The organism is Kibdelosporangium aridum, from assembly GCF_900176515.1.
GTDB lineage: Bacteria > Actinomycetota > Actinomycetes > Mycobacteriales > Pseudonocardiaceae > Kibdelosporangium > Kibdelosporangium aridum.
In genome coordinates this window covers 1,663,746-1,708,523 of the sequence record NZ_FWXV01000001.1, presented here as the reverse complement: position 1 = coordinate 1,708,523, position 44,778 = coordinate 1,663,746, and the positions used below count along the sequence as shown (strand labels likewise).

Annotated in this window: 44 protein-coding genes and 1 pseudogene (1 of these 45 cut by a window edge); 27 read left to right on the top strand and 18 right to left on the bottom strand. The window is 65.8% G+C overall.

Annotated features, from left to right (window positions below; genetic code table 11):
* Both B9C43_RS07175 and B9C43_RS07170 read left to right on the top strand, forming a co-directional pair.
* Positions 1-870: OmpL47-type beta-barrel domain-containing protein (locus tag B9C43_RS07175; protein WP_407657074.1), on the top strand; the 870-nt coding region annotated here is incomplete at its 5' end.
* A 30-nt stretch (positions 871-900) separates the two neighbouring features.
* Positions 901-1,872 carry a hypothetical protein gene (locus tag B9C43_RS07170; protein ID WP_143446166.1) on the top strand — a complete coding sequence of 324 codons (972 nt, stop codon included), beginning with the start codon at positions 901-903 and terminating at the stop codon, positions 1,870-1,872.
* A 47-nt stretch (positions 1,873-1,919) separates the two neighbouring features.
* On the opposite strand, the gene B9C43_RS07165 is transcribed toward B9C43_RS07170, so the two are convergent.
* Positions 1,920-3,518 (bottom strand): SLC13 family permease, encoded by a 1,599-nt coding sequence (locus tag B9C43_RS07165; protein ID WP_084425181.1) that lies wholly within the window; start codon positions 3,516-3,518, stop codon positions 1,920-1,922.
* Between the two features lie 55 nt (positions 3,519-3,573).
* On the opposite strand from B9C43_RS07165, the gene B9C43_RS07160 reads away from it, so the two are divergent.
* Positions 3,574-4,371: a hypothetical protein gene (locus B9C43_RS07160; protein ID WP_084425180.1), complete on the top strand. Its 798-nt coding sequence runs from the start codon at positions 3,574-3,576 to the stop codon at positions 4,369-4,371.
* Positions 4,368-5,102 carry a hypothetical protein gene (locus B9C43_RS07155; RefSeq protein WP_084425179.1) on the top strand — a complete coding sequence of 245 codons (735 nt, stop codon included), beginning with the start codon at positions 4,368-4,370 and terminating at the stop codon, positions 5,100-5,102. Before B9C43_RS07160 ends, B9C43_RS07155 begins: the two co-directional genes overlap by 4 nt.
* Here the strand turns inward: B9C43_RS07155 and B9C43_RS07150 are convergent.
* Together B9C43_RS07150 and B9C43_RS07145 are read right to left on the bottom strand one after the other, a co-directional pair.
* Positions 5,062-5,277: a DUF397 domain-containing protein gene (locus B9C43_RS07150; RefSeq protein WP_143446238.1), complete on the bottom strand. Its 216-nt coding sequence runs from the start codon at positions 5,275-5,277 to the stop codon at positions 5,062-5,064. The genes B9C43_RS07155 and B9C43_RS07150 overlap by 41 nt on opposite strands.
* 98 nt (positions 5,278-5,375) lie before the next feature.
* Complete coding sequence (locus B9C43_RS07145; RefSeq protein ID WP_084425177.1) at positions 5,376-6,209, bottom strand: helix-turn-helix domain-containing protein; 834 nt, start codon at positions 6,207-6,209, stop codon at positions 5,376-5,378.
* A gap of 164 nt (positions 6,210-6,373) precedes the next feature.
* Between B9C43_RS07145 and B9C43_RS07140 the strand changes: the two genes are divergently transcribed.
* Both B9C43_RS07140 and B9C43_RS07135 read left to right on the top strand, forming a co-directional pair.
* Positions 6,374-7,186: a helix-turn-helix domain-containing protein gene (locus tag B9C43_RS07140; protein ID WP_033393377.1), complete on the top strand. Its 813-nt coding sequence runs from the start codon at positions 6,374-6,376 to the stop codon at positions 7,184-7,186.
* A gap of 225 nt (positions 7,187-7,411) precedes the next feature.
* The gene (locus tag B9C43_RS07135) at positions 7,412-10,474 is read left to right on the top strand and encodes a S8 family peptidase (RefSeq protein WP_160096391.1); all 3,063 of its coding nucleotides are present in this window, start codon (positions 7,412-7,414) and stop codon (positions 10,472-10,474) included.
* 84 nt (positions 10,475-10,558) lie between these two features.
* Here the strand turns inward: B9C43_RS07135 and B9C43_RS07130 are convergent, their stop codons facing one another.
* Positions 10,559-10,960 (bottom strand): PaaI family thioesterase, encoded by a 402-nt coding sequence (locus B9C43_RS07130; RefSeq protein WP_084425175.1) that lies wholly within the window; start codon positions 10,958-10,960, stop codon positions 10,559-10,561.
* A gap of 69 nt (positions 10,961-11,029) precedes the next feature.
* On the opposite strand from B9C43_RS07130, the gene B9C43_RS07125 reads away from it, so the two are divergent.
* The 3 genes from B9C43_RS07125 to B9C43_RS07115 all read left to right on the top strand — a co-directional run bounded on the left by B9C43_RS07125 (position 11,030) and on the right by B9C43_RS07115 (position 13,793).
* Positions 11,030-11,464 carry a MarR family winged helix-turn-helix transcriptional regulator gene (locus B9C43_RS07125; protein ID WP_084425174.1) on the top strand — a complete coding sequence of 145 codons (435 nt, stop codon included), beginning with the start codon at positions 11,030-11,032 and terminating at the stop codon, positions 11,462-11,464.
* Positions 11,465-11,574: 110 nt separating this feature from the next.
* Positions 11,575-11,715 carry a winged helix-turn-helix domain-containing protein gene (locus tag B9C43_RS60090; protein WP_084425173.1) on the top strand — a complete coding sequence of 47 codons (141 nt, stop codon included), beginning with the start codon at positions 11,575-11,577 and terminating at the stop codon, positions 11,713-11,715.
* A 377-nt stretch (positions 11,716-12,092) separates the two neighbouring features.
* A complete protein-coding gene (locus B9C43_RS07115; protein ID WP_200825442.1) occupies positions 12,093-13,793 on the top strand; it encodes a protein kinase domain-containing protein in 1,701 nt (566 codons plus the stop codon).
* Between the two features lie 79 nt (positions 13,794-13,872).
* Here the strand turns inward: B9C43_RS07115 and B9C43_RS07110 are convergent, their stop codons facing one another.
* Positions 13,873-14,613 carry a DeoR/GlpR family DNA-binding transcription regulator gene (locus tag B9C43_RS07110; RefSeq protein ID WP_033393374.1) on the bottom strand — a complete coding sequence of 247 codons (741 nt, stop codon included), beginning with the start codon at positions 14,611-14,613 and terminating at the stop codon, positions 13,873-13,875.
* A gap of 138 nt (positions 14,614-14,751) precedes the next feature.
* On the opposite strand from B9C43_RS07110, the gene B9C43_RS07105 reads away from it, so the two are divergent.
* The 4 genes from B9C43_RS07105 to B9C43_RS07090 are packed head-to-tail and all read left to right on the top strand — an operon-like array spanning position 14,752 to position 18,311.
* Entirely contained in the window at positions 14,752-16,392 is a 1,641-nt protein-coding gene (locus B9C43_RS07105; RefSeq protein WP_084425171.1) for a PTS system mannose/fructose/sorbose family transporter subunit IID, read from the top strand.
* Positions 16,379-16,801, top strand: a complete 423-nt coding sequence (locus tag B9C43_RS07100) for a PTS sugar transporter subunit IIA (protein ID WP_084425170.1) — start codon at positions 16,379-16,381, stop codon at positions 16,799-16,801. The genes B9C43_RS07105 and B9C43_RS07100 overlap by 14 nt, the downstream gene beginning before the upstream one ends.
* A 2-nt stretch (positions 16,802-16,803) precedes the next feature.
* Positions 16,804-17,286 (top strand): PTS sugar transporter subunit IIB, encoded by a 483-nt coding sequence (locus tag B9C43_RS07095; protein ID WP_033392152.1) that lies wholly within the window; start codon positions 16,804-16,806, stop codon positions 17,284-17,286.
* The gene (locus tag B9C43_RS07090) at positions 17,283-18,311 is read left to right on the top strand and encodes an SIS domain-containing protein (RefSeq protein ID WP_084425168.1); all 1,029 of its coding nucleotides are present in this window, start codon (positions 17,283-17,285) and stop codon (positions 18,309-18,311) included. The genes B9C43_RS07095 and B9C43_RS07090 overlap by 4 nt, the downstream gene beginning before the upstream one ends.
* Here B9C43_RS07090 and B9C43_RS07085 read toward each other — a convergent pair.
* From B9C43_RS07085 to B9C43_RS07080, 3 genes are all read right to left on the bottom strand, one after another.
* A complete protein-coding gene (locus B9C43_RS07085) occupies positions 18,274-19,164 on the bottom strand; it encodes a hypothetical protein (protein ID WP_084425167.1) in 891 nt (296 codons plus the stop codon). The genes B9C43_RS07090 and B9C43_RS07085 overlap by 38 nt on opposite strands.
* A 6-nt stretch (positions 19,165-19,170) precedes the next feature.
* Positions 19,171-19,713 (bottom strand): hypothetical protein, encoded by a 543-nt coding sequence (locus tag B9C43_RS55450; RefSeq protein WP_143446165.1) that lies wholly within the window; start codon positions 19,711-19,713, stop codon positions 19,171-19,173.
* A 65-nt stretch (positions 19,714-19,778) separates the two neighbouring features.
* Complete coding sequence (locus B9C43_RS07080; protein WP_160096389.1) at positions 19,779-20,363, bottom strand: phosphatase PAP2 family protein; 585 nt, start codon at positions 20,361-20,363, stop codon at positions 19,779-19,781.
* A gap of 109 nt (positions 20,364-20,472) precedes the next feature.
* Here B9C43_RS07080 and B9C43_RS07075 point away from each other — a divergent pair, with 109 nt between their 5' ends.
* Entirely contained in the window at positions 20,473-21,204 is a 732-nt protein-coding gene (locus B9C43_RS07075; RefSeq protein ID WP_033392149.1) for a FadR/GntR family transcriptional regulator, read from the top strand.
* A 4-nt stretch (positions 21,205-21,208) separates the two neighbouring features.
* On the opposite strand, the gene B9C43_RS07070 is transcribed toward B9C43_RS07075, so the two are convergent.
* Positions 21,209-21,628, bottom strand: a complete 420-nt coding sequence (locus tag B9C43_RS07070; RefSeq protein ID WP_084425165.1) for a hypothetical protein — start codon at positions 21,626-21,628, stop codon at positions 21,209-21,211.
* A gap of 92 nt (positions 21,629-21,720) precedes the next feature.
* Here B9C43_RS07070 and B9C43_RS60085 point away from each other — a divergent pair.
* Positions 21,721-22,695 (top strand): annotated as a pseudogene (locus B9C43_RS60085) (ABC transporter substrate-binding protein); the annotation flags it as partial.
* Here B9C43_RS60085 and B9C43_RS58395 read toward each other — a convergent pair.
* On the bottom strand, positions 22,659-22,874 hold the full coding sequence (locus B9C43_RS58395) for a hypothetical protein (RefSeq protein ID WP_235038470.1): 216 nt from the start codon (positions 22,872-22,874) through the stop codon (positions 22,659-22,661). The pseudogene B9C43_RS60085 and the gene B9C43_RS58395 overlap by 37 nt on opposite strands.
* A 128-nt stretch (positions 22,875-23,002) precedes the next feature.
* On the opposite strand from B9C43_RS58395, the gene B9C43_RS57460 reads away from it, so the two are divergent.
* Positions 23,003-23,644, top strand: coding sequence for a carbohydrate ABC transporter permease (locus B9C43_RS57460; RefSeq protein WP_235038469.1), 642 nt, complete (start codon positions 23,003-23,005; stop codon positions 23,642-23,644).
* A gap of 65 nt (positions 23,645-23,709) precedes the next feature.
* On the opposite strand, the gene B9C43_RS58390 is transcribed toward B9C43_RS57460, so the two are convergent.
* The gene (locus B9C43_RS58390; protein ID WP_235038468.1) at positions 23,710-23,985 is read right to left on the bottom strand and encodes a hypothetical protein; all 276 of its coding nucleotides are present in this window, start codon (positions 23,983-23,985) and stop codon (positions 23,710-23,712) included.
* 71 nt (positions 23,986-24,056) lie between these two features.
* Here B9C43_RS58390 and B9C43_RS58385 point away from each other — a divergent pair, with 71 nt between their 5' ends.
* Together B9C43_RS58385 and manD are read left to right on the top strand one after the other, a co-directional pair.
* A complete protein-coding gene (locus tag B9C43_RS58385; RefSeq protein WP_235038467.1) occupies positions 24,057-24,254 on the top strand; it encodes an ABC transporter permease family protein in 198 nt (65 codons plus the stop codon).
* Between the two features lie 11 nt (positions 24,255-24,265).
* Positions 24,266-25,459 (top strand): D-mannonate dehydratase ManD, encoded by a 1,194-nt coding sequence (gene manD / locus B9C43_RS07055; RefSeq protein ID WP_084425163.1) that lies wholly within the window; start codon positions 24,266-24,268, stop codon positions 25,457-25,459.
* A gap of 35 nt (positions 25,460-25,494) precedes the next feature.
* On the opposite strand, the gene B9C43_RS07050 is transcribed toward manD, so the two are convergent.
* Complete coding sequence (locus B9C43_RS07050; RefSeq protein WP_084425162.1) at positions 25,495-28,464, bottom strand: nSTAND1 domain-containing NTPase; 2,970 nt, start codon at positions 28,462-28,464, stop codon at positions 25,495-25,497.
* 162 nt (positions 28,465-28,626) lie between these two features.
* Here B9C43_RS07050 and B9C43_RS07045 point away from each other — a divergent pair, with 162 nt between their 5' ends.
* Entirely contained in the window at positions 28,627-29,019 is a 393-nt protein-coding gene (locus tag B9C43_RS07045; RefSeq protein ID WP_160096387.1) for a peptidase inhibitor family I36 protein, read from the top strand.
* A 15-nt stretch (positions 29,020-29,034) separates the two neighbouring features.
* Here B9C43_RS07045 and B9C43_RS07040 read toward each other — a convergent pair whose 3' ends face one another.
* The 3 genes from B9C43_RS07040 to yczR all read right to left on the bottom strand — a co-directional run bounded on the left by B9C43_RS07040 (position 29,035) and on the right by yczR (position 32,139).
* The gene (locus B9C43_RS07040; RefSeq protein ID WP_084425160.1) at positions 29,035-30,225 is read right to left on the bottom strand and encodes an RNA polymerase sigma factor; all 1,191 of its coding nucleotides are present in this window, start codon (positions 30,223-30,225) and stop codon (positions 29,035-29,037) included.
* Positions 30,225-30,581: a YciI family protein gene (locus B9C43_RS07035; protein ID WP_084425159.1), complete on the bottom strand. Its 357-nt coding sequence runs from the start codon at positions 30,579-30,581 to the stop codon at positions 30,225-30,227. The genes B9C43_RS07040 and B9C43_RS07035 overlap by 1 nt, the downstream gene beginning before the upstream one ends.
* Positions 30,582-30,684: 103 nt before the next feature.
* Positions 30,685-32,139, bottom strand: a complete 1,455-nt coding sequence (gene yczR, locus B9C43_RS07030) for a MocR-like transcription factor YczR (protein WP_084425158.1) — start codon at positions 32,137-32,139, stop codon at positions 30,685-30,687.
* A 61-nt stretch (positions 32,140-32,200) separates the two neighbouring features.
* Here yczR and yczE point away from each other — a divergent pair, with 61 nt between their 5' ends.
* Positions 32,201-32,857, top strand: a complete 657-nt coding sequence (yczE, locus tag B9C43_RS07025; protein WP_084425157.1) for a membrane protein YczE — start codon at positions 32,201-32,203, stop codon at positions 32,855-32,857.
* On the opposite strand, the gene B9C43_RS07020 is transcribed toward yczE, so the two are convergent.
* Both B9C43_RS07020 and B9C43_RS07015 read right to left on the bottom strand, forming a co-directional pair.
* A complete protein-coding gene (locus tag B9C43_RS07020; protein WP_084425156.1) occupies positions 32,835-33,902 on the bottom strand; it encodes a serine hydrolase domain-containing protein in 1,068 nt (355 codons plus the stop codon). The two genes, yczE and B9C43_RS07020, sit on opposite strands and share 23 nt — an antisense overlap.
* On the bottom strand, positions 33,899-35,014 hold the full coding sequence (locus B9C43_RS07015; RefSeq protein ID WP_084425155.1) for a serine hydrolase domain-containing protein: 1,116 nt from the start codon (positions 35,012-35,014) through the stop codon (positions 33,899-33,901). The genes B9C43_RS07020 and B9C43_RS07015 overlap by 4 nt, the downstream gene beginning before the upstream one ends.
* 134 nt (positions 35,015-35,148) lie before the next feature.
* Between B9C43_RS07015 and B9C43_RS07010 the strand changes: the two genes are divergently transcribed.
* The 3 genes from B9C43_RS07010 (at position 35,149) to B9C43_RS07000 (ending at position 38,748) form a co-directional block, all read left to right on the top strand.
* Positions 35,149-36,117 carry an ABC transporter substrate-binding protein gene (locus B9C43_RS07010; protein WP_084425154.1) on the top strand — a complete coding sequence of 323 codons (969 nt, stop codon included), beginning with the start codon at positions 35,149-35,151 and terminating at the stop codon, positions 36,115-36,117.
* Between the two features lie 51 nt (positions 36,118-36,168).
* Positions 36,169-37,515 (top strand): bifunctional transcriptional activator/DNA repair enzyme AdaA, encoded by a 1,347-nt coding sequence (locus B9C43_RS07005; protein WP_084425633.1) that lies wholly within the window; start codon positions 36,169-36,171, stop codon positions 37,513-37,515.
* A gap of 78 nt (positions 37,516-37,593) precedes the next feature.
* Positions 37,594-38,748 carry an epoxide hydrolase family protein gene (locus B9C43_RS07000; protein WP_084425153.1) on the top strand — a complete coding sequence of 385 codons (1,155 nt, stop codon included), beginning with the start codon at positions 37,594-37,596 and terminating at the stop codon, positions 38,746-38,748.
* Here the strand turns inward: B9C43_RS07000 and B9C43_RS06995 are convergent.
* A complete protein-coding gene (locus B9C43_RS06995) occupies positions 38,737-40,545 on the bottom strand; it encodes a glycogen debranching N-terminal domain-containing protein (protein ID WP_160096385.1) in 1,809 nt (602 codons plus the stop codon). The two genes, B9C43_RS07000 and B9C43_RS06995, sit on opposite strands and share 12 nt — an antisense overlap.
* A gap of 136 nt (positions 40,546-40,681) precedes the next feature.
* Here B9C43_RS06995 and B9C43_RS06990 point away from each other — a divergent pair, with 136 nt between their 5' ends.
* The 4 genes in view from B9C43_RS06990 to B9C43_RS06975 are tightly spaced (at most 29 nt apart) and all read left to right on the top strand, a layout consistent with a single transcriptional unit that may run on beyond the window.
* Entirely contained in the window at positions 40,682-41,692 is a 1,011-nt protein-coding gene (locus tag B9C43_RS06990) for a LacI family DNA-binding transcriptional regulator (RefSeq protein ID WP_084425151.1), read from the top strand.
* 29 nt (positions 41,693-41,721) lie between these two features.
* Complete coding sequence (locus tag B9C43_RS06985; protein WP_143446163.1) at positions 41,722-43,035, top strand: ABC transporter substrate-binding protein; 1,314 nt, start codon at positions 41,722-41,724, stop codon at positions 43,033-43,035.
* Complete coding sequence (locus B9C43_RS06980) at positions 43,032-44,012, top strand: carbohydrate ABC transporter permease (RefSeq protein ID WP_235038466.1); 981 nt, start codon at positions 43,032-43,034, stop codon at positions 44,010-44,012. The genes B9C43_RS06985 and B9C43_RS06980 overlap by 4 nt, the downstream gene beginning before the upstream one ends.
* Positions 44,009-44,778 carry the 5' portion of a carbohydrate ABC transporter permease gene (locus B9C43_RS06975; protein ID WP_033392126.1) on the top strand. 52 nt of this gene lie beyond the right edge of the window, so only the first 770 of its 822 coding nucleotides appear in the window; the start codon lies at positions 44,009-44,011; the stop codon falls past the right edge of the window. Before B9C43_RS06980 ends, B9C43_RS06975 begins: the two co-directional genes overlap by 4 nt.

Here is a 44,778-nt window from a genome sequence, read left to right as displayed (position 1 = left end):
GACAACGCCAACAACGTCTCGCCCGAAGGCACAGTCAACTTCACGGTTGTCGCGTCCCCGGACACCACTCCGCCGACGGTGACCTCGGCCGTCGCGGGTGACAAGGACCCGCAGGGCAACTACATCAACAAGGCGACGGTCACCATCACGGCGACCGACGCGCAGTCCGGCGTCAAGTCCACCGAGTACAAGCTGGACAGTGGAAACTGGACTCCGTACACGGCACCCGTCGAGGTGACCGCGGCGGGTGCTCACATGATCCACTACCGGGCGACCGACAACGCCAACAACGTGTCAGCCGAAGGCATGGCGAGCTTCACGATCGTCGCAGCCCCGGACACCACCGCACCGACGACCAACGCGACTGTCGCAGGCCCCAAGGACCCCAACGGGAATTACATCGACAGCGCGGCGGTGACGATCACCGCGACCGACGCCCAGTCGGGCGTGAAGCTGATCGAGTACTCGCTGGACAACGGGGCCTGGCAGCAGTACATGAACACCTTCCCGGTCAGCGCCAAGGGCGCGCACACCGTGAAGTACCGGGCCAGCGACAACGCGGGCAACGTCGCACCGGAGAAGTCGGTGTCCTTCACGGTCGTCGAGCCGGGATCGGACGCCTGCCCGGACTCCGACACCCGGGAAACCGTGATCATCGAACGTGACGACACCGGTGTGGCCAATGTGGACACCGGTAACGGCTGCACCGTCAGCGATCTCGTGGACCAGTACCGCGACTGGCCGAGCCACGGGGATTTCGTCAGGCACGTCGACACCGTCACCACCGAGCTGGTGACCCGTGGCGTGCTGTCCCGCCGGGATGCGGGCACTCTCGTGCGCGCGGCCTCGCGATCCGACATCGGCAGGTAGTTTCCTTTCAACGCAGCAGGGAGAACAAAGATGGCTAGACGGACCGCATCAGCGCTCGCGACTCTGAGCGCAATGGTCACCGCGTCCGTGTTGATGGCCGCGCCGGCGAACGCCGATCTGGTCATGTACTGCGTCGGGACGGGCGGTGCCGTGACGGTGCCGAGCGACCTCTACGTGCCGCCGGGCGAGTCCTGCTCCCTGCAGGGCACGACCATCACCGGAAATGTCAGGGTCGCCAAGGACGCCAACCTGATCATCAAGGGCGGCACCGTCAACGGTGAGGTCCAGGTGGCCGCGAACGCCTACTTCGACTCGGTGGACACCCGGGTCGACGGCGACGTGACGCTGGCGGCCGGTGGCTTCGGCATGTACCTGCGAAACACCGACACCGCACGGATCGTGACGCAGCCCAAGGGTTCCCAGCCGGTCGAGGGCTTCCTGTTCGTCGAGGCGGGCTCGAAGGTCGACGGGAACATCAACGCGCAGGTCGGCGAGGTCAGCGTCACCGACAGCGAGGTGACCGGCAACCTCAGCACGAACGGCGCGTACTTCACCGACGTGAAGAACGTCTTCGTCGACGGGACGCTCTCGGTGCTGAACAACGCCAACGGCAGCGTGGTCTGCAGCAGCGCGGTTCAGGGCAAGGCGACCTTCGCGGGCAACCAGGGCGGCGTTCAGCTCGGCCCGAACGGCGGACTGGACTCGTGCGCGTCGGGTGGCTACTTCGCCCGGGACGTCGCGATCTCCAACACCACCGGCCGCTCCACCCTGGATGACAACATCATCAACGGGCAGTTGCAGCTGACCGCCAACAACCCGGTGACCGAGGTCGCCGCGAACAACAAGATTCGCGGGGGCATCGCCGGTGAGTCCGTCGCACCGACCGCCGCCCGTGCGCTGGCGGCTCCGGAGCGGGAGGGCACTGCGGCTGAGCGGGCTGCGGCACGTTCGGCTGCCGCCAACGACGCCGCTGCCGCCAAGGGCGCGGCTCGTCTCGGATAGTCAGTGAGGAAGGAAGCCCGGGGTCTGTCGGCCCCGGGCTTCTTTCATCAGGCCAGGCCGAGTAGCGACACCATGATGGGCAGTCCGAGCAGGATCAGGATCGCCCCGAGCACGTCGAATGAGACGCCCGACCGGATCATCCGGGTGATGGACACCGCTCCCGAGCCGTAGACCACAGCGTTCTGCGGTGTGGACACCGGGAGCATGAAGCCGAACGACGCAGCGAAAGTCGCAGCGAGCGCGGGAATGAACGGGTTCGCCCCCGCTGCCACCGCGATCGGGATGATGATCGGGACCACGACCGACGCCGACGCCGTATTGCTCGTCGTCTCCGACACGATCACGGCCAGCACCACGGCGAAGATCGTGATAGTCACCGTGCTGCTCAGGCCGAGCGCGTTGGAGGCCGACTGGCCCAGCGTCTTGGCCAGGCCCGTGCTGGCAAGCAGGGAACCGAAGATGATGCCGGTTCCGAACAGCAGGATCGTGCCCCAGTCGATCTCGGCGGCGTCGCGCCAGCGAAGCGTGAACTCACGCCGCGACCAGTCTGTCGGCAGCAGGTAGAGCAGTGACGCGCCGAGGACCGCGACGATGCCTTCGTTCAGCCGTCCGCTGACCGCGTCGTACACCGACGAGTCGTTGCCGAAGATCACGGCGATGATGCCTGGAGTGATCCACAGCACGACCGTGATGCCGAAGGCGATCAGGGTGTTCTTCTCGGCTCGCGACAACGGGCCCATCTTGGCGCGTTCTTCCGCGATGTATTCCTCCACGCCCTCAATCCGCCGGATCTCGGGACGGTTGAGCAACAACAGGACCACCGCGAGCACCACGAACATCAACGCGCAGATCGGCAAGGCGATCAGGAACCATTCGGCGAACGAGATCCGCTGGCCGGTAGCCTGTTCGATCAGGCCACGCCCGATCAGGTTCGGCGGGCTGCCGACCGGGGTCAGCAGTCCGCCGACGCTGGCGCCGTACGCGAGCATCAGCAGCAGTGCCGCGCCGACACGCAGCCGCAGCGGGTCGAAGTCCGCCTCGACGAGGCCTCGGTCCTGCAGGAGTTTCGCGATCACGGCCAGGATCCCGATCGCGGTGGGCAGCAGCATGGCCACGGTCGCGGTGTTGGACACGAAGGCCGACAGGACACACGTGATCGCGCCGAACGCGATGATCACGCCGAACGTCGAGCCGCCGACGCGCGGCAACGCCAGGATCTTGAACGCGAAGCGGCGGGCGATGCCGTGTTTCAGCATCGCCTGGGCCAGGATGAAGGCCCCGATGAACGTGAAGATCGTCGACGAGCCGAACGGCTCGAGCGCGTCCTCGGCCGGGACCACCTGCAGCACCACGATCGCGGCGACGCCGAGCAGGCCGCCGATCGGGATCGGGACCGCTTCGGTGATCCACAGGACGATGACACCCAGCAGGATGCCCGCGAGGGTCTGCTGGTTACCGGCCAAGTCGAGCGGTAACGCCAGGAACACGATGGTGACCAGCGGAGCGAGCCAGAGCCCCACGGTCCGCCGTGTCTTTTCGAAGCGTTCCTCGGCCGGGGAGAGCTTCTGCTCGCCGAGACTCCGGTAGGTCGCGTGCCCGAGCAACGCGCTGTCCACGTCCGTGCGATTTCGGGTTCGATCGTCCATGACCGCCTCCCATCCACGCTGGGTCGATGGTCAATAAGGGTGACACACTGCGCGGGTGGAATGGGACGAATTGCACCATGCCCACGGCCGCGCGACGGACGTCCCGAAGTACCTCGAAGCGCTGCGCAACGGTGACGCGCAGGCCATCAGCGAGCTCTACAGCACCGTGGCTCACCAGGGCACTCGCTGGCAGGCGAGCTGCCACGCGGTCGCATTCCTCGTCGAACTGGTCGACGATCCGCGGATACAGCACCGCGTGGAAATCTCGGAACTGGTGCGATACATCGCCGTCGGTGACAGCCAGCTGCCGTTCGACTCGAGCCGGTACGCCGTCGACCTGCCCACGGACGAGCAGGTCGACACCATGATCCAGCAGCTGTACCACGAGGAGAACCCGGAGCCGGAATTCGGTGAGGAAGTCGCCCTGCGCTGGGAAGCCGACGCCTATCACGCAGCAGCGGAACACCTCGGCACCTACGTCCGCTGGCTCGCTGATCCAGAAGTCGGATCGCACGCCGCCGCGTTGCTGGCCTGGTTCCCGCTTCCCGAGGACGCCACACGTGCACTCGTTGACCTGCCTGCCGACTCCCCCGCCCGGGCAAGCGCCAACCTGGCACTCGCCTACATCACGAGCGTGGACGCATCCATCGACCTGCGATTGCGGGAACTGCTGGCAGCCCCGCGGCCAGTCAGCCTGACGGCCGCGATCGCGCTGGCCTTCCGTGTCGGCGACCGTGTGCCTCTTGCAGCGCTGGACGTGCTCGCCGACGAGGACCTCCCCGAAACGCCGGCGGGATGGGACCGGTCAATGCGCGGGTTCGTCGCCATGGCGTTGAAGAATGTGGGCTTGTGATCAGCGTTCCCAAGGTGCTCGAGCAGCAGTTGCGCACGGTGGACCCGTTGCGGGGCAAGGTTCTGTCACTGGACTATGCCGTGCACGCGCACGAGGTCTGCCACGACGAACTGACACCGGAACAGCAGGATCTCTCGGCGATCTATCTGGGCACGGCGAAGGCGCTGTTCGACGGCGAGGCGAGCATGACCGCGCTCGCCGACGCCAGTGCCGCACACGCCAAAATCAGGATTTCCGGTAGCCGTCTCGCCGAGGAGATCATGTGGGTCGGTGTGCTGGCGGTGTCGGTCTGCTGGCAACGGGAACTGGTGCGCGAAGGGCTGAGCCGCGGCGAACTGAAGAACGTCACGGTGAAGACGGTGGCAGCCGAGGCGCAGAACGTCGTCCGGCTGTTCTCCGGTGAGCAGGAGGCGACCTGGCAGCTGATCCACCTGCTGGAGACAGCCGACCGGGTCGACCCGCAGGTGCTGGTCAATCTGCTGGACGAGGTCTCCGCGGAGCAAGCGGAGTTCCTCGCTGTGGAGTACGCGAAGCACGCGTTGGAACGGCACCCGGATGCGCGGTATTTCCAGGCGGTGCTGGACGATCCGGGGAGGCTGCCGCTGGCTGTGGTCGCCCGGCAGGCTCAGCACATGGTCGGCGGGTCGGAGGCCACCTGGCAGTTGATCAAGCTGGTGGCCTCCGCACCGGTCACTGAGACTCGACGAACCGCTGCCACTGAGCAGCAGTGAACCTCAGAACGCCGCCATCACTGTTCTTGCTGTCCCGCACGCCCACAGTCTCGAGACCGAAAGCAACCTCAACACAGTCGCCGTTGTCACCACCGCTGAACGAACTCTTCTGCCACGCCACTTCAACACAGTCGCCGTTGTCAGCCCCGCTGGCCGAGCTCTTGCGCCAAGACACCTCAACGCGATCACCGTTGTTCGGGCCGCTGGAGCTGCTCTTTTGCCACGCACGGTCGTGCTCCACCACCGTGTTCCTTCCTGCTTGCCCAGGTCTTACTAGGCAAGGGTAGCCAGGAAGTCTCGCGATTCATCGGCCGAAAGTGCTTGCTTGGTCAGCGACTCGAACACCTTGGAGTATTTGCCCAGATCGACAGGACGCTCGAGATACACCGCGCCATCTTTGTGCTCGAGATACACGAAGTTGGGCGCCGGTTCGCCAGGTAGAGTCAGCATGTTGAAGGGACCCTTCATCGCAGCGTGGGGTCCGGAGTCGAAGGTCAACACCTGCAAGGTCACATTCATGCGCTTCGACACCTTGGCCAGAAGCTCGCCCTGCTCTCCCATGTCGCCCACGCCTCTGCGAAACACAGCCTCGTTCAACACAATGCGCAGCCGAGGTTTCCGCGTCTCCAAGCGCTGCTGACGCTCAAGCCGGAACGCGAGCCCCTTCTCATCGATCTCGCGACCGAAACCTGCCTGCAGCGCGCGCTGATAGCTGCTCGTTTGCAGGATGCCCGGCACTAGTTCCGCACAATAAAGCCAAATCTCCTTCGCGTCCGCTTCGAAGCCCACGTATGTCTCGAACCAGTCCGGCATCGTGTCCGAATAGGACGCCCACCATCCGCGCTCGTTCGACTCCTCCGCTTGGCGCATCAGCATGTCCACCTCTGGCGCACCCACCCCGTACAGCTGGCAGAGGTACTTCACGTTCTTCGCCAGGATCGCTTGCCTGCCGGTCTCGATCCGGCTGATCGTCGGCCGCCGCACACCGATGTACGCTGCCGCCTCCGCCATCGTCTTGCCTGCTTCAATCCTCGTCTTTCGCAGGCGTTTTCCCAGCCGCCATCGCCGGACCAATGAGCCAGGGCTCAGGTCTTCGGTTTGTTCCATGGCCGACAGTCTGCACCAATTCGCGCACACACCCACAGTACACGATTAGGTGATGCCATTGATGTAAGTACACCCACTAACTTCTTGCGGGTCATCTTCCCGATTTGCCGGGATTCAATGGCGAATCCAAAACTGGGATTTCCACATATCCGAAAGAAAGAGTCATGGCAGGCGTCACCCCGGAACCCAACTATTACGGCAGGCAGCTCCAGCGAGAGCTGAAAAAGCTGCGCGAGCAGAACAGGCTGACCCAGGAGGAGGCGGGCGAGCTCGTCCACATCGAGTTCAAGAAGCTCAGCCGGATCGAGCGCCGCCAGCTGCCGACGTACCATGAGCTGGTCATGCTCCTGGACGCGTATGGCGTCCTGAGCTGCGACTATGGGCCGTACATCGAGCTGTGGGAGCTCGCCAAGCAGCGCGCGTGGTGGCGGGATTTCCACCTCGAGGACACCCGCTACGTTCGCATGGAGGACGAGGCGGACCTCAAATACGAGTTCCAGCTCGGCCACATTCCCACCCTGCTGCAGACCGAGGAATACGCGCAGCGCTCCATCAACGCGAGCAAGCGCTCAATCAAGAAGTTCACCGATCTGCGGATGCACCAGCAGGAACGACTCAGCACCGATCCTCGCCTGCAGCTGCACGCATTGATCCACGCACCGGTACTGCACCAGGGCGTGAACAAGGCGCAGCGCGACCTGCTCATCGAAAGGGCGGAATTTCCAAATGTGACAATTCAGATAGTTCCCCAGCGAAATACTCTGCATGAGGGTCTGCACGGGTCGGTCATCCTGTTGTCGTTCGACGATCCGAACGAGCCCGACGCCGCGTTCGCGGAATCGCTCGTCGGCCTGCAGGACACGCAGGACCCGGAACGCACCGCGCACATCCGGCATGTCCTCGACCGGCTCAGCGAACTGGCGATGAGCCCGGAGGAAACCCTGGCGTGCCTGAAAACCGCTCGGATCGGCCCATAGGTCGAACACTCTTTTCATGAGTGTGTGTCATCTGTTCACGGAGTGCTCCGTCCGGCTCTTGTGGACCTCCGAGAGGCGCATTACTGTCCGCGACACAGTGATCACATGGAGGCACTCGTGCGCGGTCGGTATCGGGGCCCGGTGGCGGCGGCCGTAACTTTCGCTTTGACAGCAGCGTTTTTGTCCCCACCGGGGCACGCGGAACCGGCGCGGACGCAGGCTGAAGTGATCACCCTGCTCACGGGTGATCAGGTTTTCCTAGGGGCGCAAGGAACTCCCAGGTACCTTCAGCCCGCGCCCGGCCGGGAGCGGCAGAACTTCTCGGTGTACCAGTCAAATGGACATACCTTCGTGGTTCCCGCCGACGCGATGCCGTTGCTGGCCAAGGGCGTTCTCGACGAGCGCCTGTTCGACGTGACCGAGCTGCGGCGCAGCGGTTACGGCAAGGGCAGTGTCCCGGTGATCGTGAAGTACGAAGCCGGGCGCAGGCCATTGACCGCTCAAGTCACCGCGGAACTGCCGAGTATCGACGCGGTCGCGCTGACGTCCGCGGGTACCGATGTGTGGAGCACTGTGCGGTCCGGCAGCGTCAAAAAGGTCTGGCTGGACGCGAAACGGACCGCGACTCTCGATCACAGTGTTCCGCAGATCGGTGCACCAACGGCATGGCAGGCCGGATACACCGGCAAGGGCATCACCGTCGCGGTGCTGGACACCGGCGTCGACCAGACGCATCCGGATCTGACCACCCAGGAGATCGGTGAGAAGAACTTCACCAGCTCCCGTGACAACGTCGACCGGTACGGCCACGGCACGCATGTGGCTTCGATCGTCGCGGGGACCGGCGCGAAGTCGGGCGGCAAATATCGCGGCGTGGCGCCGGACGCCAAGATCCTGGATGTGAAGGTGCTCGGGGACAACGGTTCGGGCCCCGACTCCGGGATCATCGCGGGCATGCAGTGGGCGGCCGAGCAAGGCGTCGATGTGATCAACATGAGCTTGGGCAGCTTCGACAGCCCTGAGATCGACCCGCTCGAAGAGGCCGTGAACACGCTGTCCGCCAAGTACGGCACGCTGTTCGTGATCGCCGCGGGCAACTACGGGCCGTCCACGTCCACCATCTCGTCACCGGGGAGTGCGGATGCCGCGTTGACGGTCGGCGCGGTCGACCGGAACAACCAGATCGCCGACTTCTCCAGCCGTGGCCCGCGCGACGGCGGCGGTGTGATCAAGCCGGACATCACCGGCCCTGGTGTGAACATCGTGGCCGCACTGCACGCGGCCGGGCAGATCGGTGACCCGGTCGTCGACGGATACACCTCGCTGTCGGGCACGTCGATGGCGACGCCGCACGTCGCAGGCGCGGCCGCTTTGCTCGCGCAGCAACACCCTTCGTTGACCGGCAGTCAGCTCAAGGCACGGCTGGTCGGGTCGAGCACGCCGACACCGGGGCTTACGCCGTTCCAGCAGGGCGCCGGTCGGGTCGACTCGGCGGCGGTTCTGAAGCAGACCGTGAGCGCCGAGCCGACTAGCGCGAGCTTTGGCCACCACCTCTGGCCACACACCCACGAGCCCGCCGTCACCAAGGAGATCACCTACACCAACGACGGTCCCGCGCCCGTCACGCTTGACCTGCGGATGGAGACCAACGCACCGGCGAGCCTGTTCTCGATTTCACCGGCGCAGCTTGTGGTTCCGGCCGGTGGTACGGCGACCGCGGTGGCGACGGCCGAGGTCCGCAACGTTCCCGACGGCGGCCAGTTCGGTGGTGCGATCGTGGCGACCGGTGGCGGGCAGCGGGTGCGGACCGCGATCGAAGCCGATCTCGAAGTGGAGAGCTACGACCTGACGTTGAACGCGATCGCCCGCAACGGCGAGCAGGCGGACTTCACCTCGGCGTACCTGATCAATGTGGACACCGGAGACCGCGTGTTCCCCGAGGCCACTGTGGACGGCAAGCTCACCCAGCGCCTGCCCAAGGGGCGCTACCTGCTGACCAGTTCGATACTCGGGCACGACCCGTACACCCATGACGTGCTGAACTACCCGAACCTGACGATCACCGGGCCGACGACGATCGACCTCGACGCGCGGTTGGCCAAGCCGGTCTCGATCAAGCTCCCCACTGCCGAGCCAGCCGCGTTGTCGTTGCTCCAAGTCGGGTTCGAGCGCACGACAGCCAAGGACACCTTCCACGTGTCCAACTTGTCCTTCGGCGGCAACCTCGACCACATTGGACTCGCCCAGCTCGGACCGGACTCCGACGAGGTCGTCGGTCAGCTGAGTACAAGCTGGACAGTGCGGAACGACTTCTACGGCCTGGCTTGGTACACAAAGGGCCGGTTCCTGTCGGGAATCGCCAAGGAGGTCCAGCCGGGCGAACTCGCGACGGTGAAGGTCGACACTGGACCGCTGCTGCCCGGCCAGTCCGCCGCGATCGGCGCGACGTCTTCGCCACGTGGCCAAGGCAATTGGGGCACTGGCTCGCTGACCGCCTTCACCCCACCGGGCATCCGCACCGAGTACTACGGCGGCGAGAACGCCGACTGGGCGCGTCGGATGAACGTGTTGGGCGACACCGGATATCAGGGCGGCATCGACGGCCCGCCACGAACCTACCTACCCGGAAAGTCTTATACGGAGTCGTTCTACCGTGGCGTTTTCGGACCGTCCTTCTCGGACAACAAGACCGACCCGTGGGTCCAGCAGCGCGGCGACACCTTGATCGCGCACGTTCCGTTGTTCGGTGATGGCGCTGGCAATGCCGGGTTTTCCATGGCGGACAAGGCGTCCACCAAGCTGTACCGCAACGGTGAACTGATGGCTGAGAGCCAGGAAGCCGGGTTCGTGCGCATGACCGTCCCCCAGGGGTCGGCGCGCTACCAACTGACCGCCGAAGCCAGCCGCTCAGGTTATGCCAGGTCAACCTATGTGTCCGGCTCGTGGACCTTCCAGTCCGACCACAGCTCCGGCATCACGGCGCTGCCCGTGTCGGCGATCCGGTACGCACCGAAGCTCGACGCGGCGGACAAGGCACCGACCGGAGTGCTGTTCCCGGTCCCGATCCACGTGCAAACCCAGGCCGGTGCGGGTCCCCGTCCCCGGCTGACATCGACCGAGGTGTCCTACGACCGAGGCGTCACGTGGCAGGAAGCTGCGCTGTTCGGTGACTTCCTGCTGCTGTACCACCCGCCGAGCGCCCCTTCGGTCTCGTTCCGCGCAAGCGCGGCCGACGACGCCGGAAACACGGTCGAGCAGACGATCATTGACGCCTACCAGTTGGCATGACGGCAGTTCCCTGGGCGACCGCGCACAGCTGACCTGTCGCAGCGGGCAGGTCGCCCGGGAACCGCTCGATCGCACGACGCACCATCACTCACGCTTATCCGCTCGCCTCACCGCAGTCCCCTGAGCCACCGCACACAACTCCCCATCCGAGTAAACATCGCACCGACAGGTCGCCCGAGAACCGCTCGACTGCACCACCCGTGCCTCAGCGCGCAGCGTGTTCCCGCCAGCAGGGCGGACATAGTCGATGGTGAAACCGGCGGTGAGCAGCGATGGGCCCAGCACCGAACCCGCGGCGAAGGTGAGCGTGTTGTCTGCCGCGTAGGCCAGCACGCCACCGTGCAGATACCCGTTCTGCTGCCGGAGGTCGTCTCGGGCGTCGATCTCGATGACGGCCTCCCCGTCGCCGAACGCCACCAGCCGCGCCCCCACCAACACGCTGAACGGCTGGCTTTCCAGGCCTTTCCGTGCGTCCTCGAAGTTCATCCCGATCCCCTCACTTCACTACTGAAGTGAGGATGTGCCCGGGCCGGATTTTTGTCAAGATCTGGGGCCATGGCGGACCAACGGCTGTACTTCCTGCTGCAGCGAGCTGCACACCAACTGCGCGTCGCGGCGGACCGGCGCTGCATGGGCGCCGCCGGAATCACCACGGCGCAGCTCGGCGCGCTGTTCGTTGTGCAGGAGCAACCGGGGGTGACGCAGCAGGAGCTCGCACACGCCCTCGGCCAACGCGAGTCCGCCATCACGTCGATGGTCACCCGTCTCGTGGACGCCGGCCTGATCAGCAAACGGACACACCCCAAGCAATATCGTGCGATCGCCCTCGACCTCACCACGTCGGGCAAGCAAGCGCTAGAACGCGTCCGCCCGGTGATCCAGGACTTCAACGAACAGATGCGCGCCGCGATCGGCGCGGACGCGTTCGACGCAACCGCCCAAGCACTGGCGAGACTCGACCGCTGGTTCGCGACCCCGGAGACCAGCTGAAGGACTTACTTCTCCTGCAAGGCTCTTCGCCGCGGCGGAGTCTGATCGGACCTGATCCGCGAGGGGATCCTCGGCCCCCCTGAGGTCACGGACGGCGCAGCGGCCTTGGCATCGGCGAGCCGAGACACCGCAAGCTGCTCGCCATCCTGCTGGCGCACGCCAACGAGGTGGTTTCCGCCGAACGCCTCGTCGACGCCTTGTGGGGCACCAAGTCCCCGGGCCACCGCGGTCGTCACCGGCATCCATGTTGAACGCCCCAGCGAGGAAGCCGCCTAAGGATCTTGATCCACAGATCTTGACAATAGCTCTCGCATCGACGCCGAGGAGTTCTACCGCCTGCTCGACGGTGCCGTGATCGACAACGTCAACATCTACAACGCCAAACTCAAGAGTGGCAGGACTACTACAACTACCACCGCGCCTCCATGGCGGCCTCGGCGGGCAAACTCCAGATCCCGGACCAGGACGTCTCGGTGCCTGCGCCTGCCAGGCCGCACAGCCCGTCAGTGCCCGATGATCGCGAGCGTCGCCACAGTGCGTCCCATGCCCATGTCATGGAGCAGGCAGAAGGTCCACACATCAAACCTGGAGGCGATCTCCACCTACCATTCCGGAATGACACGCCCGAATGTCCACTATGGACCGACGGCACTGCCTACCTGGCAGTTCCACGGAAAGGTGGCCGGGTTCTCCGGCTGTCTGGGACCATCGTGGGGTGGACCGTCAAGACAGTGCACTAGATGCCTCGCATCGCCTCGTCGGGAATCGATACCTGCTGGAGACGAGCATCGGTCAAGGTGCGATGGGAACGGTGTGGTCAGGGACGGACGAGCTGCTGCATCGCTCGGTGGCTGTCAAGGAGTTGAAACTCGCGCCCGACCTGCCTGAGGACGAAGCTGCCGACCTGCGCGAGCGTGCGCTGCGTGAGGCACGCGCGATGGCCGTGGTGACGCATCCCAACGTGGTGATGCTCTACGACGTGGCGTGGGACGACAACTCGCCCTTCGTGGTGATGGAGCTGGTTCCTGGGCAGAGTCTCGCGAAAATACTCAACAGGCATGGGCGTCTGGATGTCCCGCTGCTCGCGCTGGTGATCGACAGTGTCGCGGCGGCGTTGCAGGCCGCTCATCGGCTTGACATCGTGCACCGCGATGTCAAGCCGAGCAATGTGCTCGTGAGCAAGTACGGTGAGATCAAGCTCAGCGATTTCGGTATCGCCCGCAACAGCGCCGATCCAACCCTCACCAGAACTGGTTACCTGGTGGGCACACCCGCGTTCCTCGCACCCGAAGTCGCTGTAGGAGAACGCGTAACGCCCGCAGCCGATCTGTGGAGCCTAGGCACGACGCTCTTCCGGGCCGCAGAGGGGCGCCTGCCGTACGACAACACCGAGCCATTGGTCATCCTCAGCACGATCATCAACGGGGAAGTGCCGCAACACCACCAAACTGGCCCGATCGGCGAGGTGATCAGCGGACTGATGGTGAAGGATCCGGCACGTCGGATGCCTCTGGACCAGGTGCGCCAGCTTGTGCGCCCCTTGTTGCCCGCAGCCGGTACGAACCCGCTCGGCCACCTGCTGGATCCGAACGCGCCTGCCATGCGCGACGGGGCTGACTCGGCCACACGCAGGATCCGAAGCGACGGGACCGCCTCCAGAACATCCCAGTCCGGGAGCCGGCACACTCCGACCTCACCGCCCACCACACCATTGGCCAACAAGGCGACCAATCGCCGGACGAGAGTGATCATCAGCGCGGCGGCCGCTGTGGTTCTCGGTGTGGCCGGCTACCTCATCGTCGACAACATGGGCCAGAACCAGAAGCAGGATCCGGAACAGGGACAAACGCCCGTCCGCGGGGTCCCGCCGGAGTCGCTGGACGCCTACTCGAGAATCCAGGCCGAGCAGTACACCCGCGCGTTCCCGGGAAACATCAGGACATCCGACCACAAGGACGTCATCAACGGCCACGACATCGGGGCCGTCGGACCGATAGGGCACGGCGGGAGGCCTACTCTCGTGTATCGGAAGGTCGATTTCGGTCCTGTTTCACCTCGGCAGTTCTACGTGTTCACGCTGACCTCCGGCACAGACCCCAATGTGGCGATCGAGCTCCGGCTGGACGATCCGAAAAGCCCGCTGATCGGCAGGGTCCCCGTCAGCATCGCGACACCCCCGCAGCACTGGTTGGGCCAAATCGCCGAGATCTCTTCAGTAACCGGCACCCACGACCTGTACCTGACTCTCGTACCCGAGGACGGGGATCTGTACGGCGCAACCGGCACACGCGACAACATCCACATAGACGAGTTCTATTTCGAACTGTGAAGGAGCGCGTTCACGCTCAGTAAGGTCGGGACGGGCGCGCAGCACTGGTCCGCGCGCTGACACCTCAGGCGCGGGCGGCTCACTCCGTGACGACTGGGACGCCCGCGCTTTCAATACGAGCCCGCGCGTCCGAATCGACGTCTTCAGCGGTGATCAACGAAGCCACGTCGGTCACCGCGCAGATCCGGGCGAACGCCGCCGTGCCCACCTGTGGCGTGTCGAAGACCGCGATCGCCCGGCCAGCAGCGTCCATAAAGGACCGCGCGGTCCCCGCGATCTGGACGTCCTCAGTGGTCAGTCCGGCTTCGGGGCTCACCCCGTCCCCACCGATGATCGCCAAGTCCAGATACACATCACGCAACACCGAGCCGGTCAGGACCGAAGAGCCAACGGTGGTCACGCCGCCGGGCACCATCACACGGACTCCCGGACGCAGGGACGCCTCGTAAGCCGCGTCCAGTTCGTTCGTGACCACGGTCAACGACTCACGGTCAGCCAGGCTGCGCACGATCAGCACCGACAAAGGCCCTGCGGCGAGGCCAATCCGTGCGCCATCCGGGACCTGGGCCGCGGCGAGCTCGGCGATCCGGAACCGCTCGGCCTGCCGTTCGGCGACCACGGAGACGCTGGCAGGCAAGGACGAGCGGGCGACCGCACCGCCGTGCGTGCGTGACAACCACTTCTGCGCCTCAAGGAACGACAGGTCCCTGCGCACCGACGCCTCGGAGACGCCCAGCCCGCGCGACAGCGCGGTCACGGCCACGCTGCCATCCTTGGCCAGCCGCTCCATGATCGCATTCAACCGATCAGATCGACGCACGTGAGAAGCATACGAACCGCCGTCGAAAGGTCAATCGAGCAGAATCGCGCAGCAAAGCTGATCGGTTCTGCTTGTCTCGGCCGCCAGACGGTGTTAGTTTTCTCCCCTTCCTCCAGCGGAAGCTGAAAGGAGCGCCCCATGTCGGTCGGTCAGGCCCTCCTGCTCGCGTTCATCGCGGGCTTCGCCTACTTCAGCCGCCGCTTCATGGGCGATTTGTTCCTCGAACGGGCAATCGTCCTCGGCCCGGTCACCGGCCTGATCCTGGGCGACCTGCCGACCGGTCTCGTGGTCGGCGCCTCGCTGGAACTGATCTTCATCGGCGCCGCGGACATCGGCGGTTCCGTCCCGCCGAACCTGGCGATCGGCAGCATCCTGGGCACCGCGCTGGCCATCGACAGCGGCCTCGACCCCGGCCAGGCCCTGCTCGTCGCGGTGCCCGCGGCGCTACTCGGATCGTTCGGTGAGCTGCTGGCCAAGGCCGTCAGTTCGGTCTTCGTCACCGGCGCGGAGCGATACGCCGACAGAGGCAGTACGCGTGGCATCACCGCGATGCTGCATCTAGGAAATCTAGTGCACTTTCTCTGTATCGCGGTGCCGACATATCTAGGGCTCGTGCTCGGCAACGATGTCGTGCGCGGTCTAGCCGACAGCATCAGAGGACCTGTCGGCGATGGTCTGGCGGTCGCTGGAGCGGTACTGCCCGCGCTCGGGTTCGCGCTGCTGATGAACACCCTGGTGACCACGTCGTTGTTGCCGTTCTTCTTCATCGGCTTCCTGCTGGCCGCGTACACCGGGTTCGGTGTGCTCGGCGTGGCGCTGCTCGGTGCGATGATCGCCGCGCTGTGGATCAGCAGGAAGGGCGGGATCCGCCTGGTCCGGGCGGAATCGGACGAAGAAGCAGGCGCGCTCGTGCCCAAAAAGGACCAGCGCAGGCTCTTCTGGCGCTCGTTCGCCGTGCAGTCGGCGTTCAGCTTCGACCGCATGCAGGCGATCGGCTTCACCTGGGGGATGATGCCGCTGCTCAAGCGGATCTACCCGGACCGCACCGATCTCAGCGCAGCACTCAAGCGGCACCTGACGTTCTTCAACACGCATCCCTGGCTGCCCGGCCCGATCTACGCACTCGTGGCCGACCTTGAGACGCGGCACGCGACCAAACCCGTGAAGCAACCGGCGGAAAAGAAGGACGGCGTCAACGGATCGGCTGTGGCCGACGACATCGGCGCCTCGGACGTCAGCGTGCAGACCATCCAGGGCGTCAAAGGTTCCTTGATGGGCCCGCTGGCCGGAGTCGGCGACTCGGCGTTCCACGGCACGCTGCGGCCGATCTTCTCCGGCATCGGCGCGTCACTGGGTATGCAGGCCAACCTGCTGGCGCCGCTGATCTTCCTCGTGCCGGTCAACATCGTGCACGTCGTCGTGCGCTGGCTGACGTTGAAAGCCGGGTTCCGGCTGGGCAGCAGGCTGTTCGAACGGATCGACCAGAGCGCCTTGCGGCGGCTGATGGAAGGCGCGTCGATCACCGGTCTGATGGGCGTCGGCGCACTGGTCGGCACGTGGCTGGTGGTCAACGTGCCGTTGTCGTACATCGAAGGCAAGGCCACCATCAAGCTGCAGGAAATGCTCGACCACATCATGCCGAAGCTGGTTCCGTTGCTGATCACGTTGCTGGTGTTCTGGCTCGTGCGGCGCGGCGCCAACGCGGTGCTGATCCTCATCGGACTCGCCGTCGGCGGGTTCGCACTCGGAGCGTTGGGGGTTCTCGGTGTCCCGTCCTGACGACGAGGTCGCGATCGTGGTGGCAGGCCACGGCGACTTCGCCCTTGGCCTGGCCAGTGCGGTCGACCTGATCATCGGGCCGCAGGACAACTTCGCCACGGTGTCCCTGCCCGCCGAGGAGTCGCCCAGCGACTTCCTGGCCCGATTACGAGAGGCGATCGAGGACATCGACAGCGGTGCCGGGGTCGTCGTACTGGCCGATCTGCCCGGCGCGACGCCGTTCTCCACCGCCGCGCGGATCGCGCACGAGCGGGGAGGCGTCGAAGTGATCGGCGGGGCGAACCTGCCGATGGTGTTGGAGGCGTTGGTGCGCAGGCAAGGCCGGCAGCTCGACGACCTCGTGAAGATCATGGCCGAGGCAGGGCCCGCGGGGATCATCCGCTGGAGCCCGCCGTCCGAGGAGACCTGAGAGTGCCCATCGAACTGGTCCGTGTCGACCACCGGCTGGTACACGGCCAAGTGACCATGGGATGGTCACGTGCCGTCGGCGCGGACGTCCTGCTCGTCATCAGCGACCGTGTCGCGGCAAGCCCCTTCGACATCAGCCTGATGGAAATGGCTGTGCCACCGGGTGTCCGGCTGGTGGTGTGGAGCGTCGACCAAGCCAGGCAGGCCGCCGCGGACGGCGCATGGCCCGACGGCAAGGTCCTGGCGCTGGTCGCCAACCCGATCGACCTGGAACGTCTGGTGGCTGCGGGGTTGACGCTCAGCGAGGTCAACATCGGCGGCGTCCGCTCGGAAGGTGCGCGTCACAAACTGACCAAAGAGGTGCACGCCACCGACGACGAACTCGTGGCGTGGAAAACTCTTGCCGGCCAAGGAATCCGATTGTCCGTGCAGTGGCTGCCCGCACAGAAGCGCAAGCTGCTCAACGACGAGATCGCCAAACGATGACCGAGTACCGGATGTGGGAAGGCATTCTCGCCATCCCCGATGCCCTGCGCCACTCCCCCGCCGGTCTCGACGCGGCCGCGCAGGCCGTCGCGTCGAGGCAGTCCATCGACCTGATCGGCTGCGGCACATCCCATTTCGCCGCCATCGCCATCGCGCACGCGTTCCAGAGCGTCGCGGGAATCACCGCGCGCGTGCACAACGCCTTCGAGTACGCGGCCTACCCACCACCGCATCCCGACACGTTGATCGCCCTGTCACACACCGGCACCACGGCGGACGTCATGGCGGCCGTCACCGCCCACAGTGGACTGTCGGTCGCGTTGACCGACGCACCGATGTCGCCGCTGGCGCAGGCGTGTGACCATGTTCTCGTTGGGCCTGGCGGCTTGGAACCGGCGCTGACCAAAACCCGGAGTTACGCCACCACGTTGTCGCGCGGCTACGCTCTCGCGCTCGCCGTGGCCAGGCTGCTCGGCCGTCCGGCCCCAGCCTTGGAGCAAACCCTCTCGCAGGCAGGCGATCTGGCGGCGTTCACCCTCGCCACGAACTCCGCGAACGCGACCGCGCTGGCGAAGGAATTCGCCTCCGCCACGAGGATTGTCGTCGTTGGCGGCGGACCCGAGCTGGCGACCGCACGAGAAGGCGCGCTCAAAGTAACGGAAGCCGCGGCTATGCACTCCGAGGCCTGGCAAGTCGAAGAGGCCGCGCACGGCACATGGGCCAGCACCGAACCCGGCGAACTGGTGATCGTGCTCGCCCCGCACGGTCGTTCCGAAGCACACGCGCAGCGTATCGCTCAAGGCATGCGGATTGCCGGTGCGGAAGTCTGGCTGCTCGGCGACTCGTTGCCTCAGGTCGACGAAATGATGATGCCGCTGTTCAGCATGCTGCCGTTGTACGTCTTCGCGTACCGATTGGCATTGGCTCGCGGACGCAACCCCGACATCATGCGGACGGACGAGGAAAAACACCGCGCGGCCCGGGAAATCATGCGCCGCACGGTGCCAACGACGACGCCGTGGTGAATTCCAGCCGCATCGACTCCGATCGCGGCACGATCATCGCGGCGCCTGCACCGGGCGACCAGTCCTGCGGCAGGAAGAAGTACTGATTCCCGGACTGCAGAACAAGCCTCAGCCCGTCATACCGATAGCGGTAGGCGCCATCGGGATTGGCGCACGGTGTCATGGTCACGCCAGGACCGGTAAGGCTGAGACTCTTGGCGCTGTACAACACGGCGCCGGGATAACCACGCAACTCCGCTTGGACTTGCTGAGCCCGGCCCAGCCCCACCGAGCTGGCATAGTCGGCGGCCGCCCAGAACGCACAAATGCTCACCACCACAAAGGCGGCTGACCACTCGGCGAGCCCGACCCACTCCGATGATTTCCTCTCCCCGGCGCGCAACAGACGTGACGCGAACATCAGCAGCAGGACACCGGTCGCGAGGCTCAGTGGAGCGACGGTGAGACCGAGATCGAACAGCGATTCACCGAGTACGTCAAGAATTCCGACCAACGACAGGACAACGCCGAGGACAACCGCACCGATCACGATCACTCGTCGCTCGCGAGGTTTTTCGGTGAGGCGCAGCCGGAGTAGCCGCTGGCCCCACGCCACCACCAAAGCGATTCCCGCGACCACCGTCATCGGCACGAACAACCCGTCCGCGCTGCGGAGCAGATAATCCTCGAGCGTCAGCCCGAGGACTGTCGAGTGAACGCCGAAGTAGTAGCAGAACCAGAAAGCGTGCAGCCAGCCGAAATAGAACAGCAACGCGGTCACGACCGTACCGGGCGCGATGATCGCGCCCGCGGCCTTGAGCACCTTCGGCAGGACCGACGCGGCTCGATCGAGTTCGCCGTTCTGCCCGGTCATCGCACGTCAGGATGATGAGCGGGGAACCGGAGTCGGCGTCCCGGGCTCCGGCTCGACGGACGGTGTCTCCCCATCGGTCGCCCCGGCTTTTTCCGAGCAGGAGATGGTGACGGTCAAGGTCTCCCCACGGCGGATCGTCTTCTGCGGCCGCACCTTGCTAACCTCGCAGTTGGTGTCATTCTTCGATGCAAGCTCATAGCGCACCGTGACACACAGATTGCCGTCGCGGCAGCCCTCATCTCTGAGTGTGCGCTCGACACGGCTCTTCATTTGCTCGACATTGCCACCAGAGATAATGGTGAAGGCCGGGATCGTGATCGGCGCTCCTTGAGCGCCACCACCTGGTTTTCCGCCAGCCGGCCCGCCCGGCGCGCCCCCTTTCGGTGTCTCCGGAGTTGTCGCCGGGACACTGGCCGGTGTCTGCACGGGGTTCTCGGTGCTCGGGCTTTCACTGGTGCTGCCGGGCGAATCGGCATTGCCGCCACAGCCGAACAACGCCGGGACGAGTAATACGCAAAGTCCCGAACTTGCCCATTTCGTTCTTGTCATCTCGGCCTCCCCAGCCGGTCAATTCTCCGATTGTAGGCCGGGAGCCCGCGAACGAGATAACGAATTTAACGTTTAATGATCACCGTGTCGTCACTGCGCGGCAGGATCTCTGTCTCCGCCGACTCGGACCAGGGACGGGTCTGGAATTTCCGGCCGATGACCATGACCAGGACGGTCATCGTCAGGCCGACAATTCCGCCCCAGATGACGTCCGACGGCCAGTGCACGCCGACGAACACCCGCGAGACGGCCACGAGAAGCGCGGGGGCGAACAGAATCCAGCCCCATCGGCGGGAAATCAGCAAGCCGATGACGAACGCGAAAGTCAGCGCCGCGGTCGCGTGATTGCTCGGGAACGACACGCCCGGGTCGTGCTGAACCAGCAGGTTGACCTGCCTGGTTTGGAACGGCCGTTCGTGGAACGCCAGCGCCCGCAGGACCCGGTTCACGACGAACGACAGGCCTAACGCGACCGCGGCCTGACCGGCCAGCCAGAGGTTCGCGTTCCGATCCCGGTGCCGCATGTGCAGCACGGCCACCAGCAGCGCGGCGGCGCCGAGGATGTAGATCAGCGGTCCCGCTGCGAAGAGCATCGCCGCGTCCACCGCGGCGTTCCGCCCGGCCAGTCCGTTGATCACATCGAACAGCACACAACCCCCTACAGATGAACAGACGATCACGATCCGATGGATATTGATCATGCTATCGGTCCGTGACGACGTCGGGACGGGGCATCTGAGCTGCCGTATCCTGACGCGCATGCCGAGCGAGCGAGGCCTGTTGACCGAACGCATCGCCTTGCAGCTGGAGCACGACATCCGCAACGGCGACATTCCCGCGGGCGACAAACTGCCCTCGGAACGCGAGCTCGCCGCCCAGTTCGGCGCCAGCCGCAACGTGGTTCGTGAGGTACTCCGCCGACTTGAGGCTCAGCATCTGATCGAGGTCGCGCCGGGCCGTGGCGCGTTCGTGAGCGATCAGTCGTCAGCGCACGTCCGCAGCTACGACACCCTGTATCGGGCCGGACGCCCGACCGTCCGGCATCTCATCGAGGCACGCATCCCGGTCGAGGTGGAGATCGTCGGTCTTGCCGCCGAGCGCGCGACCGAAGAGCACATCTCAGCGATGCGTGCGGCCACCGAGAGGATGGCGCGGGCGACCGATGTCGTCGACAAGGCGCACGCCGACCTGGAATTCCACGACGCGATCGCGGCCGCAAGCGGCAACCCGGTCCTGCGGATCATGCTGTCGTCGATCAGCGGCATGATGTTCGAGATGATGCTGCGGTCGAACTCCGATCCGTCGATCGGCGAGCCCGGCGTCCCGCACCACCCCGAGATCCTCGAGGCCATCGAGGCGCACGACGTTGAGCGGGCGCGGGCGTGCATGCGCGAGCACCTCGCCCTCGGCCTGCGGACCTACGGGCCGTCGCTGGACATGAGCGTCGATCTCATGGCCAAGGAGCACATCGAGCAACTCCTGCGCCGTTAGCGCCTTAACGCCGCCGCCTTCGCTCGCTCCGGTTCGCCCACGAGTCGAAGGCAATGATCAACCCGGCCAGGACAAGCGGGACCAAGCCAACGAGCACCACGCCGTTGAGCAGGAGAACAAACCCAAAACTCGCCAACGCCACCGACGGCAGCAGGGCGTACGGATCAATCGGCCCGAACAACGGGCGCTCGCTGTTGCTCACCTCGACCTCCTTACCGCACAGTTTCGCCGACCCGGTCGCCGCTCGCTGATCAATCGGCAAAAACGACAGCCAAGGCACCTCGGTGGCCTCAGCTGTTTCGTCCTCGACTTCCTCGACCCCGACCTGGCCACCGCCCAACCCGGCTGAAAAACCGGCTCTTACCGGGTGACCGAAGCCAGCGGCGACCACAACACCCCACAGCGCCAGCACAAGCCCCGACATTTCCCGTCCCTCGCTCTGGTCATCTGCCAAGCGCGCTGCTACCTTCCAACTGGTCCTACCAGTTGGACCAGTTCTGATCGGAGCGGACAAGGATGTCCTTCAGCCGCCGTAACCTGGGAAAACTCGCGCTCGCCGCCGTGGGGGGCGGGTTGTCGCTCGGTTCCTGTGCCAGACCGAGCGCCAATCCGGCTACCCCGCTGCGGATCATGGCCATCAACCATGTCTGGTCGAGGGCGATCAGCAAACGGATCGGTGAGTTCGAGCAGCGGATCGGCCGCCGGGTCTCGATGTCGCTGCTGACTTCCGACCAGCTGGCGAACAGCTACAACGTCAAGCTCAACGCGTCGGCCACGGACATCGACGTGATGATGGTTCGCGCCCTGCAGGAACAGTTGCTGTTCGCGCGCAACGGCTGGCTCACCGATCTGACCGACCGTGTGCAAGACCCGGCGTACCAATGGAACGACTTCCAGGACGCGCCACGGCAACGCTCGATCACGGCAGGCAAAGTCCTCAGTGTCCCGGTGGTGACCGAACGGCCGGCGCTGTACTACCGCAAGGACCTCACCGAACCGCCGACGACCCTGGAAGTACTGCGGGACACCGCATTGCGGCTGACGCGCGACGGCTTCTTCGGCTACGTCGGCCGTGGTCAACGGGCCGGCGCGGTGAGCCAGTGGTCGAGTTTCCTGTACTCGTTCGGCGGTGACTTCACCGTCGAAGGCAAGTCCGCCATCGCCACACCCGAAGCGATCGCCGCGTACGAGTACTACGGGTCCTTATTGGAACGAGCCGGGCCGCCTGGTGCCACCAACATGAGTCTCGAACAGGCCATGCCGATCTTCGCCCAGGGCAAGGCCGCGTTCTACGTCGACGCCGACGCGATCTACACCAGCTTCCTCGATCCCAAGGTCTCGACGGTCAAGGACACCATCGGATACGCGCCGTTCCCAGCGGGCCCAGCCGGGTCGAAGCCGTACAACATCCCGTCGTGGAGCCTGGCGATCAGCAGGTTCTCCCTGCTGCAGGATCATGCGTGGGAGTTCATCCGCTGGGCTTCCGGTCCGGAGATGGCCGGGCAGATCCAGGCCGACGGGATCCCGGGCGCCCGCCGGTCCGCCTGGCAGAACCCGGCGTCCGCCGCGGTATTCCCGCCGGATCTGGCGAGGACCATGCAGATCAGCGCCGCGACAGGCGTCAGCCACGACCGGCCGGACGTGGTGCAGGTCGGCCGCGCCAGGGACATCGTGGGCCGTCCGCTCGTGGCCGGGATACTGGGAAATCCGGTGGCGCCGGTCGCGCGGGACGCCGACGCCGAGTTCGCTGCCTTTCTGGCCCGCGGTCGAACGCACGATCTACTTCACGGTCGTTGCCGTGGTGATCGAGACCGTCTTCGGGCTCGCGCTGGCGATGCTCATGCGCAAAGCGTTCCGCGGCAGCAGGATCGTCCGCACTGTCCTGGTGATCCCGTTGCTCGCGACTCCGGTCGCGATCGGCATCCTGTGGCTGCTGATCCTCGACCCGACCAACGGCATCGCCAACCACCTGCTGAGCGCGCTCGGCCTGCCACGGCTGGAGTTCCTCGGCTCGTCCAGCCAGTCCCTGCCGACGTTGATGGGCATCGACATCTGGCAGTGGACGCCGATGATGACGCTGCTCCTGCTCGCCGGACTGTCCACATTGCCCACCGAGCCGGAAGAAGCGGCCCAAGTGGACGGTGCGAACGCCTGGCAGCGGTTCCGGCACGTGATCCTGCCGCTGCTGTGGCCGACTCTGGCCGCCGCGATCGTGCTGCGCAGTGTCGACGCGCTCAAGACGTTCGACATCATCTACGCCACCAAGGGCCCGGGTGGCGGTTCGGACTTCGAGGCGGAAACCTTGAACATCTACGCCTACGGACTGACGTTCGACTACCAGGAGTACGGCCTGGCGGCCTCCGTGCTGGTGTTGTTCACGCTGGTGATTGTGGGTGTCGTGGTGATATTGAGGCGTGGCGGCAGGAGGGAGAGCGCGTGAAAGCCTTGTGTTTCACGGCGATCGCGCCCGGTGGCAGGAGGGAGACCACGTGAAGGCCCTGCGTGTCACCGCGATCCTGCCCGGCGGCAGGAGGACCACCGCGTGAAACTCCTCCGAGCCACCGCCATCGCCCTTGTCTCCCTCTTCTTCTCCTTGCCGATCGTCTGGCTGTTCGCGGCTTCCTTCAAGACCAACATCCAGGTGACCGACCCGAGCGTCGGCCTGTTCTTCCCACCCACTCTGTCCAACTTCCAGGCGATCTTCCGCGACGGCGAGATCCTGAAGTCGTTGCTGAACTCCTTGATCGTCGGCGTTGTCTCCACTGTGCTCTCCGCAGTCATCGCGGTTCCCGGAGCGTGGGCCGTCGGGCGGTTCCGGATGCGCCGGACTGGCTCGCTCGCGGAACAACTTCATGTTCGCGTTGATCTTCTCCAACGAGGACACCAAGACCGCGCCGGTCGCCTTGTTCAACTTCATCTCCTACGCCAGCACCGACTGGGGCGGGCTGATGGCCGCGGCCACGTTGATGACGTTGCCGGTCGTGCTCGTCGCGATCCTCGGCCAGAAGTACATCGTCACCGGCCTGACCGCCGGTGCGACCAAAGGATGAAAGGACTCCGCGTGAAGATCGTCGCCGCCAAGGTGGTCGTGACCAGTCCGGGGCGCAACTTCGTCACACTCAAGATCGAGACGGACGAAGGTGTGACCGGCCTCGGCGACGCCACGTTGAACGGGCGCGAACTGGCGGTGGCCAGCTACCTCACCGACCACGTGGTGCCGTTGCTGCACGGCATGGACCCGCACCGGATCGAGGACACCTGGCAGTCGCTCTACCGCGGCGCGTACTGGCGGCGCGGCCCTGTCACAATGGCCGCGATCGCCGCGGTCGACGTGGCGCTGTGGGACATCAAGGCGAAAGTGGCCGGGCTCCCGCTGTACCAGTTGCTGGGCGGTAAAAGCCGGGATCGAGTACGGACGTACGGACACGCGCACGGCAACGACCTTCCGCACCTGTTCGACTCGGTGCGCGCGAGGCTAGCCCAGGGCTACAAGTCGATCCGGATCCAAACCGGAATCCCCGGCCTGCGCAAGGTCTACGGTGTTCGATCCACATTGGACCAGGGAAACCTTCCCGTGGTCGAGGACTGGGACACCGGCGCGTACTTGCGGCACGTCCCCGGGGTGTTCGAAGCGGTCCGCAACGAGTTCGGCCCGGAACTGCCGTTGCTGCACGACGTTCACCACCGCTTGACGCCCATCCAAGCCGCCAGGCTGGGCAAGGACCTCGAACCGTACGACCTGTACTGGCTGGAGGACTGCACACCCGCGGAGAACCAGGACGGGCTTCGCCTGGTCCGCCAGCACACCACGACACCGCTGGCGCTCGGCGAGGTCTTCAACACCGTTTTCGACTACCAGACTCTGGTTCAGCAACAGCTGATCGACTACGTCCGCTCCTCGGTGACGCATTTCGGAGGCGTCACAGCGCTGCGGAAGCTCTTCGATTTCGCCGCGGTCCACCAGATCAAGAGCGCGATCCACGGCCCCGAGGACATCTCCCCCGTCGGCATGGCCGCAGGCATCCACCTGGACCTGGCCATCCACAACTTCGGAATCCAGGAGTACGCCGGATACACCGACCTGACCAACGAGGTCTTCCCACACGCCTTCACCTTCAGCGACGGCTACCTGCACCCCGGTGAGACACCCGGGATCGGTGTGGAGCTCAACGAGGAACTAGCCGCCGCGCACCCGTACACACAGGCGTACCTGCCGGTGAATCGGTTGCACGACGGCACAGTCCACGATTGGTGATCAGTCGCCGCACGATGCCGACCGTCTGACAATGGCTAAGGGCAGAGACGGAACGGCGTCACGCCAGGAAAATTGGTAGCCCAGATGCCAGCAGCAGTCCTTTCGACATCTCTGCCGCAGGCGTTCGACGCTGACTTCTCAGCACTGAGCTCCAGTCGTCGATACTCATACTTGCCATTATGGTTTGTCACCAGGAGCAGCGCGTTCAACCGATGCGCATAGTGCACAAGCGCGATGTCCAGAGCGCCGCTCGTTGTCGTGGACAGGACTCTGTCCGCTGAGCCGCCGCGGATCGACCTATCCGGTCCGAATTCAGGCGTATCCAACATGGTAATCGCGTTGAGCGTCTGAGTCAGAACCGTCGGCGGGCGCGAGCCGTCGGGGCTGACCTGGAGGACCGGAATCTCCGCCGGCGTGTAGCCCGCCCGCATGAGCAGTTCGGCCGAACCACCCCATTCTGTTCTCCACCAAGAGACAGAATGTGGATACTCCAGGTCCCGTTCCTTTTTGAACTCCGAAAGCGTTGCCTGTCGGCCGTCGTGCGAGAACGCCACCTGACGTACGGTCATACCCGGGGTTGTGATAGTCGCACGCGGCTCATACGTCTTTCCATCGGGAAGCAGTTTGTGAAGCACGACAGTATCCCCGTCGGGCATCGGTTTTATCGTGGCCACGAGGTCCCGACCTGCGGCGAACTGTGGCCAGGTGCCCGGCAGTGTTGCGGTGTGCACCGGTGTTGCCGGGTCGCCGAGGTCCCATAGTTCGCTGATGTCCGGCACATATTTCGGAACCGCGAGAACGTTGGTGGTCAAGATGTATCGGCCGTCTGGCGACCAGCCACTGACGTGCGTGGTCGCTGGCACTGTGGCTCGCCTGACCGGCTCTCGGATGTCACTGATGTCCCAGACGACGAGTTCTCCGTTGTGACCGGGTGACAGGAGTACCTTGCCGTGCGGACTCACGCTGGGACGCAAGCCTGCTCGTGCTCCGTCGACGAAGGGAACTGACGACTCTTCTCGCAACCCATCGTCGGTGATCGAGAAGATGGTGACGATTCCGGTGTCCGGGTGTCCAGCCACCAGCACCTCGCTGTTGGCCGAAACCGTGGCGAACTCGGTCTTCAGATCGATGGCTGCCAGCGCAGCCGACGCGCCGATGAGCGGGCTTTCAGTCGCTTGTGAGGGATTCAGTCGATATGCGGCCAGTGCCAGCATGGCGGCGCGTCGCGGATCGGTGTGGATGAGGCCCTCGGCGACGGGTACGGCACGCGAGGCGAGAGCCGTACGCAGAGCTAGAGCCGTTTCGCGTTGCTGGGCGGCGGTTTGTTGCGCGTTTGAGGCGTAGACAAACGCGCCGGTGGCGAGCACGACCAGCACCGTCAGGACGGCGATCAAGACGCGCTGCCGACGAATCTGCCGCCGGGTCGACGTGCGTGCGGCTTCATCCGCAGCCGCGGAAGCCTGCAGAAAAGCCTGTTCGAGCTCGGTGAGCCCCTTGTCGTCGTTGGCCCAGTCGGTCAGGAGGGTCAGACGGTTGCCGCGTACCAGCGTCGCCGGATCCTGATCATGGTTCTGCCACACTGCGGCGGCATCAGTGAGTTCACGGTGCAGGCGATGGCCTTCACGGTCGGCGTTGAGCCAACGTTGCAGCCGTGGCCACGCGCCGATCAGCGCCTCGTGCGTGATCTCGACGTCGTCGCGGCCGAAGGTCAAGAGCCTGGCCCCGCCAAACGCGTTCAACACAGCGGTGGTGTCAGGGGTGTCGTCGAGCTCGCTGCGGCGCACGCGTCGTCGCGTGTCTTCGGTGCCCTCGCCGAGAACGACAAGGCGCCGGAGGAGGTGCTGAGCGACGTCCTGTTGACGGGTGGTGAGAGAGCTGTAGACGGCTTCGGCGGTGCGGGCGAGTGCTCCGTCAATACCGCCGGTGGCCTGAAAGCCAGCGAGAGTCAACGTGTTGCCCTTGCGGCGGCGCCACGTTTCCAGCAGTGCGTGTGACAACAGTGGCAGGGTGCCTGCTTGACCGTGGGTGTGGGCGACCAGCGCGCTGAGCAGGTCGCTTTCCACGGCGCACTCGGCGATGTTCGCAGGGCGGGTGATCGCCCGCCGCAGTTCGCCGGCGGTCATCGGGCCGACAGTGATCTGGGCGTCCTGCAGCGCCGCCGCGAGCTCAGGGTGTTGGGCGCAGTGGCTGTAGAAGTCCGCGCGAACTCCGAGTACCACCCTGCACCCTGATTCCGACGAGATCGCGGTGAGCAGCAGTCCCAGGAACGTGGCGCGTTCGTCGGGATCGGTGCAGAGGGTGAAGACTTCTTCGAACTGGTCGACGACGACCACAGGCTCCGCAGTGGTGGGTCGGTCAATACGCAGTTGCTTGGTCAGGGAGTGCAGTGCGTGCGGGGCAGCTCGCAGTTCGGTTTCCACGGCGACTGCCATCGCACCCACAAGCGGGGCCAGGTGAATGGCGCACTCGCGCACCGGGTGCGTGCCAGGCGTGAACAGCACGACGGCGCCTGAGTCCGGGCTGCTGCGCAGTGCCGGGATGAGACCCGCTCGGAGAACCGACGATTTTCCCGCGCCGGATGGGCCGAACACTGCCAGGAATCGCTGCGTGCTCAGCCGCATAGCCAGATCTTCGACGAGCCGTTCGCGCCCGAAAAACCACTGGGCGTCCTCGGACCGATACGCGGACAACCCAACATAAGGAGCCTCACCAACCGGCTCTGGCGGACCGTCGCTGTCGTTGAGGTCGGCGGCCAGCCTGTGCCAGCGGCGCTCCCACTCGTCCCGGTCGCCGTCGCACGCGGTGACGAACGCGAGGGTCACCGCCAAGCTCGGCAACCGGCGCCCACCCGCGGCATCAGACAGCGTCGTGGCCGAGTAGTGCGCCCGCTTAGCGAGTTCCCGATAGGGCGGGCTCCCCGCCTCCTCCCGGAGTTTGCGCAGGTCAGCCGCGAAATCTGTCAGGGCTGATCCATCGTGTTCCAGCGGTCGTTCCGCACGTGGCATCTCTTACCAACCTCTCCCCAAGGTCGGTTGGCCATTGTCCGGACGTTGATGTCCGGCGTCCATCCCCCGGCGCCGGACAACCCGAACGCGCTACACCCAGTGCAGTCCCTCGCTCCGAGGGGGAACGAGGGACACCCCACAACCAAGGAAGGCACCCGCAACGTGCGTAAGTTCAAGGACCTATGCGCCATGCTCGGATTCGCCGCGCTCGTCGCTGCCGCACCGGCAGCCACCGCCTACGCGGCCCCGTCAAGTGGCAACGGTGGCGCGTCCATCACCGCATGGTGGGACTGTCCACCCAATGCGTTCTGTGTGTGGGAGGGCCGCGATGGAAACGGCGAATGGGCAGAAATTCTCGGCACCGTCAACAATCTGCATGAGTACAGGTGGGGCGACAGGATCCGCTCGGTGTGGAACCGAACCGGCAGGGTGTGGTGCACCTTTGTCGACATCAACCAGACCGGAGCGACATGGCCCGTGGGGAACTGGCAAGGAAACACGTGGCGGTACGGCCGCGAATCGAACATCACCTCCATACGTCCGGGCGCCTGCTAGCAGCAACCCAGACGCTCAGGTGTCCGGATTCAGGCGTGCCCGCTGCGTCTCCAGGAATGTCCGTTCGGTGTCGTTGGTGGCCAGGGTGATCGCCTCGTCGTAGGCGGCGACGGCATCCGCAGTGCGGCCGAGGCGGGTGAGTAGGTCCGCGCGCGTGGCGGGCAGCAGGTGGTAGCCCGGCAGGTCCAGCTCGTCAACGGCGGCCAGTGCCACGGCCGGTCCGTGCACCTCGGCGACGGCGACCGCACGGTTGAGCGCGACGATCGGGGTGGGGGTGTGTTGCAGCAGTTGATCGTAGAGCGCCAGTACCTGCGCCCAGTCGGTCGCTTGTCCGTCCGTGTGCACGGCGTTGATCGCGGCCTGCAACTGGTACGGCCCCGGCTGTGCCCGGCGCAGGCACCACCGCACCAGTTCGTGACCCTCGGCAATCAGTTCCCGGTTCCACAACGACCGGTCCTGTTCCGCGAGCACCACCAGCTCCCCCGAAGGCCCCACTCGCGCAGGCCGACGGGCTTCGGTGAGCAGGAGCAGCGCCAGCAGCCCGATCACCTCCGGCTCCTCGGGCATCAACTCGGCCAGTGCCCTCGCCAGGCGGACGGCCTCCAGGCACAGGTCCGTGCGCAGCAACTCCCCCGATGTCGATGTGTATCCCTCGTTGAAGACCAGGTAGAGCACCGTGAGCACTGAGGTCAGCCGCTCGGGGAGTTCCGCGGCGTTGGGCACCCGGTAGGGGATGCCCGCGTCGCGGATCTTCTTCTTCGCCCGGACGATCCGCTGGGCCACCGTCGCCTCCGGCACCAGGTACGCCCGCGCTATCTCCGCCACCTCCAGCCCGCCGAGCAGGCGCAGGGTGAGCGCGGTCTGCGCGAGCGGCGACAGCGCCGGGTGGCAGCAGGTGAAGATCATGCGAAGTTGGTCGTCGCGTACCGGTCCGACCTCCTTCGGCTCGTCGGGTTGGTTCAGCAGCAACGCCTGCGCGTGCCGGGCCTCCCGGGTGGACTCCCGGCGCAGGCGGTCGATCGCCCGGTTGCGTGCGGTGGTCACGATCCATGCACCCGGGTTGGCCGGTAGCGAGTCCCACTTCTGCACGGCCACCGTGAACGCGTCCTGGACGGCCTCCTCGGCAAGCCCGATGTCACCAAGGAGGCGCGTCAGCGTCGCCACGCACCGGCCGTACTCAGCCCGGTAGACGCTGTCCAGATCCATCAGCGCCGGCCCGACCCGTCGTCGAACGGACGCACCTCGATCGGTTGCCCGCAGGCCAACGCGCACTTCTCGGCCCAGGCCAGCGCCTGGTCGAGGTCGTCGCACTGGATCACCCAGAACCCGCCGAGCTGCTCTTTCGTCTCGGCGAACGGCCCGTCGGTCATCGTGGTGGTGCCCTTGTCGGGACGGACGACCGTGCTGGCGTGCGACGGCTGCAGGCCGCCGACGAACACCCATGACCCGGCGGACTTCATCTCTTCGGTGACCTTGGTGGTCCGGGCCATCTGCTCCCGTCGTTCTTCTTCGGTCTCCGGCACGCTTTCGTCGAGCTGAACGGCGAGCAGGTACTGCTTCATGGTGCACTCCTTCGAAGGGTCAGCCGGCCTCTCACCTTGGCTACGAACGTGCTCGACGCCATTCGACACCACCCCAGAAAAGTCAGAGCCGGAAGATCAGAGCCTAGGTGATCGCCACGTCGACCGCAGGCACGTTCGCGCAGGTGCGGACCGACGCCACGGCGAGGCCCAATCGCCGTGCGGCCTCGGCCAGCTGGTCGGCGGGCAGGGCGAAGGGCACGCGCAGCCACCGCTCCAGGCCGCCGTGCACGCCGAACCGCGAACCCGGCGCCAGTTGTACGCCATGGTTGGCCGCGGACACCGCAAGCCGCGTGCTCATCGGTTTGGGCAGCCTGCACCACAGCGAAAGCCCGCCGGACGGGACGTTGAACGTCCAATCCGGACAGTGCTCGCGCAGCGCGTCGGCGAGTACATCGCGTTGCTGCCGGAAGTCCGCGCGGCGGCGGGCCAAGGCCGCATAACCGTCGGGTTCCAGCAGTGCCGCCAGCACGAGTTGTTCGAGCACCGGCGCCCCGAGATCCACTGCGAACCGTGAGGACAGCAGGCGGTCCAACAGGTCCACGGACGCACGGATCCAGCCAAGCCGCAGCCCACCCCAGTGCGACTTCGCGGCCGACCCGATGATCAACGACAGGTCTCCGGCGAACGCGGCGAGGGGTGGCGGGCCGTCCAGCGGATCGCCGGCGAAGTCAAGCTCCACAAGGGACTCGTCGATCACCACCGGAGTCCGTGTCCTGGCAAGCAATCCACCGAGCCGTTCACGTCCCTCGGCGGCCAGCCGCAGGCCGGTCGGGTTCTGGAAATCCACGACGAGGTAGGCGAATCGCGGCGACGCCTGACGCAGCGCGGCCTCGATTCCCGCGAAATCCCAACCAATCGCCGGATCCAGCGCGACCGGAACCGGCAGCGCGTGGGCGGCCCGCAGAGCGTCCAGCGCGTTCGGGTAGGTCGGTTGCTCGACCAGGACCCGATCACCCGGACCAGCGAGCATTCGCAGGCACAGCACGAAAGCCGAGTACGCGCCGCTGGTGATCATCACCTGTTCAGCTGTGGTCGGCAGGCCACGAGCCGTGTAGCGCTCGGCGATCCGCTCGCGCAGGAGCGTCAGACCACCGGTGACATACCCATTGCCGCCGATGTACGCGGCGAGTTCGTGTGTCGCCGCGTCGACCGCGGCCGTCATTCCCGGCAATGCCGGTGGTGCGGCCTTGGCCAAGTCGAACAAGGCTTCGCTGGACGGCATCGTGGGTTCCTGCCGTCGTGCTCCGGTGCCCGAGATCCACGAACCCGCGCCTTGGCGGCTCGCGACGATGCCGTCTTCCCGCAGCCGGTCGAGGGCCGCTCCGATCAGCGTGCGGCTCACTCCGAGCGACGCCGCCAGCTCCCGTTCGGCGGGCAGCCTCGTACCGATCGGAAGCTGGCCGTCGCGGACGTACAACTCGATCGCCCCCGCCAGATTGACCGCACCCTGCCGGGAGCCACGCCGCCGCCACTCCCCCAGCAACACAGCCAATCGCTCGCCCGAGATGCGGCTACCCAGGGGAATGGTGGACGTCATAAGGCCAATTATTCAGCATTGGCCCTGGATTGCCAGACCAGTTCTGCCCGAGACTGCCCGAGTGGCATCAGTCGATCTCAGTCCGCTCACCATCCGTCACGCACCTGCCCGCCGGTCGGCCCAGCTGCTGTTCGGGCTGGCCCTCTACGGCATCAGTACGGGCATGTTGACCCGCGCCCACCTGGGGCTTTTTCCGTGGGGCGTGCTGACCGAAGGGCTGGTCAACCGCACCGGGCTGACGTTCGGCACCATCACAGCCATCATCTCGGTGGCCGTCATGCTGCTGTGGATCCCCCTGCGGCAACGCCCCGGCATCGGCACGATCTCGAACATCGTCGTCATCTCGGTGGCCGTCGACATGACCCGCGCCGTCCTGCCTGATCAGCACGCCCTCGGCTGGCAGATCACGCTGCTGGTCGGCGGTGTGGCACTCAACGCCGTCGCCACGGCCGTCTATGTCGGTCCCCGTCTCGGTCCTGGCCCGCGTGACGGCCTGATGACCGGTCTCGCCGCCCGCACCGGCAGGTCGATCCGCCTGGTGCGTACCGGAATCGAAGTCGTTGTGCTCACTTCGGGCTGGTTGCTCGGCGGCACGGTCGGTGTCGGCACTGTCCTTTATGCCCTGACTGTCGGACCGCTCACGCAACTCCTGCTCCCGCTGGTCACGTGGCGGTCCGCGCAGCCTGTGGCCGTGTCTAGCACAGTGTCTTGTCGATGACGGCCTTCATCAGCTTGATCTGGCCTTCAGGGTCTCCTTTGAGTCCCGGCGCGGCGGTCTGGGCGACAGCAGCCGCCCGGCCGCTGTCCGTGGCGCCCGCTAGCGTCAGGTAACCGTGGAGACCGCCGCTGTGTCCCCAGTAGACACCGCCGCAAGTCAAGTCCTGGCTGAGCAAACCAAGGCCGTAGCGCACGTCGGGTTCGTCGGTCGCGACGGTCTTGCGCATGTCCGCCAGCTGTGCCGGCGGGAGCAGGGTCTGCAGTTGCCGGTAGAAGGTGACCAGGTCGGCCGGGCTGGCGACCAGCTGTCCGGCGGCCCAAGTCCACGAGGGATCCATCTCGGTGATGTCGATGACCGGTGACTTCGGGTCGGTCTCGTCGGTCAGGCTGTAGCCGCGCGGGTGCTTGCCGCCCAGGCCCTGTTCGCCTTCGACGGGCCAGTACGTGTCCCTCAGGCCCAGGCGCTTGATGACCCGGTCGGTGATCTGTTCCCCGGCCGGGCGCCCGGTCACCGATTGCACGAGCAGTCCCGCCACGATGTAGTTCGTGTTGGTGTACTTGAACTTCGCGCCGGGTTCGAACTGGGCTGGATGGGCCATCGCGATGTCGAGCAGGTCGTGTGGCCGCAAGTAGCGGTCGCGCACCTGCTCGATCCGGTCGAGGCCGATTTTGTCGGCGTACTCCGGCAAACCGCTGGTGTGCTGGAGGAGTTGGCGTACGGTGATGCGCTTGTCCTTGACGGCGGGCACATATCGCTGGGCCGGGCCGTCGAGTTCGACCTTCCCTTCAGCGACCAGTTGCAGGATCACCACGGACAGGAATGCCTTGGTGTTGCTGCCAATTCGTACGCGTCCGTTCAAGGGCACCGCTTTGCCTGCGACGTACCATCGTTCGTCGCCGTCACGCCGGACTGCGGCCAACGCCCCAGGCGCGTGGCCCGAGTCGACGATCGACTGCACCGGGTTCTTGCCAGGCGCAGCCACTGCGACCGATGCCGGAACAACCATCGTCACAGCCATGGCCGCACCCACCAATGCGCGCTTCATCGCTTGTCCCCCTCGCAGAATGCATTGTCCACAGTAGAAAGAACCGCGGCGTGCGCACGGTCGGCGTTCGCCGGGTCGAACGTGCCTGGCAGAGCCGTCACCATGACTGTCACCCGGCGACCGTCCTCGGTCGCGCCGCCTCGTGTCTCGAACCCGAAGACGTCGCCGCCGTGCCCCCAGAACACGCCACCGCAGCTGAGCGGAACACTCGTCAGACCCAGGCCGTATCCCGAACCCGGAGCCATGTCCGCCGGGACTGTCTTCTTCATCTCGCTGAGTTGTGCGGCGGGGAGCAACCTGCCGTCGACGAGGGCGCCGAAGAACTTGGCGAGGTCGCTTGGCGTGGAGATCAGCTGCCCGGCCGCCCATGCCGCGGACGGATCCAGTTCGGTGATGTCGATGATCTCGCCGTCCTTGGCGCGGCCGTAACCCTGCGGGTGCGGTCCGCGGATGGTCTTGTCGCCGACGCCGGGCCAGTACGTGTCGCGCAGGCCGATCTTCTGGATCACGCGCTTGGTCACCTGCTCGGCGACCGGACGCCCGGTCACCCGCTCGATCAGCATCCCGGCGAGGATGTAGTTGGTGTTGCTGTAATCCCAGCGCTCCCCCGGCTGGAAGTTCGCCGGATGCGCCAGCGCGAGGTCCAGCAGCTGCCGCGGCTCGTAGTAGCGGTCGCGGAAGGCCTCGATGTCGTCGAGCTCGAGGTACGCGGTGTAGTTCGGCAAGCCGGTGGTGTGCTGCAACAGCTGACGGACAGTGATCTTGCGACCGTCGATGCCCTCGCCGCGGACCAGGCCGGGCAGGTACTTCTCGATTGGCGCGTCCAGCTCGACCTTGCCCTCGGCCACCAGCTGCAGAACCACGACGGCCACGAACGTCTTGGTGTTGCTCGCCGCCCGGACCCGCCCGTTCACCGGCGGCTTGGCCGGATACCCACGCCGAGCGACGCCGGCGGAGTACGAAGTGGACTGTGTGACCAGCACAGCGCCGGGGAACTTCTCGTTGCGGACCAGGTTCTCCAGCTCGTCCGGTTGCACAGCCGACGCTGTCGTCGCACCGGCAACCACCCCGACCGCCGCGATCAAACTCGCGAGTTTCACTGTTGTCTTCACAGGACAAACCGTGTCAGCCGGGACGGTTGCGGGCGATCGGGGAAAGTTGTCAATTCATGGTGTAGCCAGCTCCACCTAGCCGCAGGCGGCCGGGTAAGTTGTTCGCACCCTGCCCCGCCCCACTGGGAGTTCGGATGAGATCACGCCTGCTCGCCGCGCTCATGTCGGTCATCGGACTGTTAGCCGTCTCGGCGTGTGGAGGCCCCGCCCCCGCGCCGAGCAAGATCAAGCTCGGGTTCTCCGCATGGCCGGGCTGGCTGCCGTGGCAGGTCGCCGAAGAACGCGGCTTGTTCAAGGTCAACGGCGTCGACGTGGAGCTGCAGTACTTCGACAGCTACACCGACAGCCTCACCGCGTTGTCGACAGGGGCGATCGACGCGAACAGCCAGACCTTGAACGACACCATCGCCTCGGTCGGCAGCGGCGTCCAGCAAACAATCGTGCTGGTCAACGACACCTCGACGGGAAACGACCAGATCATCGCCCGGGACGGCATCACCAGCGTGACCGACCTCAAAGGCAAGAAGATCGCGGTGGAGAAGGGCACGGTCGACCACTACCTGCTGCTCCTCGCGCTCAACCGGGCCAAACTCCACGAAGGCGACGTCCAGCTCGTTTCGACGCTGACCGACTCGGCCGCCGCAGCCTTCGCCGCAGGGCACGTCGACGCGGTTGGCGCGTTCGCGCCACACACGACAACTGCCTTGTCCCGGCCCGGCAGCAGTCCGGTGACAAGTTCCGCCGAGTTCCCCACGCTGATCCCCGACCACCTCGTCGTCCGCACGGAAATGGCCCGTCTCCGGCCGGATTTGGTGCAGCGCCTGGTCAACACGTGGTTCGAGACCCTGGCGTGGATCGAGCACAACCCGGACGAGGCCATCGAGATCATGGCTCGCCGGGCGGGGGTGAGTCCGCTGGCGTATCGCGCTTATCAGCCGGGTACGACCTTCCTGACCAAACAGGAGAATCAGGACGCGTTCGGCAGTCGAACCCTGCACTACCGGGCCGTCCAGGTCGCCGACTTCATGGTCGATACCGGCCTGCTGTATCAACGGCCCGTGATGGACGAGTTGTTCGACGACCAGTTCGTCAAAGCGCTCTAGGCGCGTCGCTTTACGCTAGCGGGCCGGGCTGCCAGCCTCGATGCTGTGCAGGTGCATGAGGACGTCGAGAGCTATGTGCGGGCGGTGCGGGCCAGGGACGCTCGCTTCGACGGCTGGTTCTACGTAGCGGTGGTCACCACCGGCATTTACTGCAGGCCGAGTTGCTCGGTGATGTCGCCGAAGGTGGAGAACATGCGCTTCTACCCGAGCGCGGCCGCGGCCCAGCAGGCCGGTTTTCGGGCGTGCAGGCGGTGCCGGCCGGATGCCAGTCCGGGTTCCCCGCAGTGGAACGAGCGGGCTGACCTTGTGGCGCGGGCGATGCGGTTGGTCGCGGACGGAGTCGTCGACCGGGAAGGCGTGTCCGGGTTGGCCGCGCGGCTCGGTTACAGCGTGCGGCAGATCCAGCGGCAACTTCAGGCCGAGCTGGGTGCGGGGCCGTTGGCGATCGCGCGGGCTCAGCGAGCCCAGACCGCACGGCTGTTGATCGAGACGACTCCGGTGCCGCTGGGCGATGTCGCGTTCGCGGCCGGGTTCGCCAGCGTGCGGACGTTCAACGACACCGTACGGGAGGTCTTTGGCCTGACGCCGAGCGAGTTGCGGCAGCGGGCCCGGCGCACGCGGCAGTCGGCGGCGCCAGGGACCATGGCCCTGCGATTGCCTTTCCGGCAACCGCTGAGTGCCGGCGATCTGTTCAGGCGGCTCGCGGCCGAGGCCCTGCCTAGCGTGGAGGAATGGCGTGATGGCACGTATCGGCGGACGCTACGGCTTCCGCACGGCCACGGCATCGTGGCGTTGCGGCCGTCGCCGAAGCACATCGACTGCCGGTTGACTCTGGCGGATCTGCGGGACTTGGCCACGGCGATCACCCGCTGCCGCTGGCTGCTTGATCTGGACGCCGATCCGGTCGCCGTCGATGAGCAGCTGCGTGCTGATTCTGTGCTTGAGCCGTTGGTGGACAAGGATCCTGGGCGCCGAGTGCCGCGGACCGTGTGCGCGGACGAGTTCGCTGTGCGGGCCGTGCTGGGATCGGGTGCGGCCGGGCTGGTCGCCCACGGCACTCCGATATCCGATCCGGCAGGTGGGCTCACGCACTTGTTCCCCGATGTGATCACGGTGGCGGCCCGAGTCGGCGGCGATCTTGTCCACGCGTTGGCCGAAATCGACCTCGGCATCGGCAGCGACTGGGTTCAGGCGCGCGCCCAGCTCTCGGCGCTGCCTGGCATCGATGCGCTGACTGTGGAGACGATCGCCATGCGTGCCCTGGGCGATCCCGATGCCTTCAGCCCCGCCGATCCTGTGGTGCGGCGCACGGCCCGCAGTCTCGGTTTGTCCGATTTGGCGAGACATTCGGCCGCTTGGCGGCCGTGGCGCGCTTACGCCGCGAAGTACTTGTCGTGAAGGTGACGTCGTAAATCTGCCAGCCATCAGTGCGCGGCGTGGCCATTGTCGAAGGGAGAACAAAGGAGAACCGCCCACATGTCACAAGTACGTCCATTCCGGATCGAAACCAGTGCCCAACAGCTCACCGATCTCAAGGAACGGCTGGCCAGAACCCGCTTCGCACCGGCATTGTCCGGACAGGACTGGACGCACGGCACGCCACCGGGCTATCTCGCCGAACTGGTCGAGTACTGGCACACGACATTCGACTGGCGCAAAGCCGAGGAGCACCTCAACGAACTCCCCCAATTCCTAGCGGAAGTCGGCGGCGTCACCCTCCACTTCGTACACACCAAGGGCGTCGGGCCACACCCGTTCCCGCTGCTGTTCTCGCACGGCTGGCCAGGTTCGTTCGTCGAGGTGACCAAGATCATCGGTCCGCTGACCGACCCGGCTGCGCACGGCGGCGACCCGGCCGACGCGTTCGACGTGGTAGCGCCCAGCATGCCGGGCTTCGGCTTCTCCCCACACCCCGGCACACCCGGAATCAACCCGACAGTAATCGGCGGCCTATACGACCGTCTCATGACCGAAGTACTCGGCTATCCGCGCTACGGAGCCCAGGGCGGCGACTTCGGCGCACAGGTCTCCAGCCGCATCGGCCGCGACCACGGCGACCACGTAGCCGGGATCCACCTGAACCTGATGGGCGCGACGCCGGTGCTGGACTCAGCGCCACTCACACCAGCCGAACAGGCATTCGTGGCCCAGGCAGAGCACTTCTTCTCCGTGGAGGGCGGGTACGCCCAGATCCAAGGCACCAAACCGGCCACACTCGGCGCCGGATTGTCCGATTCCCCCGCCGGTCTGGCCGCGTGGATGGTGGAGAAGTTCCGGGCGTGGAGCGACTGCGACGGCGACGTCGAATCGGTGTTCAGCAAGGACGAACTGCTCACCGACATCACCCTCTACTGGTTGACCAACACCATCACCACCTCCGCCCGCCTCTACTACGAGACCATGCGCACCGAAGGCATGCTCGGCAGGAACACACCTGGTTACGTCGACACACCGACCGGGTTCGCGTCCTTCGCCAAGGAAAACTTCACGCCGCCGCGGGAGTGGGTCGCCCGGGCGTACAACCTGCAGCGGTTCACCGAATTCGACCACGGCGGCCACTTTGCGGCACTGGAGCGCCCAGAAGACCTCGTCACCGAGATCCGCGAGTTCTTCCGCCCATTACGCGCCTGACAGATACAGCGCCGCACGGACGACTCCGGCCGCTGACCACGCTTGAGGAACGCACGCGTTCGGGTACGCCAGTGGCTGCCCATCCAGAACCGCGTACAACTCGGGAGTGTGGCCGCCGAAGTGCTCGCTGCCCCGCACAATCGACTCAGCCATCAAACCCGCGAGCTCATGTTTCCCCTCGGCGGCCAAACCCGTCATGACGATCGCCGTGTCGTGTGGCCAGACGGATCCTCGGTGATAGCTGAACGGGTTGAACATCGGGCTGTCCGCGGTCGATGTCCGTAGTCCGTACGGTGTCAGCATGTCCGGGCGGCCGAGGCGCGCGGCGACAAGGTCGACTTCTTCAGCGTCCAGCAGGCCTGTGCCCAGTAGGTGGCCTATGTTGGATGTCGCGCCCGCAACGGGGTTCTTGTCCGCGTCCAACGCGATCGCGGGATACCGTCCGGAAGCGTCCTCGATCCAGAACGTCGAGCGGAACCGCTCCCTGAGCCGGGCTGCCCAGTCCATCCACTGTGGACCATTTTCCGAGTCCAGTGCGGCTGCGGCGACCGCCGCGGCATATGCGTACCCCTGGACCTCACAGAGTGCGATCGGGGCCCTCGGGTGCTGGCCGTCCTGGTGCAGGAACGCGTCATGCGAGTCTTTCCATCCGTGGTGGGTCAGCCCTCCGGACGCCGCTGGCTGGTACTCGATCAGGCCGTCGCCGTCCGGGTCGGCGTCCGGGCCGGTCAGCCAGTTCATCGCGGCCACCAGGTTCGGCAGCAACGGATCGACCGGCGTCCCGGCGCGCGAGGCCTCGTGCAGCAGGCAGATCCACAGCGGGGTCGCGTCGATCGTGCCGTAGTACCGGGAACTCAGCCGCACCTGACCCGTGTCGATCGCGCTTGGGCGCAGCTCGTGCGGGATCTTCCCTGGCTGCTCCTCGGCAGCCGGGTCGTGCCGCGTCCCCTGCCGCCGCGCCAGGGCACGCAACGTCCCCGCCGCCAGGTCGGTTCCCAGTGGCAGTGTCAGGCGGGCCGCCCAGATCGAGTCACGGCCGAAGAGCGTCAAGTACCACGGGCTTCCCGCCGCCGCGTAGAGATCGCCTTCATCAGCGAGCAACAACGCACGAAGGTCGGCGAGGTTCTTCTCGGCGACCGGGTTCGACGGAGAAGTCCACTGTGGATACGTAACGGGCGGCACCTGGGCGAAGTCCGCGGGCTCAACGGCCGCTTCGGCGTGCAGCGAAAGGCGCCACGTCTGCCCCGCGGCCACCGTCACCTGCCAGGTCAATTCGGCAACGCTGTCACGGATCGCCGTGGTAGCAGCGGGTTCCGCACGCAGCGTCACGGAATCCTGCCAGCGTAGCCCTTCTTCAGTGACCGACGGCGTGATCAAGGAGGCGGCACGGCCGGCTTTCACCGCGTCCACGCCCGCGAAATCCGTTGCTACACGCAAAACAACAGTCAGTGTCCGGTCGATGTCATCAAAGTTGGTTACCTCCAGGCGTTCCAGCAGGCTCGACGCGTCCAGCACGCGCTCACGCCGCAGATGCAGCGTCGAATCCCGCCACCGTGCGCCGGAAGCCTTCGCCACCGCGTGAAATGACGCCGTCCACGGGTTCTGCAGATGCCGGCCGACCGTCACGACCTCAGCGTCCGCGATCGTCAGCTGGACACGGGCAAGCGCACGCTTGTCCCGGATGAACCAGCCGGTCGATCCTGTCCCGGGCAGCTGACCGTCCTGGTCCGACAGCACAAGGGAAGGCGCCTTCAAGACAGTGACGAGTGAGTGCAGGGACGTGCTCGGTCCGGTCACAGTTCCTCCCAGCGTCGGCGCCGGTCTTGACAAGGGCGAGGGCCGTCAGCGACAGTTACCCGTCCAATTTGACCGGTCAAATCACGGACAGTATGCCATCTGCCACGCCTCATGGGCGAACAGTCGGGAGTGGACAGTGGGACAAGCGGTCACGCTTCGCCAGGTCGCGGCGCACGCCGGGGTGTCCCGCCAGACCGTGTCGAACGTGCTCAACGCGCCCCAGCGCGTCGATCCCGTGACCCTGCGCAAAGTCCAGGCCGCGATCGAGGCACTCGGTTACCAGCCGAACCGCACCGCGCGCAGCCTCGCCACCCGCCAGGCCGGGCTGATCGGCTACTGCCTCGCCCGCATGCCCGGCCGAAGCCTGTTCATGGACCCCTTCCTGCACACGCTCACCGAGGCGATCGAGGAAACCGGCAGGCGAATGCTGGTGTTCACCGCCCCCGAAGGCGCGCAGGGCATCGAGACCTACGCCGATCTGATCGCCCAACGAGCGGTTGACGCGTTCATCCTGTCGGACACCGTCGACGAAGACCCGCGGCACACCTGGTTGGCCAGCCGTGGTGTGCCGTTCGCGTCCTTCGGCCGTACCTGGCCCAAACAGGGCGAACAGCCGGGGCCGTGGGTGGACGTCGACGGCGCGGGGGCGTGCGCCGAACTGGTTCGCAGGCTGCATTCGGCCGGGCACGACCAGATCGCGTTCGTCGGCTGGTGCCAGCGGGTCACGATGGGTGCCGCGAAGGACCGGCAGCGCGGATGGCAGGACGAATGCGCCCGGCTGGGCCTGTCGGAGCAGGCCGCGTACGCCGATTCCGACAGCATGGACGGTGCCGCGCGCGCCGCGGCCACGCTGTTGGACGGACCTACTCCGCCCACGGCGATCGTCGCGGCCAGTGACCTGCTCGCCGTGGGCGTGCTCGGCGAGCTGCGGCGCCGCAAGCTGCGCCCTGGACACGACGTCTGGGTGACCGGATTCGACGACTCGGTGCTCGCGACCTCCGTGGAGGGCGGGCTGACCAGCGTGCGCCAGCCGACCGAGGAGATCACGTCGGCGCTGGTCAGGCTGCTCGATGCCGAGCACGGCGAATCCGGCGTGCTGCTGGCCGGTCAGATCGTGTGCAGAAGCAGCGCACCAGTGGATTTGTGACACATAACCGGGTGATGGGAGAACAGCTGATGGCATGGTCAAAGACGACCGGGCTGCGCATGGCCGGCTTGGCGTGCGTGACACTACTGGCCGCCTCGTGCGGCAGTGACAGCGGTGGTTCCGGATCTGGCGGCACGAGCGCCGCCGCAGCTCCAGCACTCGAAGGACGTGGCGACATCACGCTCGTCACCGGCAAGGACACCTCCAACAACATGCAGCGGCTGACCGACGAATGGAACGCCGCGCACCCGAACGAAAAGGTGCGGATCGTCGAGCTGCCGGAGTCCGCGGACGCCCAGCGCCAGCAGTTGGTGCAGAACGCGCAGGTCAAATCGGACGCGTACGCCATCTTGAACCTCGACGTGGTGTGGACCGCGGAGTTCGCGGCCAACCGGTGGGTCGTGGAGCTGCCGCGTGACCAGTTCGACCTGAACAACTTCCTCAAGCCTGCCCTGGACACCGGGGAATACCGCGGCAAGCTGTACGCGGTCCCGGTCTACTCCGATGCCGGATTGCTGTTCTACCGCAAGGACTTGCTGGACAAGGTCGGCCTGCAGGCACCGAAGACGTGGGACGAGCTGACCGCCGCGTGCCAGAAGGTCAAGGCGTTGCCCGAAGGCGCGAACCTGGGCTGCTACACCGGGCAGTTCGAGAAGTACGAGGGCCTGACGGTCAACTTCGACGAGGCGGTGAACACCGCGGGCGGCCAGATCGTCGACGAGTCCGGCAAGCCCACTGTGGACAGCCCGCAGGCCAAGGCGGGTCTGGACAAGCTGGTCGACGGCTTCAAGAACGGCACGTTCCCGCCGAAGGCGATCACGTTCAAGGAAGAGGACGGCCGGCGCTCGTTCCAGGCCGGTGAGCTGATCTTCATGCGGCAATGGCCGTACCAGTGGGCGCTGGCCAACAAGACCGACGGTTCGTCGCAGGTCGCGGGCAAGTTCGACGTGGCTCCGCTGCCCGGCGTCGGCGCTGGTCCCGGTGCCGCCAGCCTTGGCGGGCACAACTTCGCGATCTCGGCGTTCGCCAAGAACAAGGCCACCGCGCTGGACTTCATCAAGTACTTCACCACTGACGCGGCCGAGCGGTCGAACCTGCTGGCCACTTCGCAGGCGCCGACCCGCACCAACCTGTACGACGACCCTGAGCTGGTCAAGCAGTTCCCGTACCTGCCGACGCTCAAGCAGGCCATCCAGAGCGCCAAGCCGCGCCCGAAGGCCGTGCGGTACGGCGACGTCACCACCGCGATCCAGGAAGCGGCGTACGCGGCGATCACCGGTGCCAAGGACAGCGCCACGGCGTTGAAGGAGCTGCAGGCCAAGCTGCAGGAACTGCTCAAGTGACAACGCTGAGCCGGCGACGCGGCAGGGCGGCGGGCGAAGCCGGACGGCTCGCCGCCCTGCTGCTGTCCCCCACTTTCATCGTGCTGGGCCTGGTCGTGGGCTATCCGCTCGTGGCGGCGCTGCGGGAGTCGCTCTACCAGACCGGGCAGACGGTCGACGCGGACGGCTTCGTCGTCCAGGGTGAGCAGTTCGTCGGCGTGGACAACTACACCGCGATCTTCACCGGGGACGCGGCCGGGCGGTTCTGGAACGCCTTCGGCAACACCACGTTCTTCACCGTCGTGACGGTGGCGATAGAGGTGATCATCGGTGTCGCGATGGCGCTGGTGATGCATCAGGCGTTGCGCTGGCGTGGCATGGTCCGGGCCAGCATCCTTGTGCCGTGGGCGATTCCCACCGCGGTGTCAGCGATCCTGTGGAAGTGGATCTTCCAGGCCGACGGCGTGGCGAACGCGATCATCGGCAGCCAGATCCTGTGGACCACCGAGGGATGGCACGCCAGGTTCGCGGTGATGATCGCGGAAACGTGGAAAACCGCGCCGTTCATCGGGTTGCTCGTGCTCGCCGGGCTGCAGATCATCCCCAAGGACATCTACGAGGCCGCCAGGGTCGACGGCGTCGGTCCGGTGCGGCAGTTCTTGTCCATCACGCTCCCCCTTGTCCGACCGGTTCTCGTGGTCGCGGTGTTGTTCCGCGTACTGGATTCGTTGCGGATGTTCGACTTGCCGTTCGTGCTGATCGGCAACCGCAAGGAATCCGTGGAGACACTGACGATGCTGGCGTGGGACGAGGCCACCAACCTCAGATTCGGGCCCGCTGCGGCATATGCCGTGGTGTTGTTCCTCTATGTGGCCATTGCCGCGCTGGTGTTCGTGAAGCTGCTCGGCGCGGACGTCATCGGCGAGGCACGGGAACGCACCGGGAAACAACCACGCAAAGCCGATCCGTTGGTACAGCCGGGGGTGGTGCACGCATGAACACCCGCGTTGTGCTGCGATACGCCGGTCTCACGGCGATCCTGCTGTACTGCCTCGCGCCGTTCTACTGGATGCTCGTTTCAGCGTTCCGGCGGCCGACGGACCAGTTCTCGTTGTCCCCCATCCCGGATCCCGTCTCGGTCACCAACTTCACCGCGGTGTTCGGGGTGGACGTCGGGTTCGGCCGGGCGCTGATCAACAGCGTGGTGGTGGCTGGGATCGCCACGGTCCTGACGTTGCTCATCGGCCTGTCCGCGGCGTACACCTTGGCGCGGTTGCGGTTCCGGTTCAAGAACGCGGTCGCCGCGATGATCATCGCGACCTCCATGTTCCCCGGGATCTCACTGGTCGTGCCGTTGCTGAAGCTGTTCACCGACATCAACTGGATCAACACCTACCAGTCGATGATCGTGCCGAGCATGTCGTTCGCGCTGCCGCTGGCGGTGTGGAACCTCAACGCGTTCTTCCGGCAGATGCCCGGGGAACTCGAGGAAGCCGCGATGATCGACGGATGTACGAGGCTGCAGGCGTTCCGCAAGATCATCCTGCCGCTGGCCGCCCCCGGCGTGTTCACCACCGCGATCATCACGTTCATCACGGCGTGGAACGAGTTCATCATCGCGTTGTCGATGGTGAACGACAAGAACATGCAGACCGCGACGGTCGCCATCTCCCGGTTCACCGGCGCGTACGGCTTTGATCAGCCGTTCGGCACGCAGATGGCGGCAGGTGTGATCGTCACCGTCCCCTTGGTCATCCTCGTTCT

Bases quoted from the DNA above. Each gene is read 5' to 3' on its own strand.
- B9C43_RS07170 (WP_143446166.1), top strand. From the start codon at position 901: ATGGCTAGACGGACCGCATCAGCGCTCGCGACTCTGAGCGCAATGGTC.
- B9C43_RS07165 (WP_084425181.1), bottom strand. From the start codon at position 3,518: ATGGACGATCGAACCCGAAATCGCACGGACGTGGACAGCGCGTTGCTC.
- B9C43_RS07145 (WP_084425177.1), bottom strand. From the start codon at position 6,209: ATGGAACAAACCGAAGACCTGAGCCCTGGCTCATTGGTCCGGCGATGG.
- B9C43_RS07140 (WP_033393377.1), top strand. From the start codon at position 6,374: ATGGCAGGCGTCACCCCGGAACCCAACTATTACGGCAGGCAGCTCCAG.
- B9C43_RS07130 (WP_084425175.1), bottom strand. From the start codon at position 10,960: ATGAACTTCGAGGACGCACGGAAAGGCCTGGAAAGCCAGCCGTTCAGC.
- B9C43_RS07125 (WP_084425174.1), top strand. From the start codon at position 11,030: ATGGCGGACCAACGGCTGTACTTCCTGCTGCAGCGAGCTGCACACCAA.
- B9C43_RS07115 (WP_200825442.1), top strand. From the start codon at position 12,093: ATGTCCACTATGGACCGACGGCACTGCCTACCTGGCAGTTCCACGGAA.
- B9C43_RS07105 (WP_084425171.1), top strand. From the start codon at position 14,752: ATGTCGGTCGGTCAGGCCCTCCTGCTCGCGTTCATCGCGGGCTTCGCC.
- B9C43_RS07090 (WP_084425168.1), top strand. From the start codon at position 17,283: ATGACCGAGTACCGGATGTGGGAAGGCATTCTCGCCATCCCCGATGCC.
- B9C43_RS07085 (WP_084425167.1), bottom strand. From the start codon at position 19,164: ATGACCGGGCAGAACGGCGAACTCGATCGAGCCGCGTCGGTCCTGCCG.
- B9C43_RS55450 (WP_143446165.1), bottom strand. From the start codon at position 19,713: ATGACAAGAACGAAATGGGCAAGTTCGGGACTTTGCGTATTACTCGTC.
- B9C43_RS07075 (WP_033392149.1), top strand. From the start codon at position 20,473: ATGCCGAGCGAGCGAGGCCTGTTGACCGAACGCATCGCCTTGCAGCTG.
- B9C43_RS07070 (WP_084425165.1), bottom strand. From the start codon at position 21,628: ATGTCGGGGCTTGTGCTGGCGCTGTGGGGTGTTGTGGTCGCCGCTGGC.
- B9C43_RS58395 (WP_235038470.1), bottom strand. From the start codon at position 22,874: ATGTCCCTGGCGCGGCCGACCTGCACCACGTCCGGCCGGTCGTGGCTG.
- B9C43_RS58390 (WP_235038468.1), bottom strand. From the start codon at position 23,985: ATGACTGCGGAGAGCACAGTGGAGACAACGCCGACGATCAAGGAGTTC.
- B9C43_RS58385 (WP_235038467.1), top strand. From the start codon at position 24,057: ATGTTCGCGTTGATCTTCTCCAACGAGGACACCAAGACCGCGCCGGTC.
- B9C43_RS07050 (WP_084425162.1), bottom strand. From the start codon at position 28,464: ATGCCACGTGCGGAACGACCGCTGGAACACGATGGATCAGCCCTGACA.
- B9C43_RS07040 (WP_084425160.1), bottom strand. From the start codon at position 30,225: ATGGATCTGGACAGCGTCTACCGGGCTGAGTACGGCCGGTGCGTGGCG.
- B9C43_RS07035 (WP_084425159.1), bottom strand. From the start codon at position 30,581: ATGAAGCAGTACCTGCTCGCCGTTCAGCTCGACGAAAGCGTGCCGGAG.
- yczR (WP_084425158.1), bottom strand. From the start codon at position 32,139: ATGACGTCCACCATTCCCCTGGGTAGCCGCATCTCGGGCGAGCGATTG.
- B9C43_RS07020 (WP_084425156.1), bottom strand. From the start codon at position 33,902: ATGAAGCGCGCATTGGTGGGTGCGGCCATGGCTGTGACGATGGTTGTT.
- B9C43_RS07010 (WP_084425154.1), top strand. From the start codon at position 35,149: ATGAGATCACGCCTGCTCGCCGCGCTCATGTCGGTCATCGGACTGTTA.
- B9C43_RS07000 (WP_084425153.1), top strand. From the start codon at position 37,594: ATGTCACAAGTACGTCCATTCCGGATCGAAACCAGTGCCCAACAGCTC.
- B9C43_RS06985 (WP_143446163.1), top strand. From the start codon at position 41,722: ATGGCATGGTCAAAGACGACCGGGCTGCGCATGGCCGGCTTGGCGTGC.